Origin of the sequence: Nonomuraea sp. NPDC050786, assembly GCF_040654115.1 — a bacterium.
In the GTDB taxonomy this organism is placed as follows: domain Bacteria; phylum Actinomycetota; class Actinomycetes; order Streptosporangiales; family Streptosporangiaceae; genus Nonomuraea.
The window spans coordinates 155,598-211,062 of the sequence record NZ_JBFAHJ010000018.1 but is presented as its reverse complement, the minus strand read 5'-3'; the positions used below and the strand labels follow the sequence as shown (position 1 = coordinate 211,062).

Below are 55,465 nucleotides of genomic sequence, written 5' to 3'. Positions count from 1 at the left end.
CGCGGTGGCCGTCCTGCGCCCGGCCGTGGCTCCGGTGCCGGTGCCGGAGAGCAGCGGGGTCTAGCGGACACGGGGTTCCCGCATGCTCTCGAGGCTGTCGAGCTTGTGGGTGCGCTCGTCGTGGCCGATCTGCCTGAGCAGGTCGGCCACCGAGTGGTAGCGGCCGTACTCGGCGGCGTACGTGCCGGGGTCGGGCACGAAGTCCAGCTCCGGGTTCTCGGCCACGAAGGTCATGTACTCGTGTTCGGCATGGTCCTCGAACTCCGCGTTGAGCCGGTAGCTCCACTCCGGCCTGACCAGGAAGAGCACCCAGGACACGTGGTAGTAGAAGAACGCGATCAGCCACGGGGCGGCCCGGTGCAGCAGCCAGCTCTGCCTCTGCCCGGTGCGCTGCACGAGGTCCTGCAGGATCAGCAGGTGCCACTGCTCGTTGTCCTGGTCGGCCCGGGCCTCCACGATCCGCTCGAAGATCCTCCTGACCAGCGCCGACCGTCCCCGGTAGCGGTGCACGGCCCAGTAGCCCATCCGCTCCCACGCCTGGTACGGCACGCGGGCGATGATCTCCAGCATGGCGAACTTCGTGTACGAGCCCTTCTCGCCGTACATGAGGTCCACCGGCCTGAACATCAGCTTGGCCAGCAGGCTGTACGCCATGCGCGGGGTGTCCAGCGTGTCCCGCTGGGCCTGGCGGAGCTGGTCGCGGTCGAGCTTGGGCGGGCCGGAGGGCGCCTCGGGGCGGCGGTCGAGGGTGATGGTCATCTCGGACTCTCCTTCGTGTTCCTGGATGATCCGATGGTGGCCGACCGGCCTGGCCCCGGTCGTCGGCCGCCAGTGGTCATTCGCGGTGCCTCCCGCGGCGTACGGGGCCGGCGCGACGTACACCTCCAGACGGACGGGAGATCCCCTAGGGGGCGGCTGGAAATTTGCAGGTTGTAAGGGTTTCTTGCGTCGGGCCGACAGGTTGCGGGTGGGAGCACCCGGAGGGAAAAGGGATACTCGGTAGCATGTCGGAGCTTCTCGCGCGCCATCGGGCAGTGATGCCCAACTGGTTGGCACTCAACTACAACGAGCCCATCGAGATCGTCAGCGGCAAGGGCAACCGCGTCATCGACGCGGACGGCAAGAGCTATCTGGACTTCTTCGCCGGCATCCTGACCAACATGATCGGGTACGACGTGCCCGAGGTGCGCGAGGCCGTCGAACGCCAGATCGCCACCGGCGTGGTGCACACCAGCACCGTCTACCTGCTGCGCGGCCAGATCGAGCTGGCCGAGAAGATCGCGCGGCTCTCCGGCATCCCTGACGCCAAGGTCTTCTTCACCAACTCCGGCACCGAGGCCAACGAGACCGCCCTGCTCCTGGCCACGTACGCGCGCAAGACCGACCAGGTGCTCGCCATGCGGCAGAGCTACCACGGGCGCAGCTTCGGCACGATCGGCGTCACCTCCAACCGTGCCTGGAAGAACAACTCGCTCTCCCCGCTCAACGTGCAGTTCCTGCACGGCGCCGACCGGCACCTCACCCAGTTCAAGGGCATGTCGGACGCCGAGTACATCCAGGCGTGCGTGGAGGACCTGCGCCACGTGCTGGCCACCGCGGTCTCCAACGACGTGGCGGCGCTGATCGCCGAGCCGATCCAGGGCGTGGGCGGGTTCACGATGGCCCCCGACGGGCTGTTCGCCGCGTACAAGGAGGTCCTGGACGAGCAGGGCATCCTGTTCATCTCCGACGAGGTGCAGACCGGCTGGGGCCGTACCGGCAGCGCGTTCTTCGGCATCCAGAACCACGGCGTGACCCCCGACATGATGACGTTCGCCAAGGGGCTGGGCAACGGCTTCGCCGTGGGCGGCGTCGTGGCGCGCGGCGACCTGATGGACGCTCCGCACGCCGTGGGCCTGGCCACGTTCGGCGGCAACCCCGTCTCGATGGCCGCCGCCAACGCCACTCTCGACTACGTGCTCGACCACGACCTGCAGGCCAACGCCGCGCGTACCGGCGAGATCATCATCAACGGCCTCAAAGAGGCCGCCAAGCGGCTGCCCGTGGTCAAGGACGTGCGCGGCAAGGGCCTGATGTTCGCCGTCGAGCTGGAGAGCCCCGCGCAGGCCGCCCGCTTCATGGAGGAGACCAAGAAGGCCGGGCTGCTGGCGGGCAAGGGCGGCCTGTACGGGACCGCCATCCGCATGGCCCCGCCCCTCACCCTTACGGCGGACGAGGCCGTCGAAGGGCTCGGCATCATCGTGACCGCCCTCGAAACGATCAACGCAGAGACCATCGACGCAGAGGCAGCAGCTCAGTGAAGTCCGTCAACCATTGGATCAACGGAGCCCTCGCGGACGGCGACGCCCGCACCGCGGAGCTCTACAACCCGGCGACGGGCGAGGTCAGCGGTCACGTGGCCCTCGCCTCGGCGGCCGACGTGGACGCAGCCGTGGCGGCGGCCGTCGCGGCCTTCCCCGCCTGGCGGGACGCGTCGCTGGTCAAGCGGTCACAGGTGCTGTTCCGCTTCCGCGAGCTCATGTACGCCCACCGCGACGAGCTGGCCGCGCTGATCTCCTCCGAGCACGGCAAGGTCCACTCCGACGCGCTCGGCGAGGTGGCCCGGGGCCTGGAGGTCGTGGAGTTCGCCTGCGGGATCCCCCATCTGCTCAAGGGCGGCTTCTCCGAGGGCGTCTCGACCCGGGTCGACTCCTACTCGATCCGCCAGCCGCTGGGCGTCGTGGCCGGGATCACGCCGTTCAACTTCCCGGCCATGGTGCCGATGTGGATGTTCCCGATCGCGATCGCGTGCGGGAACGCGTTCGTGCTCAAGCCGTCCGAGAAGGACCCGTCGGCGTCGCTGCTCATGGCCCGCCTGTGGAAGGAGGCCGGGCTGCCCGACGGCGTGTTCAGCGTCGTGCAGGGCGACAAGGTCGCCGTGGACCGGCTGCTCGAGCACCCCGACGTGCGGGCCGTGTCGTTCGTCGGCTCCACCCCGATCGCCAGGTACGTCTACGAGACCGGGACCTCGCACGGCAAGCGCGTGCAGGCACTCGGCGGCGCCAAGAACCACATGCTCGTCCTCCCCGACGCCGACCTCGACCTGGTGGCCGACTCCGCCGTGTCGGCGGGGTTCGGCTCGGCGGGCGAACGGTGCATGGCCATCTCCGTCGTGCTGGCCGTGGACCCGATCGGCGACGAGCTCGTACAGAAGATCGTCGAGCGGGTCGACCAGCTGGTGATCGGCCCGGGCGACGACCCGAAGTCCCAGATGGGGCCGCTCGTCACCGAGGCGCACCGCGACAAGGTCGCCTCCTACCTCGACCTCGGCGTCGAGGAGGGCGCCAAGCTGGTCGTGGACGGCCGCGAGACGGCCGTGCTCGGCGGCGGCAAGGCCGCGGAGACGCCCGGCTTCTGGCTCGGCCCGACCGTGCTCGACCACGTGCCGCCGGGCTCGCGCACGCACGAGGACGAGATCTTCGGGCCGGTCCTGTCGATCGTGCGGGTCTCCTCCTACGAGGAGGGGCTGGAGATCATCAACGGCGGCCTGTACGGCAACGGCACCGCGATCTTCACCAACGACGGCGGCGCCGCCAGGCGCTTCCAGAACGAGGTCGAGGTCGGCATGGTCGGCATCAACGTGCCCATCCCGGTGCCGATGGCCTTCTACAGCTTCGGCGGCTGGAAGTCCTCGCTCTTCGGCGACACGCACGTGCACGGCACCGAGGGCGTGCACTTCTACACCCGCGGCAAGGTCGTCACCTCCCGCTGGCTCGACCCCTCGCACGGCGGCGTGAACCTGGGCTTCCCCACCAACAAGTGACCGTCATCGACAAGTGACCGTCATCGACAAGTGACCGTCATCGACGGGTGACGGTCATCGACGGGTGACGGTCATCGACGGGTGGCCTCGAGTGCGAGCCAGAGCTCGGCTCGCACTCCCGGGTCGTCCAGGTCGCGGCCCAGCAGCTCGGTGACGCGTTTCATGCGGTAGCGCAGGGTGTGGCGGTGCACGCCGAGCCGCTGCGCCGCCGCGTCCCAGTGGCCGTTGCTGTCCAGGTACGCGCGTAGCGACCCGACCAGGTCGGGTTTGGAGCCGTACGCGGTGAGAGGGGACAGCAGCGCGGCCGCGAACGCCTGGACGGCGGTCCGGTCGAGCAGCCCGAGCAAGCCCTGCCCGGCCAGCTCCCCGAATCTCACCACCCGCCCCGCACCCGCTTGCCAGGCGGGGGCGCCGCCCCTGGCGGCCTCCAGCGCGCGCCGCGCCTGGTCCAGCGCGCCGTGCAGGGCCTCAGGGGCGTAACCGCACGGCAGGCTGACACCCACCGGCCCGTCCAGCTCCAGCGCCGCCCTGCCCGCTGCCCTGTCCGTCGCCCTGTCCGTCGCCCTGTCCGCCAGGGTGCTGTCCGCCATCGTGCTGTCCACCAGCGCCACGGCCAGGGAGTCCGCCGCGTCGTCATCGAGCAGCGCCGCGAACGCGTGCGACTCCAGGGCCTCCAGCGCGTCGGCGTCGGCCGCCAGCACCGCCAGCGGCTCCTCGGGCAGCCGCCCGCCGAGCGGCCTCAGCACCGCCTGCGCCCGCTCCTCCTCACCGGCCAGCAGCAGCCGCAGTACGGCGGAGCGCGCCCGCCGCACGGCGTCCAGCTGGCTCCTGCCCTGCTCCATGGCCAGGGTGAGCAGGGATCCCGCGGCGTTGATCACGGTGTGGGTGACCGGCGAGAAGGGCTCTCGGGCGCCGGCGGCGAAGAATCCGCGCGGACGCGCTCCTCCGCCCAGCGGCTGCACGACGATGTGCTCACCGGGACCCGACAACGCCAGGCTGGCAGGCAACGGCCCCGCCCGCCCGGCACCTCCACCCACGCGCTCAGCGCCTCCCCCCGCGCGCCCGGCACGCCCACCCGCGCGCTCAGCGCCTCCCCCCGCGCGCTCAGCGCCTCCCCCCGCGCGCTCAGCGCCTCCGGGCTCAGGTGCGGAGTGCCTGCCCGCACGCGTCCCGCCTCCGGTCGCGCCCGCGGCGCCCCGTCGTGCGTGCGTCGTGTCGCGGGTTGTGCGTGCGACGCCCACACCTTCGGGCGTCGCGTCTTGTGTCATGCTTCCGTCCTCATGTGCGGCACCATTGCGGACGTGCGCGGTGTCGCCGTGGTCCTCGTCTCCGACGTGTCCGGGGCCGCGGCGATCACCATGCCCGGCCGGGGGGCGGCCCGTGCGGAGGCGGGTGAGCTCGGCGGCGACGACATCCGCGTGGGCGCCGCGGGAGGCGTGGCGGACCTCGCCCGAGTCGTCGAAGAGCGCCGCCCAGCCGCCGACCTCCTTGGCGAGCCGGTCGATGACCGCGTGCATGCCTTCAGGCCGGAGCGCCGCCCGCGTCAGGCGGCCCTGGGCGGCGAAGGCACGGGCGATCTCCTCGTACTGCTCGGCCGCCAGCAGCTCGCTGACCGCCTTGCCGATCGCGATGAACGGGGTCTCGCGCGGCACCTCCAGCAGCGGCAGCCCGGCCTCGTCGGCGGCCGCGACCAGGGCGGGCGGCACCTCCCCGTGCGAGACGCCGACACCGAACCCGAGCCCCGCGACGCCGCGGGCGACCAGGCGGGCGACATACTGGGACTGGTCGCCTTCCATCCGCATGCCTGTGGTGAGAAGGAGCTCCCCGCCCTCCAGGTACGGCGTCGGGTCCGCCAGCTCGCTGACCGCGACCCACCGCACCACCGCGTCCAGCCGGCCCACACCGCCGGGGATGCCGGCCACCGGCCGGAGGCCCATGCGGCGTATGACGGTGTGGAGCGGAGGCGGCATGCGGATTTTTGTCCATTCTGGCGAAGACGACCAGTTCAATGTTACATATCGACGTATCGGCGCAGGTGAGAGCCCGCCGTAGCGTCGAGCCATGAGCATTCCCCAGGAGCGGCGCGTCGTGACCGCGATCCCAGGCCCCAAGTCGCAGGAGTTGCTGGCCCGCAAGCAGGCCGCCGTCCCGCCCGGCATCGGCACCACGCTGCCGGTCTTCGTCACCCGCGCCGGCGGGGGAGTCGTGCAGGACGCCGACGGGAACTCTCTGATCGACTTCGGCTCCGGCATCGCCGTGACGAACGTCGGCAACGCCGCCCCCAAGGTCGTGGAGCGCGTCCAGAAGCAGGTCGCCGACTTCACGCACACGTGTTTCATGGTCACCCCGTACGAGTCGTACGTCCGGGTGTGCGAGAAGCTGAACGAGCTGACCCCGGGTGACCACGAGAAGCGCACGTTCCTGGTGAACTCGGGCGCCGAGGCCGTCGAGAACGCCGTCAAGATCGCCAGGCATGCCACCGGCAGGCCGGCCGTCGTCGTGTTCGACCACGGCTACCACGGCCGCACGCTGCTCACCATGACCCTGACGGCCAAGAACATGCCGTACAAGCACCGCTTCGGCCCCTTCGCGCCCGAGGTGTACCGGGTGCCGCTGGCGTACCCGTACCGCTGGCCGACCGGCCCCGAGAACTGCGCCGAGGAGGCCGCCGCGCAGGCCGTCGACCTGATCACCAAGCAGATCGGGCCGGAGAACGTGGCCGCCGTGGTGATCGAGCCGATCGCGGGCGAGGGCGGCTTCATCGTGCCGGCCCGGGGCTTCCTGCCGGCGATCGCGGAGTTCTGCCGGGCCAACGGCATCGTGTTCGTGGCCGACGAGGTGCAGACCGGCTTCGCCAGGACGGGCGACCTGTTCGCCTGCGAGGACGAGGGCGTCGTACCCGACATCATCACCACCGCCAAGGGCATCGCGGGCGGCCTGCCGCTGGCCGCCGTGACCGGGCGCGCCGACCTCATGGACAGGGTGCACGTCGGCGGCCTGGGCGGCACGTACGGCGGCAACCCCCTGGCCTGCGAGGCCGCGCTCGGCGTCCTCGAGACCATCGAGGAGGAGGACCTGGTCGCGAAGGCCCGCCGCATCGGCGAGATCATGCTGCCCCGGCTCAAGGCACTCCAGGAGCGCTTCGGCGTGATCGGGGACGTTCGCGGGCGCGGCGCGATGATCGCGATCGAGCTGGTCGAGCCGGGCACCAAGGAGCCGAACCCCACCGCCGTACAGGAGGTCGTCAAGCGCTGCCACGCCGAGGGCCTGCTGGTGCTGACGGCGGGCACGTACGGCAACGTGCTGCGCTTCCTGCCCCCGCTCGTCATCCCCGAGCACCTGCTTGAGGAGGGCCTCGGCATCCTGGAGAAGGCGATCGCCGAACTCTAGTGGAAACCCCCACCAATCGGGCATCCGGCTTGCGGCTGGATGCCCGATTTTGTGGTGTAACTGGCGTCAGTCGGGTAGAGAATTCACCCTGACTTGACGCTCAGCATGACGCTCACGGCCTCGGTCAGGGTTATAACGGTTGCGACATACGGATGGGCGATGACTGCAGGGAGCGTGATGAACTGGAGTCCGACCAGATCGGCGCAGAGTATGTTGACGTTCGACCCTGAAGGCCTCACCTGGGCCCAGCGCGACGGCGACGCCTGCGTCGTCTGCCACAAGAGATGGCCGCGCCCGCGCGTGCGCGTGGGCGTGCTACCCGACAACTCGTCGGTCCTGGCCTGCGGCGACTGCGCCGAGGCACTCGTTCCCGCTCCGACGGCCACCGTCGTGGCGTTCCCGGCCCGCTGACCACGGCGAAGCGAGACGCCCCGGGACGAGGGGGAAGGCCCGGGGCGTCCCTACGGGTCGCACCCAGCGGGGGGAAGCGGGCGCGCCCGCGCCACCGTCATTTGGCGAGCTTCTGCCACCTGTCGATCCAAGCCTTGTACTCAGTGCATTCCCCGTCATCCGCCCGGCAACCCCCGGGTGGCCGAACGGCGAAGTCCACGCGGTCGAGTTGCTTGCCCCGCCCGTAGGTCTCGCACATCAGCTTGGCCCGCCCCTTGCACGCCTTGACGTTGGCCGGAGCCAGGCCCACCCAGGCGGCGGCGTCACGCTGCGCGTCCGGGTCGGTCACCCAGTTGAGCCACCGATAGGCGCACGTGGTGTCGGAGACGCTCGCGCCGAGCATCCAGGAATCCACCCATCCGGTGGTCTTGCCCGTCTGGAGCGTCTTGACCGGCAGCCCGGCCTGCTGCAGGAGCAGGCGGTAGTACGGGGTGGCCTGGGCGTAGTCGAGCGCCCCGGTGGCGAACCCCTGGACCAGGTCGAGCGGGTTCGTCCAGTAGGTGCGGCCCTTGGTCTGCTCGAGCCGGGCCATCGCCGCGTCGAGCTGATCCTTGGTCAGCTCGAACGGCTCCTTCACCGACCCGTCGGCCAGGGCGGCGTCGGCGATCGTGAGCGGGGTGTCCCTGAGCGCCGCGCGGTCGGAGGCGAACGCCTGCTTGATGTCGCCCTTGACCTTGGCCGAGTCGTAGACGAACTCGTGATAGCCCCACAGGTACGGCACTCCGTACACCTTGCCCGACACGGTGGACATGTCGCGGAAGCGCTCGTCGATGTCGTCGTACCCGGTCACCTTGGCCGGGTCGATGGGCTGCACCTGCTTGCGCTCGATCAGGTCGGCGGCGAGCACGGGGCCGGCGGAGATCACGTCGTAGGGGCGCGTGGCGGCCCCTTCCATCTCCTGCGCGGTCTGCACGGTGTCGAGCTTGGCGATCCGGCAGCCGGTCTCCTTCTCGAACGTGCCCACCCAGTTGGCCTTGGGGCTGATGCCGCCGTACTCGGCGTAACCGCGGTAGGTGAGGATCTGCAGCGTGCCGTCGAGCTGCGTGGCGCTCGGGCTGGGCGAGGGCGAGGGAGTGGGGGTGAGCGTGGGAGCCGAGGTGGAGCTCGCGGACGGCGTCGGGGTCGGGGTCGGCCGTGTCGCGCCCATGCCGACGGCCAGCGCCGATGCGGCGAGTGCCAGGGCGTAAGCACGACGACGATTCACGATGTCCCCCCCTTGTCCGTGTGCTGGAGCTTACAGGGGGCGGGCAGTGTTACTCCTGCTTCTCCACCAGGTAGCCGCAGATGATCGCCGTCGTGACCGCCTCGAACGTGCGCCCGTCACGCAGGTGACCGGCACGTTCCAGACTGATCGCCCCTTGGGCCGCCGCCCACAGCGCGTCCGCGATCTTGCGGGGCTGGGTCGGGGTCAGGTAGCCGGCCGAGATGCAGTCGGCGATCACGCGGTCGAGTATGTTCAGGGCGGCGCGGGCCAGGGTCCTGGCGCGTTCGCTGGGCTCGAAGCCGGGGATCGCCCGCTCGAACATCAGGCTGTAGTAGCCGGGCTCGGCCAGGCACACCTCCCGGTACGCGGGCCCAAGCGCGGCCAGGTGCTCCAACGGGCTGCGCCGCGCCGGCACCGCCTCCAGGAAACGGCGGAACCGCTCGAACCCCTCCAGATAGAGCGCCTCCGCCAGCCCTTCCCGGTTGCCGAACATCGTGTAGATGACGGTCGTCGTGCAGCCCGCCTCCGCGGCGATCCTGCGCATGGTCAGGCTTTCGGCCCCGTCCGACTCGAGGAGGTTCACCGCCACGTCGAGGAGCCGGGAGCGCAGCTCGTCGTGGCTGGCGCGCTCACCCAGGAGGTAGGCGCCCTGCAGGCCCAGTGGCGCCGAGGTCATGAGACCTCCCTCGTGGCCAAGGAGCTCAGCGTCCTTGTGACCTCACGTTGTTCGGTCACGGGGCCCACGCCTTTCTGAAGTCGGGGGCCCGCCGCGCTGGAGACCCGCACACGATGACTTAGCCATGGCGGAGATCGCTCAAACCACTCCGCATGGTAAACATCCCGAATTGGGTCTACTTCTGTTACATCATGGGTATACCAGGGAGCTTGTACTTAACGGTGAGCCCTCATGGGAGTCTTGTGCACCGTGGTGTAAATCCCCCATGGCAGGCTTGGCATAACGTCATGTGTATGGACGTGCGTACCTTCTGGCTGGCCGGCCGCGCCGCGACCGGGGACTCCGAGCTCACTGTGACCAACCCCCACGACGGCCGCGTGGTCGGCCGGCACTCCGTGCCGACCGATGCCCAGGTGGAGGAGGCCGTCGCGGCCGCCCACGCGGTGGCCCGCGAGGCCGCCGCGCTGCCCGTGCACGTGCGCGCCGAGGCGCTGGCCCACGTGTCGCGCCGCATCGCGGAGCGGGCCGAGGAGATCGCCCAGCTGATCATGGCCGAGAACGGCAAGCCGATCCTCTGGGCGCGCGGGGAGGTCGGGCGCGCCGTCGCCACGTTCCGCTTCGCCGCCGAGGAGACGCGGCGCTGGTCGGGCGGGGTGCAGCGGCTCGACACCGAGCCCGCGGCGGCCGGGCGGCTGGCGTACGTCTCCCGCGTCCCCCACGGACCCGTGCTGGCGATCACCCCGTTCAACTTCCCCCTGAACCTGGTCGCCCACAAGGTCGCCCCCGCCATCGCCGTCGGCGCCCCCGTCATCGTCAAGCCGGCCCCCGCCACGCCGCTCTCCTCGCTGCTGCTCGGCGAGATCCTGGCGGAGACGGATCTGCCCGAGGGGATGTTCTCGGTCCTGCCGATCGAGAACGAGCGCGCCTCGGCGCTCGTCCAGGACCCCCGTCTCCCCGTGGTGTCGTTCACCGGCTCCGCGCCCGTCGGCTACGCCATCGCCGACCAGGTGCCGCGCAAGCACGTGACGCTGGAGCTGGGCGGCAACGCGGCCGCCGTCGTGCTGGCCGACGCCGACCTCGACTGGGCGGCCCAGCGCATCGCCCTCTACTCCAACTACCAGGCCGGCCAGAGCTGCATCGCCGTGCAGCGGGTGATCGTCGAGCAGCCCGTCTACGACGCCTTCGTCGAACGCCTCCTCCCGGCCGTCTCCGACCTCGTCACCGGCGACCCGGCGGACGAGAAGACCCAGGTGGGCCCGCTGGTCTCGGAGGCCGCGGCGGAGCGGGTCGAGCAGTGGGTCAAGGAGGCGGTCGCCGCCGGCGCCCGCGTGCTGGCCGGCGGCACCCGCGAGGGGGCGGCGATCGCCCCGACCGTGCTGGCCGACGTCCCGCACGACGCCAAGGTGGCCTGCGAGGAGGTCTTCGGCCCCGTCATGATCCTCCAGCCCGTCGCCTCGATCGACGAGGCGTACGCGCTGGTCAACGAGTCGAAGTACGGCCTCCAGGCCGGGGTGTTCACCCGCTCGCTGGACGCCGCCTTCCGCGCCAACCGGGAGCTGGAGGTGGGGGGTGTCATCATCGGCGACGTGCCTTCGTACCGGGCGGACCAGATGCCGTACGGCGGGGTCAAGGACTCGGGGATCGGCCGCGAAGGGCTGCACTCGGCGATGGAGGACTTCACGTACGAGAAGGTCATGGTTCTGACCGGCCTGACGCTCTAGGGTCGTGGCGGCCGCTCGCGCCTCACATGCGCGAGTGGTTGCTGCGCGTCGCCCAGGCTATGCGTGCTCCGTAGTGTTGAAGAGCGCCTTGACGGTGTCGCCGAAGTACGGGCCGTACATGGTGCGGTGGTCGTCGCTGTACTTGAAGCTGCTCAGCGACGTGATCGTGCCCTTGCCCGAGCCCGGGTCGAACGCCGTCAGCCACGGCCCGCCGCTCGAGCCCGCCGTCATGTCGCAGGCCAGGCCCTGGTCTCGGCTCTGCCCGTACGGGTCGTCCTTGAGCCGCCCCGCGCAGTAGACCAGGTGGTCACCGTCGTACGGCGGATCGGCGGGGTAGCCGAAGCCGAACGCCTGGCCCCCGCGCGCGGTGTTGAAGGCGATCTCCTGCGCGCCCACCACGTCGGCCACGTGCCTGCCGCCCGACGTGGCCAGCGCGACCATGCCCACGTCGTAGTTGTCGTCGCCGCTGCGCGACCACGGCCCGGCGACGAACATGCGGCGTGCCGCGTACTGCCCGTACGGCTGCAGGCCGGCCGTTTCGTACCCGGGGACGAACGTCCAGTTCGCCGCCCACTCGCCGGTGCCGTCCTTGACGCAGTGGCCGGCGGTGACCACGACGTCCCTGTTGGCGCTCTTGACCGTGCTGGCCGAGCAGACGAAGTCGGTGCCGGCCACCGTCATGAAGACGCGGCCCGTGGTCCTGGCCACGGCGCCGCCCGTGATCCAGCGCGAGCCGACCGTGTTGGTCTGCGGCCGGCCGGCCGCCTGGTGGCGTCGCGACGGGGTCAGGTTCAAAGGATCGGGAGCCACGCGGCCGCCCGACACGTCCGGGGCGGCGCGGAGGCCCGTGCGGCCGGTCACGCCGCTGAGCAGGCCGGCGCCGTCCGTGACGAGGTCCAGCAGGTGGATCGGCAGTGCCTTGGCCATGCGCTCCGGCGTCCAGTAGTCGAGCACGCGCCGCTGATCCGCGGCCGTGCGGGCGGCCACGTGCTCGACTATCTCGGTACGCACTGCCCTGTGGGCGGGTTGGTCGGCCTGCTGCCGGCCGGGGGCCCCGCCGAGGAGGGCGGGGCCGATCAGTCCCGCCAGGAGCGGGGCGGCCGCAAGCAGGGGGGTGCTCAAGGTCATGCCCCCGGAGTCTGCACCACGAGATGTGTTCTTGTGACTACTTTCGGTAAATCGCTCAGAGTGCGTTGGTGCTTTGCGCGGATTGGTAGACGGCTTGGGCCTCATTTCCGAAATATGGGCCGAACATCCAGTTGGGGGCGAAGTTGTATTTGAAGCTGTTGACCGAATTCTGGGTGCCGAGCCCGGTGGACTCGTTGAAATTCAACATCCAGGGGCCGCCGCTCGCACCGCCGGTCATGTTGCAGGTCAGGCCCTGGTCCTCGCTCATGAGGAAGTCGTCGAAGGTCCGGCCGCTGCAGTAGATCAGCTTCGAGCCGTCGTACGGCGCCGCCGCCGGATAGCCGAACCCGTACATCTGCTGCCTTCTCTGCTGGTTGAACGCGACGCCCTGGCCGCCCACGACGTCCACCAGCGTCTTGCCCTCCAGCGGCGCGACCACCGCGGCGGCGACGTCGAAGTTGATGTCCTCGCTCGCGTTCCACTGCGGCGTGGTCAGGAGCTTCGTGGCCGCCCAGGTGCCGAACGGCCGCTGGCCGTTGGTGTAGCCGGGCACGAAGACCCAGTTCGTGTGGAACGTGCCATTCAGTTTCACGCAGTGGCCTGCGGTCAGCACGACGCTCTTGTTGGCGCTGGTCACCGCCGAGCCCGAGCAGGACGCGTTCCGCCCCTGCGTGGTGAAGAAGATCCGGCCGGTGGTCTTCACGACCGCGCCCCCGCCGGTCCACGCCTCGCCGGACGATCTGGCCGCCTGCAGCTCCGTGCCGGCGCGGGCCGCGCCGGTGGGCGGTGCCGTCCACGGGGTGCCCTCTGACGGCTCGTCCATCGCCGGCTTCGTCCCCTTGTTGGGGCCTGGCGCGTCCAGCGGCTGGGCCGCCTCCATCCGCCGCTCGGTCCAGTACGTCAGGACCTGCCGCTGCTCGGAGGCCGAGTCCGCCGCCGCGTGCTGGGCCGGTTTCGGCCGCAGCTGGACGCCGGCCTGTGCCGCGCCCGCCGGGAGCAGGGCGGCGCTTCCCGCGGCGAGGGTGAGGATGGAAAGCAGAACGACTCTGCGGTGCATTACGTACCTCCCGAAACCGTATCTGGGGTACGGAAGGTAGTCGTAGCAATATCCAGATTTCTCAAGATTCGCGCATACCGATATAGCGATATTCCGGCATGAATTAACTGCGTTATCTCCGGTCACATAAGTGACGGAATTTTGGCATGGTCGGTGCCGCGTGCCTGAGTACGTCCGGCAGCGGGGACAATGGACAGGTGCATGAAGAGACCCTCCGCACCGTCGTCGTCCTCGGCTCCACCGGCTCCATAGGCACTCAGGCCCTCGATGTCGTGGCCGCCAACCCGGGCGGTTTCCGGGTCGCCGGGCTGGCGGCGGGGGGCGGCAAGGTCGAGTTGCTGGCCAGGCAGGCGGCCGCGTTCGGCGTCGAGGTGGTGGCGGTGGCCGACGCGGCGGCCGTGCCCGCGCTGAAGGACGCGCTGGCCGCGCACGGCGCCCGGCCCACCGTGCTCGCCGGGCCCGAAGGGGTCGCGGAGGTGGCGGCGTGGCCGTGCGACACGGTGCTCAACGGCATCACCGGCGCGCTCGGGCTGACCTCCACGCTGGTCGCGCTCGAGGCGGGCAGGACCCTCGCGCTGGCCAACAAGGAGTCCCTGATCATCGGCGGGCCGCTGGTCAAGCGGCTGGCCAAGCCCGGCCAGCTCCTGCCGGTCGACTCCGAGCACTCCGCGCTGCAGCAGTGCCTGTGGGCCTCGGGGCCCGGCGGCTACGACCCCGACAGCGTCAAGCGGCTCGTGGTCACCGCCAGCGGCGGGCCGTTCAGGGGGATGAAGCGCACGGAGATGGCGGACGTCACCCCCGAGATGGCGCTGGCCCACCCCACCTGGTCGATGGGCCCGGTGATCACGATCAACTCCGCCACGCTGGTCAACAAGGGGCTCGAGGTGATCGAGGCGCACCTGCTGTTCGACCTCGGTTTCGACCGCATCGAGGTCGTGGTCCACCCGCAGTCGATCATCCACTCCATGGTCGAGTACGTGGACGGCTCGACCATCGCCCAGGCCAGCCCGCCCGACATGCGGCTGCCGATCGCTCTGGCGCTCGGCCACCCCCGCCGCATCCCCGGGGCGGCGCGGGCCATCGACTGGACCCAGGCGCACACGTGGACCTTCGAGCCGCTCGACGATGTCGCGTTCCCCTCCGTCGCGCTGGCCAGGCACGTCGGCGCCGAGGGCGGCACCGCGCCCGCCGTCTACAACGCGGCCAACGAGGCGTGCCTCGACGCGTTCATGCGTGGTGAGCTGCCGTTCCTGGCGATCGTCGACACCGTGGCCAAGGTCGTGGAGGAGCATCAGGTGACCCCGGCCGACTCCGTCGAAGAGGTGCTGGCCGCCGACGCCTGGGCCCGGGCCCGCGCGGTGGAGCTCACTACCTAAACTGGAAACCGTCGTCAAGTAAGGGTTGAAATGTCTTCTGTTGCTCTCGGCATCCCGACGGTCCGTCCCAAGCCGCTCGCCGAACGCCGACACTCTCGCCAGATCATGGTCGGCAGCGTGCCCGTGGGCGGTGACGCGCCCGTCTCGGTGCAGTCGATGACGACCACCGTGACCGCCGACGTCAATGCCACGCTGCAGCAGATCGCGGAGCTCACGGCGTCGGGCTGCCAGATCGTCCGCGTGGCCGTGCCGTCCCAGGACGACGCCGACGCGCTGCCGATCATCGCGAAGAAGTCGCAGATCCCGGTCATCGCCGACATCCACTTCCAGCCCAAGTACGTGTTCGCCGCCATCGAGGCGGGGTGCGCGGCGGTCCGGGTCAACCCCGGAAACATCAAGAAATTTGACGACAAGGTGGGCGAGATCGCTCGGGCCGCCTCCGACCACGGGGTGCCGATCCGGATCGGCGTCAACGCCGGCTCCCTCGACCCGCGCCTGCTGCAGAAGTACGGCAAGGCCACGCCCGAGGCGCTCGTCGAGTCGGCGCTGTGGGAGTGCTCGCTCTTCGAGGAGCACGGGTTCCGCGACATCAAGATCTCGGTCAAGCACAACGACCCGGTCGTGATGATCAACGCGTACCGGCTGCTCGCCCAGAAGTGCGACTACCCGCTGCACCTGGGCGTCACCGAGGCCGGCCCGGCCTTCCAGGGCACCATCAAGTCCGCGGTCGCCTTCGGCGCCCTGCTGGCGGAGGGCATCGGCGACACCATCCGGGTCTCGCTCTCCGCGCCTCCGGTGGAGGAGGTCAAGGTCGGCGCCCAGATCCTGGAGTCCCTTGGGCTGCGCGAGCGGGGGCTGGAGATCGTCTCCTGCCCGTCGTGCGGGCGGGCCCAGGTCGACGTGTACACGCTCGCGGAGCAGGTGCAGGCGGGGCTCGAAGGGCTCAAGGTGCCGCTGCGGGTGGCCGTGATGGGATGCGTGGTGAACGGGCCGGGGGAGGCCCGGGAGGCCGACCTGGGAGTGGCCTCCGGCAACGGCAAGGGGCAGATCTTCGTCAAGGGCGAGGTCATCAAGACGGTGCCGGAGTCGCAGATCGTGGAGACGCTGATCGAGGAGGCGCTCCGGCTGGCCGAGGAGATGGGCGTCGAGGTCGACCTCGACGACGACTCCGGCCCCCAGGTCGTCGTCGGCTGACGGCCCCTTCACGATCCACCGGCTTACGGCGCACCGATGTGTGCGCCGCCGGCTGGTCGGCGCGGATCGGGGCGTTCAGCTGAGGACGGGGAAGTTGCTGCGGAAGGCGTTGTGCGGGTCCCGGCGGCGTTTGATCTCGCGCAGGCGGTTCAGCGCGGCGGGGGTGAAGGCGTCGGCAGCGCTCTCTCCGGGGCTGAGGAAGGTGAAGGGTTTGCGGCCGCTCACCGGGAGCGCGCCGCTGAGCGCGCGCTGCTTGGCGGTGATGGCCCCGGCCGTTGCCGGGTCGGTCGGCAGGCCGAACAGGTAGAGGGCGTACGGTTCGGCCAGCGGGCCGTGCGGGCTGTCGGACGGGCGTGCGAACGCGCCGCCCAGCCGGCGTATCTGTACGCTCAGCAGCGGGGCGATGGGATCCGCCAGCAGCGTCTTGGCCGTGCTGTCGTCCAGGTCGGCGAGCAGCTCGCCGCGTGAGGAGCCCACGCCGGGGTCAGTGGGTTCGGCGGTGATGGTGCCGAGTTCGGAGACGGTCATGGTCCGTCTGCTGTCGGCGAAGGGGCGGGGGAGCCGGTCCAGGGGGTTCAGCAGGTCGCGGGCCTGCGCGGTGTCGCCGAGGTAGGTCGCGTCCACCGCCACCATGGGGTCGGCCCCCGGGAAGTGCAGCAGGTCGAGCCAGACAGTCAGCTCGTCGGGGGCGGTCAGGGTGATCTGCCGATAGGCGTCCATCACGGCAGGGGCGTGTTCGGCGGGCCACAGCATCCGGCCGCCGTACAGGTGCGGCGCCCGGTGGAGGGCGAGTTCCAGGGCGGTGACGATCGCGAAGTCGCCGCCTCCGCCGCGCAGGGCCCAGAACAGGTCGGGGTCGGTGCCGGCGGTGATGTGCCGCGGCCGCCCCTCGGCGTCCACGATGTCGAACGCGGTCACGCTGTCGGCGACCCAGCCGTACGTGCGGCCGAACCAGCTCAGCCCGCCACCGAGGGCGACGCCGGTGACGCTGACGACAGGGGAGCTGCCGGGCAGGCCGGTCAGACCGTGCGGTGCGGCGGCGGCCTGCACGCGGCCCGAGGACACGCCCGCGCCGACGCGGGCACGGCGGGCGGCCGGATCGATCTCCAGAGCGTCCAGCCGCCGGGTGCGCAGCAGGATCACGCCGTCCAGGTCTCCGGTGGCGCCATGGCCGTTGGGCTGGGCTGAGACCGTCAGGCCGCGGGTACGGGCGAAGCGCACCACAGCCGCGACGTCGGCGGTGTCGGCCGCCTCGACCACGGCGGCGACGGGTTGTTCGACGGCCAGATTCCAGGGACGCCGGGCCTGGTCGAAGCCGTCATCTCGGGGCAGCAGGACCCGTCCGCGGACGAGGTTGCGCAGGTCGTTCAGCTTGTTGGTCATCTTTCTTCCCGTCCAGGCGTTGATGGTCAGGCCCCGAAGATCGCGGTGGGGTCGCCGGTGTACCAGGCGTTGTCGATGCGCAGCCGGCGGATGACCCAGCGCTCCCCGTCGCGGATCAGGTCGACGTCGTAGGGGTTCTTCAGCAGGGCGAAGGTGGCGGGGTCGGCGGTGAGCAGATGCTGGGCCTCCACCAGGGCCGTCAGCCGCGCGGTGTCGCCGTCCACGACGATCCGGGGGTTGGTGACCTGGTGGGTGGTGTCCACCCGGCCGGTGAACATGGTCAGGATGGTGACGACGATCGTCTCCCGCCCGTACATCACCGGTGGCCCGCCGCCCCACTTGGCGGCGGCCGGGCGGAAGTCCAGCTCGGCCTCGGCGGCGAAGGCGGAGGCGAACAGCGCCTTGTCCTTCAGGTCCTGGCCCAGGCCGAACCGGTACAGCGCGTCCAGGATCTCGGCACGGTCCCGCAGTTCCCGGACGACCGCGTTCACGTCGGCGGCCGGAGCGGACAGGGCGTGTTCGGCGGTGACGTACATCGCTTGCTCCTGTGCAGGTCAGAGGGGTGTTTGAGCGGTTACTACTCTCGGCCTGGGCAAGGGCGCGATCAATGCGCGGCTGTGCAAGGATCGTGAAGCTGGGATTAACGATTCGGAGGAGTGCCATGCTGGAACGGCACGAGCTGGAGGCGTTCCTCACCTTGGCGGAGGAGCTGCACTTCGGCCGCACCGCCGACCGGTTGCACGTGTCCACGGCCCGGATCAGCCAGACCATCGCCAAACTGGAACGCAGGATCGGAATCCCGCTGTTCAACCGCACCAGCCGCCGGGTGGAGCTGACCGAGGTGGGGCGGCGGCTCTACGAGGAGGTCCGCCCCGCCTGGGGCCAGATCACGACCGCGTTCGAGCGGGCGATCGACACCGGCCGCGGCCTGACCGGCTCACTGCGGGTCTCCTTCGTCGGCGCCGCGGGCGGGCAACTGCTCGCCGGGGCCGCCGAGCTGTTCCGCAGGCGCCAGCCGGACTGCGACGTTCACCTCCGCGAAGCGCAGATGGTCGACCTCATGCCCTGGCTGCGGAGCGGAGAAGTCGATCTCGCCCTCGGCACCCTTCCCATTGACGAACCCGACATCGTCACCGGGCCGGTCCTGGTGTCCGAGGCACGTATGCTCGCGGTGCCTTCGCAGCACCCCTTCGCCCGCCGCCGGAGAATCTGCCTGGAAGACCTGGCCAGGGTGAAGCTCCTGCAGCTGCCCGATTCGCTGCCGGAGTCCCTGCGAGCGGACCGTACCCCGCCTACCACGCCCTCGGGGAGGCCGATCGAGCCCGGTCCTTCGGCCTCGACGTTCAACGAGATGCTCACCCTCATCGGCGCCGGCCACGGCGTCTTCCCTGTCGGCGCCCAGGCCAGGCGCTACTACGCGCGCCCCGACGTCGCCTACATCCCCATCAGCGACGCCCCGCCACTACGCTGGGGGCTGATCTGGCGAGCCGACGGCGCCACCGCCCGTGTCCGCGCCTTCGCCCAGGCCACCTATGACCTGCTCACCCTTTCGGAGACGACGGCTTTGTAAAGACCGGAAAGAGCCGTTACTGGATGCAATCAGGCCATGACAACTTGGCAAGCATTTCCCCATACCCAGCGTCATGACCCGGTCGCTCACGGGAGCATCGCAGGCCTATGGACACGGGGAAGGGGGCCCGGTGAAGCGGGTCATGGGGGTTGTCGCAGGTGTCGCGCTGCTCGTCGGCGGGATCGTGAGCGCGGACGGGACGGCGCTGGCCACTGGTGCGAGGGGGATGCCGGGCGACGTGGCGTGGGCGCCGTGTCCGAGCGAACCGGAGAGGGCCACGTCAGCCGATCTCGAGTGCGCCACCGTACGCGTACCGCTCGACTACCGCGAGCCCATGGGGCAGGCGATCACGCTGGCCATCAACCGGATCAAGGCCAAGGTGTCCAGGGACGCCAACCATCTCGGCACGCTCCTGGTGAACCCCGGCGGGCCGGGGGCATCCGGGCGGGAGCTGACCGAGTTCGTGGCCGCGGCGCTGCCGCAGGACGTGAGCGAGCGGTACGACATCGTCGGGTTCGACCCGCGCGGCGTCGGCGGGAGCGAGCCGGCCGTGCACTGCGTGGACCCGGAGACGTACTTCAAGGCTCCCCGGCCGGACGCGGTGCCGCACGGGGAGGCGGAGGAGCGGGTGCTGCTCTCGAGGGCGGCCGACTACGCGAACCGGTGCGGCGACCACTGGGCCTGGCTGCTGCCGTACCTCACCACCGAGAACTCCGCCAGGGACATGGACTCCATCCGCGCCGCGCTCGGCGAGGAGAAGATCAGCTACCTCGGCTACTCGTACGGCACCTACCTGGGCGCCGTCTACGCCACGCTCTTCCCGTCCAGGGTCAAGCGGCTCGTCATGGACAGCACGATCGACCCCACGCTGGTCTGGTACGAGTCGAACCTCAGGCAGGACAGCGCCTTCGAGCACCGCCACCGCCAGTTCCTCGCCTGGACCGCCAGGCACAACTCCGCCTACAAGCTGGGCGCCACCGCCAAGCAGACGTCGTTCGCCTACTACGCGATGCGCGACCGGCTGCACGCCCGTCCGGCGGGCGGCATCGTGGGGCCGAGCGAGCTCGACGACATCTACACGACCGCCGGGTACAGCGACCGGGTGTGGCCCCAGTTCGCGCAGGCCTGGTCCTCGTACGTACGGCAGGGCGACGTCGGCGGGCTGCTCGGCCTCTACGAGAAGTACGGCAAGGACGACGCGAAGGCCGAGAACGGCTACGCCATCTACCTGGGCGTCCAGTGCACCGACGCCAAGTGGCCGCGCGAGTGGGGCAAGTGGAAGGCCGACATGACGCGGATGCATCGCCAGGCGCCGTTCATGACCTGGCCGAACGCCTGGTTCAACGCCCCCTGCCTCTACTGGTCGGCCCCGGGCGGCACGCCGGTCGACGTGAAGGGGTCGCGGAAGCTGCCGCCGATACTCATGATCCAGTCCCGGGACGACGCCGCGACGCCGTACAAGGGGGCGCTGGAGATGCGCAGGCACTTCGACCGCGCGACCATGGTGGTCGAAGGCGGCGGCAACCACGGGGTCTCGCTGGCCGGCAACACGTGCGTGGACGCCCGCCTCGCGGCGTACCTGAGGGACGGCACGCTGCCGCGGCGGGACGTGGAGTGCCCCGCGCTGCCCGAGCCTAAGGCGTCCCAGCGCATGGCGGCCGAGACCTCCGCGGAGGGCCTGCTCGGGCTCCTCGGGCTGCTTCAGCCACATATAGCGAGGAACCTCGGGCCTTCACGCCCGGGAGGAATCGCCTACGGCGCCGCGTGAAATTCGTTGTGCAGGTGCGACTGTTCCCCACGCCTGCCCAGGAGGCGGCGCTGGCGGACACCCTGCGCCTGTGCAACGAAGCCGCCAACCTCGTCTCCCGCATCGCGTGGGAGACGAAGACGTTCCGGAACTGCTGCTCCGACGAGCAGGCCGCCGCGCTGGCCGCCTACCGCAAGAGCGAATCAGACCTCGTTCGCCGCGACGGCATGTGGCTGCTGATCGCCACCTGCGACATCCCCGACACCGACGTCACCGAACCCGACGGCTTCCTCGGCGTGGACCTCGGCATCGCCAACATCGCCACCACCGACGACGGCAAGCGTCACTCGGGCAAGCACCTGAACGCGGTCCGGCACCGCAACCGGGAGCTCCGCCGCCGCCTCCAGGCCAAGCAGACCAAGTCCGCCAAACGCCTGCTCAAGGCCCGCAGGCGCAAGGAGGCTCGGTTCGCCCGGGACGTCAATCACGTCATCTCAAAAGACATCGTGACCGAGGCTGCACGCACCGGACGCGGGATCGCCCTGGAAGACCTTCAGGGCATCCGCGACCGGGTACGGCTCCGCAAGCCCCAGCGGGTCACGCTGCACTCGTGGGCGTTCCACGAGCTCGGCCAGTTCGTCGCCTACAAGGCCCGCCGTGCCGGTGTCGCCGTGGTGTACGTCGATCCGGCTTACACATCGCAGGGGTGTTCGGCGTGCGGGCACGTGGACAAACGCAACCGGCCGAACCAGGAAACCTGCGCCTGCACGTCGTGCGGCTTCGCTGAGCACGCCGACGTCAACGCAGCCCGCAACATCGCCTCACGCGGCGTCGCGGGCTGGGCTGCTGTCAACCAGCCGAACGCGGCCTGACGCCTGACCTCCAGTCATGACGATGAGCTGCAAGCTCAGCCCTTTAGGGCTGAGTCGTTGACGCGATATGACGTCAAGAATGGATTACCGTCGGCATCGCCCTATGAGCTAATCGGTAACCCTTCGCGTAGTCTGACCATGTGATGCTGCGTACATCGGCGTCGCGCGTGCTCGACGACAGCGATCGGGACGAGGTTCTCGCCCTGCTGGACACCGACCCGGTCGCGAACGTCTTCGTCTCCTCCCGGGTGCGGGCCGTCGGACTCAATCCGGCGAGGCTGGGCGGGCAGATGTGGGGTTTCGGGCCGCGCGGTGGACTTGTGTCACTCTGTTACGCCGGTGCCAACATGGTGCCGGTCAACGCCGGTCCCGAGGCCGTGCACGCGTTCGCCGACCGCGCCCGCAAGCAGGGGCGTCGCTGCTCCTCCATCGTGGGCCCGGTCGACGCCGTCTCCCTGCTGTGGGAGCGCCTCGAGCCGCACTGGGGCCGGGCCCGGGCGATCCGGTGGGCGCAGCCGGTCATGGCCACCTCGCGCAAGCCGCCGGTGCCCCCCGATCCCCTGGTACGCCGGGTGCGGCCGGACGAGTTCGACATCGTGCTGCCTGCCTGCGTGGCCATGTTCACCGAGGAAGTCGGCGTCTCGCCCAACCTCGGCGACGGCGGCGCCCTCTACCGCACCCGCGTGGCCGAGCTGATCAGGATCGGCCGGTCCTACGCCCGCATCGACGAGGGGCGGGTGGTCTTCAAGGCGGAGATCGGGGCCGTCACGCCGCAGGCCTGCCAGATCCAGGGCGTCTGGGTCGCGCCGGAGCTGCGGGGGAGGGGCCACGCCGTGGCGGGCATGGCGGCCGTCGTCGAGGCCGCGCTGAGCCTCTTCGCCCCTGTGGTCACGCTGTACGTCAACGACTTCAACCATTCGGCCAGGGCCGTCTACCGCAAGGTGGGCTTCCAGGAGGTCGACACGTTCATGTCGGTGCTCTTCTGAGAGCCTTCTAGACCCGTACGAGCTTGTCGAAGAGCCTGTTCAGCTCGGTGTCCGGGTCGGCGGTGAGGCCCGCGTGCACCGGCCCGGCCTGGACGATCGTGCTGCGGGGAGCCGTCAGCCAGCGGAACCTGCCGCCGAGCGGCTCCTCGGCCAGCGGCCCCGGCTTGTCGCCGCAGGCCAGCTCGTACGCGCTGAGCGCCCGGCGTACCCCGTCGAGGTCGACGCCCGGGTCGAGTGCGCGCAGGCGGTCCGGGTCGAGCTGGACCCGAGCGCACAGGTAGCCGCGCGGCTGGCAGTAGAGCAGCACGCCGGCGTTGATCAGCTCGCCGCGCTCCACCTTGGGCACCACGCGGATCACCGCGTACTCGTAGACGTCCCTGGTCACCGGCCGCCTCCCCGCCAGAACTCGCCCACGGATCCCGGCCCGGTCTGCTGAGCCTTCGCCTCGGACCGCACGAGCCACTCGTGCGGGCCGTGCGCCCGCCGCAGCAGATGGTCGACGTAGGCCTCGCGCACGGCATCCGGGCCGTCGAAGCCCGGCTCGCCGTCCAGCCACTCGTCGGGCACCAGCGCCGTCACGGTCTCCAGCAGCTCCCGGTCGATCTTACCGGCCAGCTCGGCACCCGCCGCCCGCACGTCACCGGCATACGGCGCGAGCACGTGGTCACCCGCGTCGAACACCCGCTCGGGATTGGCCGTCTTCCAGTTGTGGTGGAACCAGAGCGCCGCCCCGTGGTCGATCAGCCAGGTGTCGCGGTGCCAGACCAGCAGGTTGGGGTTGCGCCAGCTCCGGTCGATGTTGTGGATGAGGCCGTCGAACCACACCACCCTCGCCGCGAACACCGGATCCGCCACCCAGGCCAGCGGCTCGAACCCGAGCGCGCCGGGCAGGAAGTCGACCGCCAGGTTGAGCCCGGTGCTGGCCTTGAGCAGGTCCTGCACCTCCTCGTCCGGCTCCCTGATGCCCAGCTGCGGGTCCAGGTCGATGAGCTTGAGGTCGGGGATCCTGAGCCCCAGGCGGCGGCCCAGCTCGGCGGCGATGATCTCGGCGACCAGCACCCGCCGGCCCTGACCCGCCTCACGGAACTTCACCACGTAAGTGCCCAGGTCGTCGGCCTCGACGACGCCCGGCAGCGACCCGCCCTCCCGCAACGGGGTCACATAACGGGTGGCTGCGATCTTTTCCAGCACAGGATGAGGCTATCGCCCACGCCCACCCCTTCTCGCCTCCCCCCACCACGCCCCCTCCGCTCCCCGCCCCCAGCGCCGCCCTTGCCGAGGCCGCGCGTCGCCGGTTCGGAGGTTGCGCCGCCGTGCCATGCCACCCCTGACCGGCGCCGGGTCGGCGGGATGGTGTGCGGTGGCGCTCGGCGCAATGGGGGATGGCGGGACGCCGGGACGTGTCCTCGACGGGCGCCGCGGTGGGGGTCGGTGCGTCGCGTGCGGGAAGAGCGGTGCGACAGCAAAGGTGCGGGGGTGGAGTCGGGTCAGCCGGCAGGGGTGCGGGGCTGGAAAGGGGCGAAGGGGTGGTGGCGGGAGGCGTCGACGGCGGTGAAGGCGTAGTCGAGCATGCGGCGTTCGTACGCGGCCTTGGCGGTCGCGAGCGGTTGACCCTTGGCGGCGGCGGTCCCGAGCAGGTCGCTCAGCACCTGGGCGTCCCGGAGCCCCACGTTGGCGCCCTCGCCCCGCCCCGGGCTCATGCTGTGCACGGCGTCCCCCACCAGCGTGACCGCGGGGTCGTGCCATGGTTCCACGCGCCGCGCCGAATGGGTCCGCACGACGAACGTCTCCTCCGGCGCCGCCTCGTGCACGATGCGGCGCACGCCCTCGTGCCAGCCGCGCACCGTGTCCATGGCCAGCCGGTGCAGGGCGGCCGGGGACGCGCCGTCGGGGCGGGGGCCGGGTGTGCTCAGGGTCCACGAGAAGTAGCCGGGGACGTCCGTCAGCCGTGTGCCGGGGGCGTGGCGGGCCACCGCCTCGGGCGCGGGGGTGAACGGACGGCAGGTGGCGACGGCGATCGCGCTCCCGTCAGGGGCGATGACCCGGTTGAACGAGTCGACCAGCTCCGGCGGCGTGGCGGACAGCAGCTCGGGGGTGATCCACGTCCTGCCGTACAGGGCCCAGTCGAGCTCGTCCACCACGGCATCGGGCAGGAGCTGCGCCCGGACCCGCGAGCCGACGCCCTCCGCCCCCACGAGCAGATCGCCGTCCATGCTCCGGCCGTCCGCGAAGTGGGCGCGCACGCGGCCGTCGCCCAGCCGTTCGTACCGCTGGAAGTCCATGCCGAACCGGACGGAGTCCGGCAACCCGGAGACGAGGATCTCGCGGAGCGTGAGCCGGTTGACGCCGAAGCCGTCCACGCCGGGCTGTTGCTCCGGGATGTCCTTGGCGAACTTCGGCCGCAGATCGGGCTCCATGAAGATCATGCGGGTGGCCGGGCGGATGGACGTCGCCACGGCCAGGTCGAACAGGTCGTCCGGCAGGCAGGCCCGCAGGGCCCGTGCGCCGGTCTCCTTGAGGCTGATGCGGTAGCCCTGGGGGCGGTGGGCGGCCGAGGGGTCGCGTTCGAAGAGGGTGACGCCGAGGCCGGCCCGCCGCAGGCCCTGGGCAAGGCACAATCCGGCGATCCCGCCTCCCACGATCAAGAGCTGAATATCAGGCATGTCGCGACTGTAGCTGTCACGACAGCAAATGTCTACGCAGGATATTCTGCCGGGATGAACGAGAACCGTGCGCCGCAGTCGACGTTCGAGCTGGTCCTGGGGGGAGGGTCGCTGCTCGTGCAGGTGGGCAGGGAGCTGAACACCGAGACCGAGCGGCGCCTCGCCCCCCTCGGTCTCACGGCGCAGCAGGCCGCGCTGCTGCTGCACGCCTCGCGCGGTGACAGCACGCCCAGCCTGCTGAAGAGCCGGCTCGGCACGGACACGGCCGGGATGACCAGGCTGCTCGACCGGCTGGAGGCCAAGGGGCTGCTGCGGCGGGTCCGGCATCCCGAGGACCGGCGCTCGATCGTCATCGAGCTGACGGACGAGGGCCGGGCGTTGGTGCCAGGGTTGCCGCCGATCTTCGGAAGGATCAGCCACCAGGTCTTCGCGGGGTTCTCGCCGGAGGAGGTCGCTCAGGTCACGGACATGCTCCGGCGGATCCTGGGGAACCTCGCCGAAGGCGCCTAAGGGGTTCGGGTGGCGCGGGCGCGGATGGCGGCGAGCATGATGTGCCGGATCAGGCCGCTGCCGAGCCGGATCACCATCCAGTACCGCAGGAACGCGCGGCGCGCGTCCTCGCTGGTGGCCACCACGCGGGTCTCCGTGACCAGCCTGACGCGCCCCTCGCCCGCCTCCTCCAGCAGGAAGCTGAGCGTGCCCTTCGCGTAGCCGGGGCGGTCGAACGCGTCGAAGTCGCCGGCGCCGGTGATCGGGCCCGCGCTATCGGCGCGGCCGATGCGCCACCACTGGCCGATGATGCCCAGGACCACCTCGCGCCCCGGGTCCTCGGCGAGCGGCGTGAAGCGGGGTGCCTCGCGCTCCGGCCGCCCGCCGCTCAACCGCGCGGCCACGTTCCGGATGGCGACGATCGCCCGGAGGTTGACCGAGGTCGGGCGGGTGACGGCAGCCCAGACGCGGTCGCGTGACGCGGGGATCACGATGGAGTGGCGCTCCGCGGCGTCGGGTCGAGGGATGAACCGGTCGGTGAGCGTCGGCATGGCTGCCCCTTCCGTACGGCTGCGTATGGAAGGGACTATACGGCGGCGTATGGAAGGATGGGCGGGTGGGTCGGTTGAACGCGGACGACTGGGCGAAGGCCGCGCTGGACGCGCTGGCGGAGGGCGGCACGGCCGCCGTGGCCGTGGAGCCGGTGGCGGTACGGCTCGGCGTGTCGAAGGGCAGCTTCTACTGGCACTTTCCCCACCGCCAGGCGCTGGTCGAGGCGGCGCTGGAGCGGTGGGAGGCCGAGACCGAGGCGATCATCGCCGGGCTGGTGCTGGTGCGCGATCCGGTGGAGCGCATGCGGGTGCTGCTCGAGCGGGCCTTCGGCGACGGGCGTGACGCGGCCATCTCGTTCCGGCTGATCAGCGAGGCCGACGACCCGGTGGTGGGCCCGGTGGTGCGGCGGGTGACCGAACGGCGGCTGGCCTTCATGCGGGCCGCCCTGGAGGAGGCCGGCCAGCCGCCGGAGGAGGCGTCCAGGCGGGCGCTGGCCGCGTACGGCGGCTATCTCGGCAAGGCGGCCCTGGCCCGCATCGGTGCGGCGGCCAAGGCCCCGGAGGGCGCGGCGGCGGAAGGCCGGGAGGGCGCGGTGACGGAGGCCCCGGGGGGCGCGGCGGCGGAGGCCCCGGAGGGCGCGGTGGTGGAGGGCCGGGAGGGCGCGGTGGCGGAAGGCCCGATGGAGCCGGCCGAGCTGGCCATGGTGGAGCTGGGCCTGCCGCCCCGCTGACGTCGCCGGTCATGGTGGAGCCGGCCCTCCCGCCCCGCCGGCGTCAGAGCTTGGCGATGACCTCCTCGGCGAAGCGTTCCATGGTGGCGATCTTGAGCTCCAGCGTCCCTTCCCCGTACCGGGCCTTCTCCTCGGGGGTGGCCAGCCACCACGGCGCGGCCATGGTCGCGGTCACGCCCTTGGCGGCGAAGTGGCGGTACGTGTCGGCGTCCGGCAGCACCGCGAGCGGCGCGACGATGTCGAAGGGCCCGGTCCTGCCGTTCTCGGAAAGGTGCCGCCGCAGCGTGTCCAGCACGGTGTCGAGCTGCTCCTCCGTGTAGATCCGGTTCCCGATCCACCCGTCACCCAGCCGGGCCGCCCGCCGCAGCGCTGCGTCGCTGTCGCCGCCCACGTAGACGGGGATCGGCCGGGACGGGGTGGGGGAGATCGACAGCTCGGGGAGGCCGTCCAGCGTGACCGTCTCGCCGGCCCAGAGGGAGCGGAGGACGGGGAGCATGGCGTCCAGGCGCCGTCCACGCGTGTGGAAGTCCTGCCCCGTGCCGACGAACTCCTCCTTGCACCACCCCACCCCCACCCCGAACGTCACCCGGTCCCGCGACAGGACCGCCGCCGTGGACACCTGCTTGGCCACGGTGAACAGGTCGCGGGCGGGCGCGATGTAGACGTTCGGGGAGAAGCGGAGCGAGGTGGTGACCGCGGCCATGGCGCCGATCGTGACCCACGCGTCCGGCCAGTGCGTACGCGCGTCCCAGCGCGGCCGCCCCGACCGCGAGTACGGGTAAGGAGTGGCGAAGTCGGCGTAGAACAGGTGGTCCGACAGCGTCAGCGTGTCGAACCCGCACCGCTCGGCCGCCCGCGCCAGCTCCAGGAACTGGTCGGTGTCGACGAACGAGGCCCCCAGCCAGAACCTCATTGGAACTCCGGGATGACCTTGGTGGCGAACAGCTCCAGGTTCCGCTTGACCGTGTCCAGCGGCAGCACGCCCTGCTGGCCCTGCATGTAGAGGCCGAACCACTCCAGGTCGGGCATCCGGTCGAGCATCCGCTGGATGCCGCGCTTGACGTCGTCCGGGGTGCCGAAGAGCGCCATCTCCACGTCGTTCATCCGCTTGGCGTCGCCCTTCTCCGGGGAGATGGGCTTGTGCTTCTCGTCCTCCTTCTTCCGCAGCACCTCCAGGTAGCCGAACGGGCCGAAGAAGGCGGCGAAGTCCTTGGGGATGCTGCGGCCGAAGGTGTTGATGGCCTCCTCGGTGGTGTCCGCGATGCCGACGATCTTGAGGATGCCGGTGTGCTCGCCCAGCTTGTAGTGGCGGCCCTGCTTGGCGGACTCCTCCTGGTACAGCTTGGCCTTGGCCGCGTGGTCGTCCGGGTTGGGGGTGAACATCCACGGCAGGATGTCCTCCTGGGCGGCCCTGATCACCGACCGGTCCGAGATCGTGAACGGCTGCCACAGCTCCGGATGGGGGTTCTGGTACGGCCGGGGGCAGACGGAGACGGCCTGCACCTTCCCGTCCTCGGAGAGCTCGCCCGGCGCGCCGAACGTCCGGGTCCACTCCAGCGCCGGCCACCCCTCGATGCCCTCATACGGATAAGGCACCTGATAGTCCAGCACATCCGACTTGTAGCGCAGCGTCTCCTGCGTCCACGCCATCTTCATGATCTTCAGCACCTCGCCGAAGACGTCGAAGTTCCGCGTGTCGGAGGCCGAGCCGTCCGAACGCGCGGCGGCCGCGTGCCAGCGCTGGCCCAGCACGTTCATCCACCGGTTCTGGTAGCCGCGCGCCACCCCCAGCCGCAGCCGTCCCTTGCTGAACTGGTCGAGCAGCGCCACGTCCTCCGCGGCCCTGATCGGGTCCCAGGCGGGCAGCACCAGGCCGAGCGGCGCGAGCAGGATCCGCTCGGTCCTGGCGGCGAGGTCGGTGAGGAACATCAGCGGGTTGACCGAGAACTCCATGCCCTCCGAATGGAAGTGGTGCTCGGTCATCATCAGCGCGTCGAAGCCGAGCTGGTCGGCGTGCACGGCTATCTCCCGCACCTCGTGCAGCAGCTTCTGGTACGACTCGGTGTCGCGCCCGATGGGCCGTCTGGCCTTGGCGTTCTCCTCGGCCGCGTACCCGGAGCCGGGAATCTGCGGATTCAGGAAGATAGAAAACTTCACCGGGAACCTCTTTCCGCGGAACGGTCTTCTGCAAGGTACTCTGGAAATCTTAACCGAGCAATCGCTTGGTTAACGAGGAGGAGATCGCATGAGGCTCGGGGTCACGATGTTCGTCACGGATCTGGCCATGCCGGTCCAGGACCTCGCCAGGGCGGCGGAGGAGCGGGGCTTCGACTCGCTCTACGTGCCTGAGCACACCCACATCCCGGTCTCGCGCCGTACGCCTCCCGCGACGGGCCAGGACGAGCTCCCCGAGGAGTACAAGCACACGCTCGACCCGCTCGTGGCCCTCTCCTTCGCCGCCGCCGCGACGCGGCGGCTGCGCGTCGGGACCGGCGTCCTGCTCGCCGCCCAGCGCGACCCCATCGTGACCGCCAAGGCCGTCGCCACGCTCGACCACCTGTCGGGCGGCCGGGTCGTGGTCGGGGTCGGCTTCGGCTGGAACGTCGAGGAGATCGAGAACCACGGCGTCCCGTACGGCCGCCGCCGCGAGGTGGCCAGGCGGAACGTGCTCGCCATGCAGGCGCTGTGGCGGGACGAGGTGGCCTCGTTCGACGGGTTCGAGCCGTCCTGGTCCTGGCCCAAGCCGCGCAACGGGCCACCGGTGTACGTGGGCGGCGCGGCGGGGCCGAAGCTGTTCGCCCAGGTCGCCGAGTACGCCGAGGGCTGGATGCCGATCGGCGGCAAGGGCGTCAAGGCGGCGCTGCCGATGCTGCGCGAGGCGTGCGAGAAGGCGGGCCGGCCGATGGCCAAGGTGATCCCGTTCGGGACGATGCCGACCAGGGAGAAGCTCGACTACTTCGCCGAGCTCGGCATCGAGGAGGCGGTGGCCACGCTCCCCAGCGGCCCCGCGGACACGGTGCTGCCGATCCTCGATGATTATGCGAGGCTGATCGAAACCCCGGCATAATCGCAAGATATGTCCGAACTCCGAGCCGATGACCCGCGCCAGCTGGGGTCGTACCGGTTGTCGCGCAGGCTCGGCCAGGGCGGTCAGGGCGTCGTCTACCTCGGCCACTCGGCGCAGGGCGCCCAGGTCGCGGTCAAGCTGCTGCACGCGAGCCTGTCCGGCGATTCGGACGTGCGGCGCAGGTTCCTGGGGGAGGTCGAGGCGGTCCGCCGGGTGGCGGCGTTCTGCACGGCCCAGCTGCTCGACGCCGACCTCGAAGGCGACCGCCCCTACCTGGTCAGCGAGTACGTCGAGGGCCCCTCGCTCCTGGAGCACGTCGTCGCCAGGGGGCCGCGCCTCGGCGGCTCGCTCGAGCGGCTGGCCATCGGCACCGCCACCGCCCTCGGGGCCATCCACCGGGCCGGCGTCGTGCACCGCGACTTCAAGCCGCACAACGTGCTGCTCGGGATCGACGGGCCACGAGTGATCGACTTCGGCGTGGCCCGGCTCATGGACACCGCGGCCACGACCACCGCGGTGCCCGTCGGCACCCCGGCGTACCTCGCGCCCGAGCGCATCAAGGGCGAGCCGGCCGGGCCGCCCGCCGACCTGTGGGCCTGGGGGCTGACCGTCGTGTACACCGCCACGGGGCGGCACGCGTACAAGGCGGACACCTACCAGGAGGTCCTGGCGAGGATCCTGTACGGCAAGCCGGACCTCGGGACGCTGACCGGGCGGCTGCGGGAGATCGTGGAGTCCTGCCTGGCGCCGGAGCCGGGGGACCGGCCCGACGCGGAGGAGGTGCTGCGGCGGCTGCTGGGGCAGGCGGCGGGCGGCGACGTCCTGTCGTCGGGCGCGCAGGCCGCCACCCGCTCCGCGCCCGCCTCCACCGTGCCCGCCTCCACCGTGCCCGCCTCCACCGTGCCCGCCTCCACCGCGCCCGCCTCCACCGCGGGCGACCCCGCCACGGCCGGGCTGCGGCTGGTCATGGAGGGCGCGCCGCCCGGCGACTCCGGGCGGATCATGGACCCCGACCCCACCACGAGCTTTCCCGCCGTCGCCCGCGACACCCTCACGAAGGCGCCGGCGCGCAGGCGGGTGCGGCCCTGGCAGGTGGGCGTGGCGGCGATCGGGGTGGCCATGGCGGTGGCCGGGTTCGTGTTCTGGCTGCGCGGAGCGGAGGCGCCGGGGCTGGAAGGCACGTGGACGGGCTCCGCCGAGCACTTCACCGCGCACCGGGTCTTCCCCGTGGAGCTGCGCATGGGCTCCGACGGCGGGGCGATGCGGTGGGGAGCGGACCTGCACTGCTCCGGGCGGCTCGCGCGCAGCGGGCGCGGCGCGGTCTTCACCCTCGATCAGGTCACGGGGAACGAGTGCTATCCGGGAACGCTGCGGATGTTCCCGATGTCCGACTCGAACCGGATGGCCATCAAGGTGACGCGCCAGGGTAAGGACGAAGTGACGTATTCGGGCACGGTCGCACGGGCTTCCTGACCAGCTGTGTCACGGTCAGGCGGCGATTGCCCTGCGCACCGTTGACTGAACGCGGCCCGTTGCTTTCAGTAGAGAGCAGGAAGGGTGGCGGCGAGGGGAGGCGCCCGTGCCAACGGCGCAGCCGCTCAGAACGGGGGACCCCCAGCGACTCGGTGAGTACCACCTCTCCGGACGGCTGGGTGAGGGCGGACAGGGCACGGTGTTCCTCGGTTCGCGGGGCGGGGAGACGTACGCGGTCAAGCTGCTGCACGGACCCGTCGGCGACGAGCGGGCGGCGTTCCTGCGGGAAGTCGAGCTGGCCAAGCACGTGGCGAGGTTCTGCACGGCCCAGGTGATCGACGCCGGCTTCGACGAGGGCCGGGCGTACATCGTGAGCGAGTACGTCGACGGGCCCTCGCTGCACCGGGAGGTCGCGCTGACCGGGCCGCGCAGAGGCGGCGCGCTGGAGCGGCTCGCGGTCAGCACGGCCACCGCGCTGGCGGCCATCCACCGGGCGGGGATCGTCCACCGGGACTTCAAGCCGCAGAACGTGCTGCTCGGCTCCGACGGGCCGCGCGTGATCGACTTCGGCCTGGCCAGGGCGCTGGACGCGGCGGCCACGGTGAGCGGGCGGGGGGTGGGCACGCCTGCGTACATGGCGCCCGAGCAGATCACCGCGTCGGCCGTCACGGGGGCGGCGGACGTGTTCTCGTGGGGCGCCACCATGTGCTTCGCGGCCAACGCCACGGCGCCGTTCGGGCAGGACTCGGTGGCGCCGGTGCTGCACCGCATCCTGACCGCGCCGCCCGAGCTGGGACGCCTGGACGGGCGGCTGCGCACGCTGGTCGAGGCGTGCCTGGACAAGGACGCGCGCAACCGGCCGACCAGCAGGGACCTGCTCTTCGAGCTCCTGGGCCAGGGGAACGAGGTGCCGGCCGAGGTGCTGAGCTCGCCCCCGCCGCACATCCTGCGGGCCACTCCGCCGCTGGTGCCCGAGCAGCGCTCGGCGCCCTCCGAGCCGCGCACGCCCGTCGCCCAGCCCGAGGCCACGGGGACGCCCGGCGGCTACCGGTTACCGGACACCCGGGAGGGCAGCGGCCCGCCGTTCACCCCCCGGGACGCTCCATCGACGCCGGGGCGCGGCTGGCCGAGGGCGGTCATCGCGGTCTGCGCGGCCCTGTGCGTCACGGCCGCCGTCCTGCTCACCACTCTCGTCCCCGCGATGAACAAGGACCCCGAGGTCCGGCCGTCCCAGGCGGCCGGTCCGTCGGTCCCCCCGCACTCGGAGCCCGTGAAAACCCGTTCCCCGGCGGGCCGGTCCTCCCCGCCCGCGCCGGAGAAGACGCAGGAGCGAAAGCCCACCGCCGACCCGCCGGTGGCGCAATCGGTCCCGGTCCCGCCCTTGACGGGAATGGACAGGAGCGCGGCGGCAAAGGCGCTGAAACGGGCGGGGCTCGTCCTGGGCACTGTCACCCAGCTCGACTCGCCCCAGAAGATCGGCCAGGTCCTGGGCGCCGAGCCCGCCCCTGGCACGGCGGTGGCCAAGGGCAGCACGGTCTCACTGCAGGTGTCGGCGGGGCTGCCCGTGCCCGCGGTCACGGGGCTGCAGCTCAAGGCCGCCGAGGCCCGCCTGACCGGCGCCGGCCTGGCGGTCGGCGCCGTCACCCGCTCCTGCACCGACCAGCCGGACGGCCAGGTGCTCTCCACGCAGCCCAAGGCGGGCAGCCGCGTCACGGGCGGCACCCCGGTGGCGCTCACGGTGGCCCGCAACGGCGTCTCGGTGCCCTCGGTCGTCGGCCGGTCCCTGGAGGACGCGCGGGCGGCGCTGACCGCGGCCGGCTTCACGGCACGGTCGAAGGGGCAGGTGGTGGACGACGAGTCCCGGGTGGGCACGGTCCTCAGCCAGACCGTCCAGCCGGGCACGTGCGCCGAGCCGGGCAGCGCCGTCGTGATCGTGGTCGGCCTGGCCGCCCAGTCGGGCCCCGACCCCAACGAGCCCCCGGAGACCCCGACGGGCACGATCGCCGGCGAGTGACGTCATCGCGTTTCGAGGGTGACGGTCTCGCCGTTCAGCCGGGACCTCTCGGCGGCCCAGGCGATGAGGTGGCTGTGCAGGCTCGCCCTCGGCGAGGAGAGGATCGAGGAGCGGTCCCTGGTGGCGACCGCGGCCAGGAACGCGTCCACCAGCCCTTCGTCACCGCCCCCGTGGCCGCCACCCGCCGTCGAGTCACCCGTGGGCCGGGTTTCGACGGTCTCCGCGCGGCCGGTGACGAAGTCGTGGACGGTCAGCCGCTCGCCGTCCCCGTCGATCGAGCCTCGGGTGCCGAAGACGCGGGTCTGCCGGTGGAGTGACGGGGTGAAGGCGGTCATGGTGAACGACGCCGTCGTGCCCCCCTCGAACTCCATGTTCACGACCTGGTGGTCGACCACGTCGTTGTCGCAGGCGTACACGCATCTGCCGTACGGGCCCGTCCTGAGTGCCTCCAGCACGCCCGCCTCGGAGACGTCCTCTGTGAGCACCGACAGCGGCCACACCTCGCGCCCGGCCAGCGGGAGGTAGATGCGCCGGGCAGAGTACGGGCACGCCGCCTCGACCGGGCAGTCCAGGCAGCGGTCGGCCGCGCCCTCCGGGCGGTTCTCCGGGCGGAAGTGCTTGAGCCCGCCGAACGACGACACGCGCGTGACCTGCCTGCCCGTGAGGTACACCAGCCAGTCGAGGTCATGGCACGACTTGGCGAGCAGCATGAACGTGGACTCGTCGGCCCGCCGCCAGTTGCCCCGCACGTACGAGTGCGCCTGGTGCCACCACCCGACCGGCTCCAGGTGCTGGATGCTGACGATCTCCCCGATCCTGCCCTCGTCCAGCAGCCTCTTCAGCGCCCGCGTGTACGGCGTGTACCGCAGCACGTGGCAGACGGCGAAGACGGCGTCGGAGCGTTCGGCCGCCGCCACGATGCTCCGGCAGTCCTCCTCGGAGACCGCCATCGGCTTCTCCAGCAGGATGTCGTAGCCCAGCTCGGCGAGGCGCACCGCGGGCTCGACGTGCTCCCTGTCCTGGGTCGCGATGATCACCGCGTCCGCCAGCCGGGGCCGCGCGGCCAGCTCGCGCCAGTCCGCGAACTGCGCCGCGCCGGGGAACCTGGCGCGGCGGGCGGCCAGCGGATCGGCCACCGCGACCACCCGCGCCTGGCCGGTCTCGACGGCGTGGCGGGCGTACGAGGCCCCCCGCGAACCCGCGCCCACGACGGCGAGCGTGACCATTGCGCCTCCACATATGTAACCAGCTACCGTATGTCCGGCCGATGCTAGGATCCTGCCTGTTCTGCGTCAATATGGAGTTATGGAGAAGGGTCTCATAAGGTGACCGAGCTCCGCCCGGGTGACGCCTCGCTGCTGCGCAAGGTGAACACCCGGCTCACGCTGAGCGCCCTGCGCCGCGAGGGCGTGGCCACGCTGACCCGGCTCGGCCGCGTCACCGGGCTGTCCAGGCAGACGGTGGAGACGGTCCTCGACGAGCTGGGGGAGCGCGGCTACGTCCGGGAGGTGCCGCCGGACGAGGGCGTGATGGGCCGGCCCGCGCGGCGGTTCGGGTTCCGCGCGGACGCCGGCTACGTGCTGGGCGTGGAGGTCGGCGGCGACGCGATCGTGGCCGCGCTGGCCGACCTCAACGGCGAGGTGATCGCCTGGGAGCGGACCGGCGTCCCTGGCGGCGCCGCGCCTCACGAGCGGCTGGAGGCGGCCCGGCGTACGTCGCTGGCCTGCGCGGACGGAGCGGGGGTCGCGCGCAGGCGGGTGTGGGCCGTGGCCGCGGGCACCCCGGGCATCGTGGACCGCACCGGGCGCGTGTCGCTGTCGATCACGTTGCCCGGCTGGACGGGCGTGGATCTGGCGGGGCCGGCCGGGCGCTGGTTCGGCTGCACCGGGCTGGCCGCCAACGACGCCAACCTCGCCGTGCTCGCCGAGCACTGGCGCGGCGGCGCGCAGCACGCCTCCGACGTCGTGTACGTGCTCGCCGGTCACCGGGCGGGCGCGGGCATCCTGATCGGCGGCCGGCTGCATCAGGGGCGCAACGGGGCCGCGGGCGAGATCGGCACGCTGCGCCAGGTCGGCTGGGAGGACGCCACCCGCGAGCTGGTCAAGGAGAGCTCGGCGGCGGAGGTGTTCGAGGCGGCGCTGACGGGCGACCGCGACGCCGTGCGGCGGGTCGACCGCTACGCCGAGCGCCTGGCGATCGGCGCCTCCGCGCTCGCTCTGGCCGTCGACCCCGATCTGCTGGTGCTCGGCGGCGGCCACGCGCGGGCCGGCGACGTGCTGCTCGAGCCGCTCCGCCGCCACCTCGCCGAGCTCTGCGTGAGCGTGCCGGAGGTGGTGGCCTCCACGTTCGGGGACGAGGCCGTGGCGCTGGGCGCGGTACGCCTCGCGCTCGACCACGTGGAGCGCGAGGTTCTCGGGCTCTAGAGGGCTCTAGAGGGATCTGGACGGCTCTAGAAGCCGCGACAGGCTTCCAGCAGCACCTCGCGGACCTCGTCCTCGGGCAGGTCCATCGTCCTGACCGCGCCCCACTGCAGTGCGCCCAGCAGGGCCCAGCTCTTGAGCCGGGTCCTCGGATCGGGGTCGGCGCCGGCGAGCCTGGCGAAGATCTCGTCCCTGAAGGACCTGACCGTCGCGCGCTCCGAGTCCGGCGAGACGGGGTCCTCGGCGGCCAGATCCTCCATGAAGAGGCGGATCACCGAGCGGTAGCGCACCGCGAACGTCACCAGCGCCCCGACGAACCCCTCCCTGTCGGGAAAGTCGGTCCCGAGGAGTGCCACCATGTCATCGGCCGCCGGGGCGAGCAGCTCGTAGGCCAGGCGGTCCTTGGGGTGGAAGTGGTAGGCGACGGCGGTCTTGGTCAGCCCCACTGCCGCGGCGATGTCGGCCAGGGACGTGCCCGCGTAACCGCGCTCCGCGAACAGCTGCCTGGCCGCGGCCAGGATCCGGCTCCGGGTGTCGTCGGGTGTGGTCATCGTCTCATTTCCGGTGCGATCCATCCCATCCGGATATTTCCTGCTTTATCGTAATCCTGTACGACCGTACAGGACGGCCGTCGAAAGGGACTTCAGGCGATGACGCGGTTTCTTGGGCGGCTGGGCGGCTGGTGCGCGCGGCACGGCCGGTTGGTGCTGGCGACATGGGTGGTCGTGGCGGCGGCGCTGATGGGCGGGAGCCTCGTGCTCGGCAGCCCGGTCAGCAACGACGTGTCGATCCCCGGCACGGACACGCAGCGGGCGCACGATCTCATGAAGAGCGGCTTCGGGCCGGGCTACGATCCCGGCGGCACGGTGCAGCTCGTCCTGTACTCCGCCGACGGGCCGCTCATCGACAAGCGGCGCAAGCAGGCCGTGGAGGACGCCCTGGCGCGGCTGCGGGCCGTGCCGCACGTCGTGCAGGTGGACACGCCGTTCCGGCGCGGCGGCATCGCCTCCAACCTGCAGATCGGGCTCATCACCATCCGCATGCAGGGCCACGACAGCACCAAGCCCGCCGAGAACACCCGCGCCCTGTCGAAGGCGGCGGATCCGGCGCGGGCCGCCGGGATCGAGGTGGTGGCGGCCGACAGCTCCTCCCCCGCCGACAAGGAGATCAAGACCGGGCCCAGCGAGATCATCGGCGTGGTGTGCGCGCTGCTGGTGCTGGTGTTCGCGTTCGGGACGCTGGTGGCGGCGCTGGTGCCGATCTTCGCGGCCCTGGTCAGCGTCGCCACCGGGCTCGGCGTGATCGGGCTGCTCGGGCACGTGCTGGACGTGCCCAAGCAGGCGGGCATCATGGCCACGATGATCGGCCTCGGCGTGGGCATCGACTACGCGCTGTTCCTGCTGTCCAGGCACCGGCGGCTGCTCGCGGACGGGGTGCCGGTCGTGGAGTCCGTACGGCGTACCGTGGCGAGCTCCGGCGGGGCCGTGGTGTTCGCGGGCGGCACGGTGATGATCGCGCTGAGCGCGCTCATGCTGGGCGGGTTCCCGCTGCTGGCGACGCTGGGCTGGATCACCGGCATCTCCGTCATCGCCGCCGTGCTGACCTCGGTCACGCTCGTCCCCGCCCTGCTCGGCCTGCTCGGCCACCGGATCAACGCGCTCAAGGTGCCTTTCCTGCGCGGCGGCGGCTCCTCGGGCTCCGGATGGGCTGGCCTGGGGTCGTGGGTGGCGCGCCGGCCGTGGCGGGTGCTGCTCGGCAGCGTGGTGGTGCTGGGCCTGCTCGCGGCCCCGGCGCTGGCGCTGAAGCTCGGGCCGCTCGACGACGGGTACGGCACCCAGGGCTCGGAGCCCAGGCGCGCCTACGAGCTGATAGCCACCGGCTTCGGCCCCGGCGCCAACGGCGCCCTGATCGTCGTCGCCGAGCTGCCCTCCCAGGTGGCCGACCCGAAGGATCCCGTCGTGGACCAGGTCGCCCGCGAGGTGCAGGACGTCGACGGCGTCGCGCACGTGGCCACTCCCAAAGTCAGCACCTCGGGCCGCTCGATCCTGCTGCAGGTCGTCACCGACTACGCCCCCAGCGACACGCGGGCGGCCGACGTGGTCAAGGACATCAGGGCCATCTCGCTGCCGGGCGTGAGCGTGCACGTGGGGGGCAAGGTGGCGGCCATGGCTGACTCGGGCACCCGGATGTCGGAGCGCACCCCGCTGGTCATCGGCGTGGTGGTGCTGCTGAGCGCCCTGCTCCTGCTGCTCGCCTTCCGCGCTCCCGTCGTCGCGGTGAAGGCCGCGGTGATGAACCTGATCTCGCTCGGCGCCGCCTTCGGCGCGCTGGCCCTGGTGTTCTCGATCGGCCTGGGCAGCGCGCTGGTGGGCATGGACGCTCCCGCAGGCTCCCACGCCGTGCAGACGCTCTTCTTCTCGGTGCCGATCGAGAGCTATGTGCCGCTGATGCTGTTCGCGGTGCTGTTCGGGCTGTCGATGGACTATGAGGTGTTCCTGCTGACGGCGGTGCGGCAGGCGTACCAGCGGCACGGGGACAACGCGCGGGCGGTGGCGGAGGGGCTCGGCTCGACGGGGCGGGTCATCACGTCGGCCGCGCTGATCATGGTGGCCGTGTTCGTGGCCTTCATCGCGTACCCGGACCCGATGGTGAAGACGTTCGGGGTCGGGCTCGCGGCGGCCATCGCGGTGGACGCCACGCTCATCAGGGGGTTCCTGGTGCCGGCGACGATGGTGCTGCTGGGACGGCTCAACTGGTGGTGCCCGCGCTGGCTGGACCGCCTGCTGCCGAACCTCTCGGTGGAGGGCCACGAGGAGGACAGCCCGGAGCCTCAGCGCCCGGAGCCGGTCAAGCTGGGGGTCTAGTCGGCGTCGACGAGGTCGCAGGCGGCCACCCAGCCGGCCGCGCCGGTGGTCGCGTTGCGGCCGTGGTGCCACAGGAGGCTGTCGAACCACTCGCAGCGGTACGGCTCGCGCTCCTGCGACCGGTCCGACACGAAGCCCTCGCCCGGATTGCCGAGGCCGACGCGGGCGGAGCCGGCCCGGGGCTCGCTCCAGATGATCACGCCCTGGCCGGCGAAGTCGTAGATGCTCGCGGCCCGCGCGGCCTGGGCGGGCGCCAGGCCGGTCAGGGCCGCGAGCAGGGTGGCCGTGGCGGCCCGCCGGATCCGCACCGCGCGTCTCCTCTCCGAGATCGTTCGCTACTCAGAGTAGCGGAGGCGGGTCAGTTCTCGACCGGTAGGAGGCCGCGTTCGGCGAAGACCTTCTTGGCCACGAAGGTCGCGTTCAGCGCGCGCGGCATGCCGCAGTAGCCCGCGGCGTGCAGGAACGCCTCGACGATCTGGGCCGGGGTGATCCCGACGTTCAGTGCGGCGTTGATGTGCACCTCGAGTTGGGGTTCGCAGCCGCCCAGAGCGGTCAGGATGCCCAGGGTGACCAGCTGCCGGTCACGGGGCGGCAGCGTGGGGCGGGAGTAGATCTCGCCGAAGCCCCAGGCGACGATCTGGTGGGCGAGCTCGGGTGAGATGTCCGCGAGCGAGTCGATCACCCGCTGCCCCGCCTCGCCGTCGATCTGCCTGAGGACCTCCAGGCCCTGCTCGTACTTCTCTTGTCGTGCGTCCATGTGATCCACGCTAGGGGTTGGAGCGTGCTCTGACGCAAGTCCGGTCAGAACGTGATGACGGTACGGGCGACCGAGCCCTCCCGCACGTGGGCCACCGCCTCGTTGATCTGGTCGAGCGGCAGGCGTTCCGAGATGAGGCCGTCGAGGTCGAGGCGGCCCCGCAGGTACTGGTCGGCCAGCATGGGCAGGTCGCGATGGGGTGCGGCGTCGCCGCCCTGGGTGCCCATGAGGCGGCGCGAGGCGAACAGCAGGCCGGGATCCAGCTCCACCGGCCGGCCCTGGGGCGGGCTGCCCACCATGACCGTGGTGCCGCCGGAGCGGGTCGCGGCGAAGGCGCTCGACAGGACGCCGGGGGCGCCCGTCGCGTCGAAGGCGTAGTCGACGCCGCCCTTTACCACCTCGTCCACCTGGCGGGGCAGATCGTCCGCGAGGATCGTGTGGGTGGCGCCGAAGCGTTCGGCCAGCTTGAGCTTCTGCTCCGCCACGTCCGCGGCCACGATCGTGGTGGCGCCCGCGAGCAGCGCGCCCTGGATGACGTTGAGCCCCACTCCGCCGCAGCCCACGACGAGGACGGCGGCGCCGGGCGGGACCCTGGCGACGTTCAGCACCGCGCCGACGCCGGTGACGACGCCGCAGGCCAGCAGGCACAGGGCGTCCAGCGCCGCGTCGGCCGTGACCTTCACGCACATGGTCTCGGCGACGACGGCGTACTCGGCGAACGACCCGATGCCGATGAACCGGCGCGTCTCCTCGCCGTCCAGCGTGATCCTGGGGGCGCCGCCCATGATCGCCTGAAGCCTGGCGGGGCCCGAGCACAGGTGGAACCGGCCGGCCCCGCAGTGGCGGCAGCGCCCGCAGGGGCCGTTCATCGAGATGATGACGTGGTCGCCGGGCCGGACGCCGGTGACGCCCGCGCCGACGCTCTCCACCACGCCCGCGCTCTCGTGCCCGAGGATGAACGGCAGCCTCTTCACCACCGGGCTCTTGCCGTCGATGGCCTTGAGGTCGGAGCCGCACACGCCGGAGGCCTTGATCCGCACGCGGACCTCCCCGGGGCCGGGGTCGGCGATCTCGACCTCGCGGATCTCCATGGGGGCGTGGAACCCGGTCAGCACGGCCGCGCGCATCAGCATGCGCCACACGGTAACCCGGCCATGTTGTCGCGAGCAAGCGGTTGCTCGGGCAGGCCGTTGACACCCCCGCGGCCCGAATTTACGCTCGGCGCAAACCCAAGCGAGCGCTAGGCCAAATAGTGGGAGGCCAGGATGGTACGGCGGGTCGCGGTGGCACTCACAGTAACGTTGCTCGTCTCCGGGTGCGCGGCCCAGCAGAAGAGCGCGGTCGGCCCGGCGAAGGACGGCGCGGCGCCCGGCGTGACCGACACGACGGTCAAGGTCGGCGGCGTGCTGACCAAGACCAGCGCCAGCGGCTACTCCACCAAGGACGCCGAGATCGGGGCGAAGGCCAGGTTCGAGCGGGCCAACGCCGAGGGCGGCGTGCACGGGCGCAAGATCGAGTTCGTGGGGGCCGAGGACGACGGCCAGGACGCGGCCAAGGGCGACACGGCGGCCAAGAAGCTCGTGCAGAAGGACCAGGTGTTCGCCCTCGTTCCCGTGCACGCCCCGAACTTCGGCGGCGCCGCCTTCCTCGAGCAGCAGGGCGTGCCGTGGTTCGGCTGGGCGACGGGCCCGCAGTGGTGCGGCACGAGGACCGGCTTCGGCTACAACGGCTGCCTCGCGCCCAAGCAGGGGGCGGGCTCGCAGACGTGGTGGGGCCGGCAGCTGGCCGACCTGCTCGGCGGCGCCGAGGGCAAGAGCGTCTACGTGCAGACCTCCGACTCCAGCGGCAGCAAGTACGGCGGCACCACGATCTCCCAGTCGTTCGCCGCCGCCGGTTTCCAGCTGGTCGGCGTGAACTCCGGCCTCCCGGCCGCCGCACCGCCCCCTGACTGGCTCCCGTACGTCAACAAGATCATGACCTCGGACGCCGGCCAGGCCCCCGACGTCGTGGTCTCCGTGATCGCCGGCACCAAGTTCAACGTCGGCCTGTACTCGGCGCTCAAGCGGGCCGGCTACAAGGGCGTGCTGACCGACGCCACCAGCTACGACGCCGCCATACTCAAGGACCCGGCCAGCGCGCAGGCCCTGGAGGGCGTGATCGCGGCGCCCATGTTCGAGCCGTTCGAGTCCACCGCGCCCGAGATCGCCCGCCTCAAGCAGGACGTCGAGAAGGTCGCGCCGGGCGCCGTGCTCACCCAGCACATGGCGATCGGTTACTGGTCGGCCGACATCTTCCTCGACATGCTGAACAAGACCGGCAAGGACCTCACCCGCGAGAAGTTCCTGGCCACCGGCAACGGCGACTACCTCTACGAGAACGCCGGGTTCGGCAGGATCCAGTACCCCAAGGACCACAGCGAGCCGAACGGCTGCGGCGCCCTGGTCAAGCTGGTGCACGGCGCCTTCCAGGTGGCCAAGAGCATGAAGTGCTTCGACAACGTGCCGCTGAAATGATCGTCGGCTACGTGCTCAGCGGCCTGGTCACCGGGGCGGTCTTCGCCGTCATGGGATCGGGCCTGACGCTCTCGTACGCGGCGACCGGGGTGTTCAACTTCGCCCACGGCGCCATCGGCTTCCTGGCCGCCCTGCTCTTCTACGAGCTGAACGCGGCGGCCGGGCTGCCCGCGTGGCTGTCCGCCCTGGTATCGGTGGCGCTGTTCGCGCCCGCGCTCGGGTACGCGCTGCACAGGACGATGTTCGGCGGGCTCGCGCAGGCGGGGGGGACCGCGCAGATCGTCGCCACGATCGGCCTGACGATCGCGCTGCCCGCGCTGGGCCTGCTGGTCGTGGACCTGGCCGGGCTGCCGAGCGCGGACGCGACCTCGCTGCCGCGCGGCATCGGCCCGCACCCGGCGCTCTCCTTCGACGTGCTGGGCGCCCGGCTGGACACCGATCAGCTCATCACGTTCGGCTTCTCGGCGGTGGCGGCGGCCGGGCTCTGGCTGTTCATGCGGCATTCGCCGTACGGGCTGCGCATGCGGGCGACCGTGGACCGGCGCCGCCTGGCCACGCTCCGGGGCATCGACGCGGACGCCACCTCGGCGCTGGCCTGGATGCTCGGCTCGGGACTGGCCGGGCTCGCCGGCGTGCTGGCCGTGTCCGTGCTGGGGCTGGACGCGACGGCGTACACGGTGCTGCTGTTCGCCTCGGCCACGGCGGCGGTGTTCGGGCGGCTGCGCTCGATCCCGTGGACGTTCGCCGCCGGGCTCGCGCTCGGCGTGATCCAGAACCTCGTCGCCGGGTACACCGACTTCCTCGAAGAGGTCACCGGGCTGCGCACGGCCGTGCCGGTCATCCTGCTCTTCGCCGGGCTGGTCCTGCTGAACCGGTCGCGCGAGCGGGTCGCGGGCAGCGCGGCCGAGGACGCGCCGCCGCCCGACCACCTGGCGGGGCTGCCGCCCTGGCGACGGCGGCTGCCCTGGGCGGTGGGCCTGGTCGCGCTGTTGGCGTTCACCTTCCTTGCGTCCGAGTACTACGTGGGCGTGGCCGCGCAGGGGCTGGTGCTGGCGCTGATCTTCTGCTCGTTCGTGGTGGTGACCGGGATCGGCGGCATGGTGAATCTGGCCCAGGCCGCCTTCGCCTCGATGGCGGCGCTGACCTGCGGGTGGGCGTTCTCCTCCGGCCTGCCGTTCATCGTGGCGATCCTGCTGGGCGTGGCGGCGGCGGCCGCCGCGGGGATGCTGGTGGCGCTGCCCGCGCTGCGGCTGGGCGGCCGGGTGCTGACGCTCGCCACGCTGGCCATGGCGCTGCTGGCCGACCAGGTGCTCTTCCAGGTGGACGCGTTCAGCAACGGGACCATCGGCTGGCCGGTGCCCGCGCTCGGGCTCGGCTTCGCGGACACCTCGGACGCCCGGGTGCGGGTGGTGGTGCTGCTCGTGCTGATCGCGGGGGTCGCCCTGCTCGTACGGAACCTCGAAAGGTCCGTCTCCGGGCGGGCGATCCTCGCGGTCCGGTCGGCGCCCGCCGCGGCCACGACGTCGGGGCTGTCGGCGCCCCGTACCAAGATCATGCTGTTCGCGCTGGCGTCGGCGATCGCCGGGCTGGGCGGGGTGCTGTTCGCGGTCTCCAAAGGGTCGATCACCGCGACCGACCTGCCGGCGTTCTCCGGGTTCGTGTGGCTGGCCGTGGTCGTGCTCCAGGGCGTGCGGCGCATCGGCGGCGCGGTGCTCGGCGGCCTGATCGCGGTGGCGGTGCCCGAGCTGCTCGCCGCCTGGGGCGTGTCCGCGCACGTCGGGGCCATCCTGTTCGGGGCCGGCGGGATGATCCTGGCCAGGCATCCCGACGGGGTGCTCACCCAGCTCGCCGGGGTGCGCCACCGCCGCACTGCCCCGTCGGAGCCCCGGCCGTCGCTCTCTCCCGCGCGGGCCGAGGGGCCGCTGTTCAGGCTGGAGGGCGTCGTCGCCGGTTACGCGGACTGCACCGTGCTGCGCGGCGTGGACCTGGCAGTCAACCCCGGCGAGGTGGTCGCGCTGCTCGGCGCGAACGGCGCGGGCAAGTCCACGACCTGCGCGGCGGCCGCCGGAGACCTCCCCGTCACCAGCGGCAGGATCCTGCTGGGCGGCGAGGACGTCACGGCCTGGCCCGCCCACCGCAGGGCACGGGCCGGGATCCTGCTCGCTCCCGAGGGCAGGGGCGTCTTCCCCGGCCTCACGGTGGAGGAGAACCTGCGGACCTGGCTGGCCGACCCCGCTCCCGTCTACGAGCGCCTGCCCCAGCTCGCCGCGCGCCGCGACGTGCCCGCCGGCGCCCTGTCCGGCGGCGAGCAGCAGCTGCTCACGCTGGCCCCGGCGCTGGTGCGGCCGCCACGGGTGCTGATCGCGGACGAGCCGTCGCTGGGGCTGGCGCCGATGGTGGTGCGGCAGGTGTTCGACGTCTTCGCCGAGCTGCGCTCGCGCGGGGTGGCGCTGCTGATCGTCGAGGAGAAGGCCACCGAGGCGCTGGCCGTCGCCGACCGGGTGGCGTTCATGCGGCTGGGCCGCGTCACCTGGGCGGGGCCGCGCGCGGACGTGGACAGCGAGCGGCTGACCGCCGCCTACCTGGGAGTGCGGTGACATGCTGGCCGTGGAGGGCGTGTCGGTGGCGTTCGGCGGAGTCAGGGCGCTGGACCAGGCGTCGTTCGAGGTCGCCGGAGGCCAGGTCTGCGGCGTGATCGGGCCGAACGGCGCCGGGAAGACGACGCTGTTCGACGTGGTGTCCGGGCTGCGCAGGCCGAGCGAGGGGCGGGTCAGCGTGGCGGGCCGGGACCTGACCGGCGTCTCCCCGCTCAGGCGGGCCAGGGCCGGGGTGCGGCGCACGTTCCAGCGGACCCAGGTGTTCGGGCGGCTCACCGTCGCGGAGAACGTGCTGGCCGCGCTCGACTGGCACGGCGGCGGTGGCGGGCTCGCCGCCGACCTGGTCGCCTGGCCCGCCCGCCGGCGGCTCGAGCGGGAGCGCGGCGAGCGCGTGGCCGAGGTGCTGGAGCTGTGCGGGCTCACCCCGCTGCGCGACGCGTACGCCGCCGCCCTCCCCGTCGGGCAGCGCCGGCTCGTCGAGCTGGCCAGGGCCCTCGCCGACCGGCCCCGCCTGCTGCTGCTGGACGAGCCCACCTCGGGCCTGGACGCCTCGCAGACGGCCCGCCTGGGAGCGGTCGTCAAGGCCCTGGACACGACCGTGCTGCTGGTCGAGCACGACATGGGTTTCGTGATGGACACGTGCGACCGGATCGTCGTGCTCGACCTCGGAAAGGTGATCGCCACCGGCACGCCGGGCGAGATCAGGCAGGACCCGGTCGTCCGGTCCGCCTACCTAGGCTGAGCGGCGCTCGGTGAACGACAGGATGCGGCGCCAGGCGTCCTGGCAGGCGTCCGCCCACTCGGCGTACGAGCGATCGAAGAACGAGTGGGGAGCGCCGTCGTAGACGACCTTCTCGTGCTCCGTGCCGGCCCGGTCCAGCGCGGCCTCGAACGCCGCGAACTGCTCGGGCGTGGTCGCCGTGTCCGCGCCGGCCAGCAGCATCAGCAGGGGCGCTCCCGGCCCGGTCTTCGGCTCCTCGATGGCGCGCAGCGCGCCGTAGAACCCGATGCCGCCCGCCAGGCCGTTCCCCTCGTACGCCTGCCGCCACGAGTGCGCGCCGCCCATGCAGAAGCCGACCGTGAACACCGGGCCGTCCAGGGCCTCGGTGGCCGCCCTCGCGTCGGCCCGCACGTGGTCGCTGTGGAGCTGCTTGACGTGCGTCATGTAGTCGAACTCGTCGCCCCGGTCGCCGAGGCCCGCCGTGCGGCCGAAGTAGTCGATCGCGATCGCACGGAAGCCCGCCTCGGCGAAGCGCACGGCGAGGTCGCGGTAGTACGGGTGCAGCCCGCGCACGTCGGGCAGGATCACCACGCTGCGCCCGTTCGGCTCGGCGGGCTCGGCCCGGTAGGCGAGGAACCGGTTGCCGTCGGCGGCGGTCAGCTCTGTCTGCCCATGAGAGGCCACTTCGCCCTGGATCGGCGGAGCGGGCGGCCGGCTGTCGGTGGAATGGCACATGAGGGCAGCATGCCCGCCCCGACCCAGGGGTATCCAGGTACGCGCAGTGGCAGGCTGTACGTGTCCCGGCCAGGCAGACTTGTCCCTATGAACCGGGAACTCGGGGCATTTCTCCAGGCCCGCAGGAACGAGGTCACGCCCGAGGACGTGGGGCTCGAGAGCGGGCCGCGCAGGCGGGTGCGCGGGCTGCGCCGCGAGGAGCTGGCCGAGCTGGCGGGCATCAGCGTCGAATACCTCGTACGCCTCGAGCAGGGGCGGACCTCCCAGCCGTCCGCGTCCGTGATCGAGTCGCTGGCCACGGCGCTGGCCCTGAGCGAGGCCGAGCGGGCGCACCTGTTCGACCTGGCCACGCCGCGGCCCCGCAGGTCGCGGCCGTCCGGCGGGGCGCGGCCGGAGCTGGCGCAGCTCATGGAGCGGATGACGGACATCCCGGCCCTCCACACCGACCACCGGCTCGACCTGCTCGGCTGGAACCGGCTGGCCGCCGCCCTCTTCCCGGGCCTCTGCCACCCCGGCGCCAACCTGGCCCGATACAACTTCCTCTCCGAGCCCGGCGTCTACGCGGACCGCGATGAGGTGCTCAGGGCCACGGTCGGGCAGCTCCGGTTCGCCACCGGCCGCCACCCCGACGACCCGGCGCTGACCGCCCTGATCGGCGAGCTGTCGGTACGCAGCCGGCGCTTCCGCACCCTGTGGGCCGGTCGCGTCGTCAAGGAGCGCGCCGACGGCGTCAAGCGGTTCACGCATCCGGTGGTGGGCGAGCTGGTGCTGCGTTACGAGACGTTCGAGCTGCCGGGCGGATCGGGGCAGCGGCTCATGCTGCTCCATCCCGAGCCGGGTGGCGCCGACGAGGAGTCGCTGCGGCTGCTCGCCTCGTGGTCGGCCTAGTGGCTAGTAGGTGGGAGCGGTCCTGAACGCCTCGATGAGGTGTGCCCGTACCCGCGCCACCGCGGGCCGCGCCAGCGCGCCCGAGCGGACGGCCAGGTAGCCGGTGTTGATGGGCGCCTCGTCGGGCTCGGCCAGCGTGACCAGCGTGCCCGCCGCCAGGTCGCGGCGGCACAGGTAGGCGGGCAGGACGGAGACGCCCATCCCGGCCCTGACGGCGCTGAGCACGCCGCGGAGGTCGGGGATGACGACCTGGGCCGCCATCGAGGGCCGCCGGCCGAACACGGTCCGCCAGTAGCGGCGCACGATGGGCAGGTCCTCGGCATAGGCCACCAGCGGCACGCCCGCCAGCTCCCTCGGCCCGGCGCCGGCAAGCGCCAGGGAGGGGGCGGCGACCAGCAGGAACTCCTCGTCGTAGACGGGCTCGGCCTGCACGCCGCGCACCCGGGGCCGGATCGTGGAGAGCACCAGGTCCAGGCGTCCGGCCGCGAGGTCCGCGAGGAGGTCGTCCGACAGCCCGAGCGTGGTCCGTAGCCGGAGCCTCGAGCGCACCAGCGGGGCGAGCATCGGCATCACCTCCTCGCACAGGAACTCGGCGGGCCCGCCCAGGTGCACGGCCGCGTCCGAGGGCAGCTCCGACTCCACCACCTCGTCCAGCGAGTCGAGCGAGGGCGCCACCCGGCGGGCCAGCTCGTCGGCGGCGGGCGTGGGCGCCACCCCGCGCGCCAGCCGGTCGAACAGCGGCCGGTCCAGCACCGACTCCAGCGCCTTGACCTGCGCCGTCACGGCCGGCTGCGACAGGCCGAGGGTCTGCGCGGCGGCCGTGAGGGAGCCGGTCCTGTACACCGCGAGGAAGGTGCGCAGCAGGTCGAGCGAGAGAGGCGACATATCACTATTCTGATAGCTCAGGCGCTGCTTCGTTATTTGTGGCTGATGGCTCCGCGGAGCGATGCTGTGAGGCATGAGCAAGCGCATCCTGATAGCACTGACCAGCAATGACGACCTCGGCGGCGTCGAGCGGACCGGCTACTACGTGCCGGAGGCCGCCCACCCGTGGGAGCTCTTCCGCAAGGCCGGATACGAGGTGGACGTGGCCAGCGTGCGGGGCGGGCAGCCGCCCCAGGACGGGTTCGACCCGGACGACCGGGCCCAGGCGGAGTTCGTCGCCCTCGTCGAGCGGCAGGGCACCGGCCGCCTGGCCGACGCCGACCCCTCCCGCTACGACGCCGTGCTCTACGCCGGAGGCCACGGCACCATGTGGGACTTCCCCGACGATCCCGACGTCATCCGCGTCGGGCGCGAGGTGTACGAGAGGGGCGGCGTGGTGGCGGCGGTCTGCCACGGCCCGTCCGCGCTGGTCAACCTGACCCTGTCCGACGGCTCCTACCTGGTGGCGGGCAAGCGGGTGGCGGCGTTCACCAACGAGGAGGAGAAGCTGCGCGGCGTGGCCGACGTGGTGCCGTTCCTGCTGGCGGACAAACTGGTGGAGCGGGGCGCCCGGCACGAGCCGGGCGCGAACTGGCAGGCCCAGGTCGTGGTGGACGGCCGCCTCGCCACCGGCCAGAACCCGGCCAGCGCCGCGCCCCTCGCGGAGCGCGTGCTCGAGGTGCTCGCCGAACGGCGGGCCTGAGGAGCGCAATCGCCGCCGGATGGCGGCTTGTGTGTCGCTGCCTGGGCTCCGAGCATCGAGGGGTAGCCTCCGTAGATGGGAGATCTCATGGCTTTCCACCCCAACCTCGATCCGGAGATCCGCGCCGCGCTCGAACGGACCCCCCTCCCGACGTTCGACATGGCGAGCCTGACGCCCGAGGAGCTGCCCGGGCACCGGGCGCAGGTCAACGCCTTCCTCGCCGCCGCCCCGCCCACCGGGACTGACGTGGTGATCGAGGATCGTCACGTTCCGGGGCCTGAGGGCGCCCCCGACGTGCGCGTCAGGATCTACCGTCCGGCGCAGGACGGCGAGGGGCGGCCGGGGCTCTACTGGATCCACGGCGGTGGGATGATCATCGGCACGCCCGAGATCGACGACGCCATGATGATCGGCTACGTCGAGGAGCTCGGGTGCGTGGCGGTCTCGGTGGACTACCGGCTGGCGCCGGAGCACCCGCATCCCGCGCCGGTCGAGGACTGCTACGCGGGCCTGGTGTGGACCGCCAAGTCGGCGGCCGAGCTCGGCATGGATCCGGCGCGGATCGTGGTCGGCGGCGCCAGCGCGGGCGGCGGGCTGGCCGCGGCCACCGTGCTGCTGGCCCGCGACCGGGGCGGCCCCGACGTCGCGTTCCAGCTGCTCGTCTGCCCGATGCTGGACGACCGCAACATCACCCCGTCCAGCCACGAGTTCACCGAGGCCGTGGTGTGGGACAGGACCGCGAACCTCTTCGGCTGGACCGCCCTGCTCGGCGACCGCATCGGCACCGACGACGTGCCCCCGTACGCGGCGCCGGCGCGGGCCAAGGACCTGGCGGGGCTGCCTCCGGCGTTCATCGACGTCGGCGAGCTGGAGGTGTTCAGGGACGAGGACATCGACTACGCGCTGCGGCTGTCGCAGGCGGGGGTGTCCACCGAGTTCCACCTCTATCCGGGGGCCTTCCACGGGTTCGACGGGATGGTCCCGGACGCCGAGCTCAGCAAGCGGGCGCGGGCGGCCCGGCTGGCGGCGCTCAAGCGCGCGTACCGGCTCTGAGGTTGGCGCGCAGGCGTACCAGGGCGAGGGCGAGGTGGGCGCGCAGGCGTCCGGCCGGGTCGGCGAGCGAGAAGCCCAGCACGGACTCGGCGCGGGCGATGCGCGCGGCCATCGAGCTGTGGTGCAGGTGCATGGCGGTGGCCGCGCCGCGTAGCGAGCCCGCCAGGCAGAGCGCCCGCACCGCCGCGACGGCCTCGTCGCCGAGCCGCTCCATGGCCTGGACGTCGGCCAGCCCCGCCACCGCGGGCTCCGGCAGGTCGGCGAAGAGCGCCAGCGCGCCCAGGTCCGACCAGCGCATCACGCGGTCGTGCGGGCCGGTGAAGCGGAGCGCGGTCCGCGCGCCGGCCCACGACTCCGCCGCCCGCTCGCCGGGCAGCTCGGGGCCGATCCCCACCCGCGACCCGTCGGGAAGCTCGCTGGGCAGCGTCGTGGCCACCAGGACCGCCGCCGTGTCGCCGATCGTCGTGGCGCGTACCTGGTGGCCCATCGCGCGCAGGCCCGAGGCCAGGCCCCGGTCGGGCAGCGCGATGGCGAGGGCCTGGAGCGGGGTGGACGGGGCGAAGCCGAGCAGGCGCAGGGCGCGGGCGCGTTCGGCCTCGCCGGTCTCCGCCGACAGCACCAGCTCCACCAGGGCGGGGTCCCGTCCTGAACGCTCCAGCGCGGCCGCGCGTTCGAGGGTGACCTCCGCCGCCACCGCGTACCGCTCGAGGACGATCTCGTCGAGCCCGTGCGGCAGGCCCTCGCGCTCCATCCAGACGGCCCCGAGCCCGTCGCTCAACTGCCTGACCTGGGACGGGACGTCCGCCGGGGTCTCCACGGCGCCGCCGGGCGACGTGCGGAAGCGGCGGCCCGTGGCCCCGTCGAGCAGCCCGACCGGGCACTGCGCCAGCCGGGCCGTGGCCGCGAGCAGCACGGGCACGCTCACGTGGTCGCGAAGCAGCGAGTCGAAGTAGGCGATGACCCGCACCGCGCTCTCCGCGTCCGCGTCGAGCGTGGAGAGCCGCAGCAGCAGTCCCTGCATGGCCAACACACTATGCCGGAAAGCGACTGTTCGAGTGACCAAGCGTGCGCTAGGTTGGTGTTCGTGGATCTCGACTTCTCCCCGGCCGAGCAGGGCTTCCGTGCCGAGGTTCGCGACTGGCTGAGCGCGCACGTGCCGCGGTCGTTCCCGTCGATGGACACCGCCGAGGGCTTCGCGGCGCACCGCTCCTGGGAGGCGCTGCTGGCGGAGGCACGGCTGTCCGTCGTCTCCTGGCCCGAGGAGTACGGCGGACGCGGCGCCTCCCTGCTCGAGTGGCTGATCTTCGAGGAGGAGTACTGGGCCGCCGGGGCCCCCGCCCGGGTGACCCAGAACGGGATCTTCCTGCTGGGCCCGTCCCTGATGCGCTTCGGCACGCCCGAGCAGCGCGAACGGTGGCTGCCGAGGATGGCCAGGGGCGACGACGTGTGGGCGCAGGCCTGGTCGGAGCCGGAGGCGGGCAGCGACCTGGCCGCGCTGACCTCGCGCGCCGAGCCCGTGCCCGGCGGCTGGCGGCTGTACGGGCACAAGACGTGGAGCTCGCGGGCCGCGTACGCCACGCACGGGTTCGGCCTGTTCCGCACGTCCGGGACCCGGCACCGGGGGCTGACGTACTTCCTGTTCCCCCTCACGGACGTCGCCGTGCGGCCGATCGCGCAGCTCGACGGGCTGCCCGGCTTCGCGGAGCTGCACTTCGACGGGGTCTTCGCCGACGAGTCGATGGTGCTCGGCGACGTCGGCGAAGGGTGGCGGGTCGCGATGGCCACCACCTCCTCCGAACGCGGCCTCGCGCTCCGCAGCCCCGGCCGCTTCCTGGCCACCGCCGACCGGCTCGTCGCGCTGGCCCGCTCCTCGGGCGATCCGGCGCTCGCCGATCGGGCCGCCAGGTGCTGGGTGGAGGCGGAGGCGTACCGGCTGCACACGTTCGGGACGGCGCGGCGGCTCATGGCGGGGGAGGAGATCGGGTCGGCGGCCAGCATGGGGAAGGTGTTCTGGTCCGAGCTGGACCTGCGCATGCATGCCCTGGCCATGGAGCTGCTGGGGGAGCGGGCGGGGGAGACGCCTTGGCTGGACGGGTTCCTGTTCTCGCTGGCCGGGCCCATTTACGCGGGCACGAACGAGATCCAGCGCAACATCATCGCCGAACGGGTTCTGGGGCTGCCGCGATGAACTTCGGATTCACCGATGACCAGCTCGCGCTGGGCGCGACCGTGCGCGACGTGCTGCGCGCCCACTGCCCGCCGGCCGCGCTGCGCACGGAGCGACGGCCCGGCTGGGAGCAACTGGCCGCGCTCGGGTTCTTCGGGCTGCTCCTGCCGCCCGAGAGCGACGGGCTGGGGCTCGGGATCACCGATCTCCTGCCCGCGCTGGAGGAGGTCGGCCGGGCGTGCCTTCCCGGGCCGGTCGTGGAGACCGCCGTCGCGGCGCCGTACCTGGTCGGGGGCGCTCCCAAGCTGGCCTCGGGCGCCGTGTGCGTGAGCGTGCTGCCACCCGGGCAGGTGTACGCGCCGGACGCCGACCTCGCCGACCTGATCGTCGTGGCCGCCGCCGACGGCCTGCGGCTGGTCGCCAGGGAGTCCGCCCGCCTGACGCCTCGCGCCGGCGTGGACCCGTGCCGGCCGCTGTTCGAGGTGGCCTTCGACGAGTCCGAACGGCTGCCCGGATCGGCCGGGCCGGCGCTGCGGCGGGCCACGGTCGCCACCGCCGCCCAGCTCATCGGGATCGCCAGGGAACTGCTCGCGGTCTCGGTGGCCTACGCCAAGGTCCGGACGCAGTTCGGCGCCCCGATCGGCTCCTTCCAGGCGGTCAAGCACCAGCTCGCCGACGTGGCCGTCGCGGTCGACTTCGCCGCGCCGCTGGTGCATCGGGCGGCACTGTCGGTGGACCGGGCCGTCCCCGGCGTCGAACGTGACGTGAGCGCGGCCAAGGCCGCCGCCGGGGAGGCCGCCGTCCTGGCGGCCCGGGTGGCGTTGCAGGTGCACGGGGCGATCGGGTACACGGAGGAGCTGGATCTGCGGTTCTGGCTCGCGCGGGCCTGGTCGCTGTCGGCCGCGTACGGCACCACGGCCGTCCACCGCGAGCGCGTGCGCGCCGCCGTGATGGACGGTGACCTGGGGAGGTACCCGTGAAGTTCGGCGTGCCGCTCGGGCTGCTGCACCCGGCCGCCTGGAAGGACGTGGCGGTGGCGGCGGACGAGCTGGGGTTCGAGTCGGTGTGGCTGCCGGAGCACCTCGTCTTCGCCACCGACCTGTCCTCGGCCGCCTATCCGGGCACGTCGGAGCCGGGGATCAAGCCCACGACGCCGCTGTTCGACGCGCCCGCGTACCTCTGCTGGCTCGCCGCCCTCACCTCCCGCGTCAAGCTCGGCACGGCGGTCCAGCTGCTCGCTTTGCGCCACCCCTTCGTGTCGGCCCGCGCGTTCGCCACCCTCGACGTGGTCTCGTCGGGACGGGCCATCTGCGGGGTCGGCGCGGGCTGGTACCGGGGTGAGTGGGAGGCGGCCGGGGTCGAGTTCCGCACGCGGGGAGCGCGGCTGGACGAGGCGATCGAGGTGGTCAGGCGGCTCTGGAGCGAGCCCGTGGTCGCCCATTCCGGGAGGTTCTACTCCTTTCCCGAGGTCGCCTTCGAGCCCAAGCCGGTGCAGCGTCGGTTGCCGGTGCTGGCGGGCGGGGAGTCGGCCGCCGCGCTGCGCAGGGCGGCCCGGCTGTGTGACGGGTGGATCAGCATGCCGCACACCCTCGAGTCGATCAAGCCGCAGCTCGACCGGCTGGGGGCGGGGGTGCCGGTGACCGCGCACGCGTATGCGCTGTCCTCGCCCGACGAGGTGCCTGCTTGGGCGGCGGTGGGGGTGGAACGGTTGATCGTGCGTCCCTGGACGCGCAGCCGGGACGCGGTGTCCCGGCTGGCCGCCTTCGCCGCCGACTATGGAGTATGAGGGCCGGTCAGGCGCGGTGCCGGCCCCGCCTTCTGGGCTGGCTCGGGGTGCTCCTGGCCGCGTGGCCTGGCGCGCTCCTGGCCGGCTGGGCCGCGGCGCTCGTGGCCGCCTGGGAGTCGGCGCCCGTGCCGGCACTTGTGCCGATGCTCGTGCGGGTGCTCGTGCCGGCGCCGACCAGCTCGCGGTCGTCGTCGCGGCGAGGCGGCAGCGGGGTGGTGGCGTGGCGGCGGCCGCTCAGCGGGTGCTCCTGAGCGCCGCCGACGTGGACGCCCTGCGGAGCGGGCGACGGCCTGCGGTGGCGCCGGCCGCGCAGGGGCTGGTCGGTCGCGAACGCCGCGCCGTCTTCGACGGGGTGCTCGCGGCGGCGGCGACGTCCCCGGTAGGTGGCGCCGATGTCGGGAGCGTCGAAGGCGTTGCCGCCTGTGCCTCCGGCGGGGGTGAAGGCGTTGCCGCCCGTGCCTCCGGCAGTGGCGAAGGTGTCGCCGCCCATGGCTCCGGTCGGGGCGAAGGCGTCGAACGCGCTGGTCGCGCCCGGGATGACGATGCGCTCGAAGGGCCCGGTGTCGACGAAGCGCTCCAGCGGTCCCGTGTCCAGCACGATCTCGATCGGTCCCGTCGCGGTGATGTCACGCGGTGCGGCGTCCGTGGCGAGGTCGAAGGGGCGGGTGTCGAGCGGGCGCCGCCGGTGCCTGGCACCGCGGGTGGCGGCGGTGCGGCCGAAGGCCTCCGAGCCGTCGGAGCCCCGCGTTCCGGAGACGGTGAGGCGCCGGAAAGCGTCCGAGTCCGCGCCGTGCCGGACGTCCTGGCCGGCGGCGTCGAGGCCCGTGCTGTGTCGGGCGGCGTGGGCGGCGGCGTCGAGGCCCGCGCCGTGTCGGGCGGCCTGGGCGGCGGCATCGATGTCCGTGCTGCGCCGGAGGGCGGACGAGGCGATGGCCGTGAAGGCGGACGACGTGGCGGCCGACTCGACAGCGGCTGCGGCCGCGGCGGTGGTGAGCTGGGCGGTGTCCAGCGTGATGGCGTCCAGAGCCGCGGTGGGCTGGGGCGTGTCCTGGGTGCTGTCCAGGGCCAGGCTCGCCCGTACCGGTGTGGTCGTCGTCGTGGAGGTGCGGCGGCGACGGCGGCGGTTGGTGTTGGAGCGGGGGGCCGTGCTTCCTGCGGCGACCGGGGCCGTACGGAGGCGGCGGGTCTTGGCCACGGCGAGCAGCGCCAGCGCGGCCACCAGGGTCGTGCCGACGAGCGTCGGAGAGGAGATGCTCGGCAGCGGGCCCGTGACCGAGGCGTCGGCGTGCGTGGGGAGGGGCTCGGCGGTCGCCGCCGTGGTGTCGGCCGTGGTCGGTTTGGCGTGCTTGGCCTTCTTGGGCTGCTGCTGCGGGGCCTCGGCGGCCGTGCTGTCGGTGACGGTGCCGGTGGTGACCTTGGGGGCGGGGGCGGCGGTGGGAGCGGTCTGGGGGGACTTCTTCGCCGGTGCGCTTCCGGTGACAGGGGCCTTGCCGGGCTCCTCCATCGGGTCCTGCATGATGATCTGGTTCTGGGGGATCAAAGAGGTGAGCGCCTCGTTCCCGGGCAACTGGAGCGCGCCGACGTCGGTGCCCGGCCCCTGCTTCAGCGCGGCCTGCTCCTCGGCCTTCTTCTGGGCCTCGCGCGCCTGCCGGGCCGCCTCCTCGTCCAGGCGGGCCTTGACGCGCTCGGGGTAGCCGTACCCGACGACCTTGCTCGTGTCGCGTTCCTTGCGCTTGGCGACGCCTCCGTCGATGTTCCCCTCGATGGTGAAGATCGTGTTGCCCTCGACCCTG

51 protein-coding genes (2 of these 51 only partly in view) are annotated in these 55,465 nt (G+C 72.1%); 28 read left to right on the top strand and 23 right to left on the bottom strand.

Annotation, left to right across the window (positions count from 1 at the left end; genetic code table 11):
• Positions 1-64, top strand: the final stretch of a protein-coding gene (locus AB0H84_RS29840) for an MFS transporter (protein ID WP_357611229.1). It extends 1,388 nt beyond the left edge of the window; the window shows 64 of its 1,452 coding nt (coding positions 1,389-1,452); its start codon lies beyond the left edge, outside the window; its stop codon occupies positions 62-64.
• Here AB0H84_RS29840 and AB0H84_RS29835 read toward each other — a convergent pair.
• Positions 61-759 carry an alternative oxidase gene (locus tag AB0H84_RS29835; RefSeq protein ID WP_357611227.1) on the bottom strand — a complete coding sequence of 233 codons (699 nt, stop codon included), beginning with the start codon at positions 757-759 and terminating at the stop codon, positions 61-63. The two genes, AB0H84_RS29840 and AB0H84_RS29835, sit on opposite strands and share 4 nt — an antisense overlap.
• 245 nt (positions 760-1,004) lie before the next feature.
• On the opposite strand from AB0H84_RS29835, the gene AB0H84_RS29830 reads away from it, so the two are divergent.
• Together AB0H84_RS29830 and AB0H84_RS29825 are read left to right on the top strand one after the other, a co-directional pair.
• Positions 1,005-2,300, top strand: a complete 1,296-nt coding sequence (locus AB0H84_RS29830) for an aspartate aminotransferase family protein (protein WP_357611224.1) — start codon at positions 1,005-1,007, stop codon at positions 2,298-2,300.
• On the top strand, positions 2,297-3,802 hold the full coding sequence (locus tag AB0H84_RS29825; RefSeq protein WP_357611221.1) for a CoA-acylating methylmalonate-semialdehyde dehydrogenase: 1,506 nt from the start codon (positions 2,297-2,299) through the stop codon (positions 3,800-3,802). The genes AB0H84_RS29830 and AB0H84_RS29825 overlap by 4 nt, the downstream gene beginning before the upstream one ends.
• Before the next feature lie 71 nt (positions 3,803-3,873).
• On the opposite strand, the gene AB0H84_RS29820 is transcribed toward AB0H84_RS29825, so the two are convergent.
• Positions 3,874-5,772 (bottom strand): PucR family transcriptional regulator, encoded by a 1,899-nt coding sequence (locus AB0H84_RS29820; RefSeq protein WP_357611218.1) that lies wholly within the window; start codon positions 5,770-5,772, stop codon positions 3,874-3,876.
• Positions 5,773-5,863: 91 nt separating this feature from the next.
• On the opposite strand from AB0H84_RS29820, the gene gabT reads away from it, so the two are divergent.
• Entirely contained in the window at positions 5,864-7,192 is a 1,329-nt protein-coding gene (gabT, locus tag AB0H84_RS29815) for a 4-aminobutyrate--2-oxoglutarate transaminase (protein ID WP_357611215.1), read from the top strand.
• Between the two features lie 177 nt (positions 7,193-7,369).
• The gene (locus tag AB0H84_RS29810) at positions 7,370-7,603 is read left to right on the top strand and encodes a hypothetical protein (protein ID WP_357611212.1); all 234 of its coding nucleotides are present in this window, start codon (positions 7,370-7,372) and stop codon (positions 7,601-7,603) included.
• A gap of 97 nt (positions 7,604-7,700) precedes the next feature.
• Here the strand turns inward: AB0H84_RS29810 and AB0H84_RS29805 are convergent, their stop codons facing one another.
• On the bottom strand, positions 7,701-8,846 hold the full coding sequence (locus tag AB0H84_RS29805) for an extracellular solute-binding protein (protein WP_357611209.1): 1,146 nt from the start codon (positions 8,844-8,846) through the stop codon (positions 7,701-7,703).
• 49 nt (positions 8,847-8,895) lie between these two features.
• Positions 8,896-9,522: a TetR/AcrR family transcriptional regulator gene (locus AB0H84_RS29800; RefSeq protein ID WP_357611206.1), complete on the bottom strand. Its 627-nt coding sequence runs from the start codon at positions 9,520-9,522 to the stop codon at positions 8,896-8,898.
• Positions 9,523-9,815: 293 nt separating this feature from the next.
• Here AB0H84_RS29800 and AB0H84_RS29795 point away from each other — a divergent pair, with 293 nt between their 5' ends.
• On the top strand, positions 9,816-11,243 hold the full coding sequence (locus tag AB0H84_RS29795) for an aldehyde dehydrogenase family protein (RefSeq protein WP_357611204.1): 1,428 nt from the start codon (positions 9,816-9,818) through the stop codon (positions 11,241-11,243).
• Between the two features lie 57 nt (positions 11,244-11,300).
• Here AB0H84_RS29795 and AB0H84_RS29790 read toward each other — a convergent pair whose 3' ends face one another.
• Both AB0H84_RS29790 and AB0H84_RS29785 read right to left on the bottom strand, forming a co-directional pair.
• Entirely contained in the window at positions 11,301-12,371 is a 1,071-nt protein-coding gene (locus tag AB0H84_RS29790) for a trypsin-like serine protease (protein ID WP_357611201.1), read from the bottom strand.
• 55 nt (positions 12,372-12,426) lie between these two features.
• Positions 12,427-13,428, bottom strand: coding sequence for a peptidase (locus AB0H84_RS29785; protein ID WP_357611198.1), 1,002 nt, complete (start codon positions 13,426-13,428; stop codon positions 12,427-12,429).
• 197 nt (positions 13,429-13,625) lie between these two features.
• Here AB0H84_RS29785 and dxr point away from each other — a divergent pair, with 197 nt between their 5' ends.
• Positions 13,626-14,804 (top strand): 1-deoxy-D-xylulose-5-phosphate reductoisomerase, encoded by a 1,179-nt coding sequence (gene dxr / locus AB0H84_RS29780; protein ID WP_357611195.1) that lies wholly within the window; start codon positions 13,626-13,628, stop codon positions 14,802-14,804.
• A gap of 30 nt (positions 14,805-14,834) precedes the next feature.
• Positions 14,835-15,998: a flavodoxin-dependent (E)-4-hydroxy-3-methylbut-2-enyl-diphosphate synthase gene (gene ispG / locus AB0H84_RS29775; RefSeq protein WP_357611192.1), complete on the top strand. Its 1,164-nt coding sequence runs from the start codon at positions 14,835-14,837 to the stop codon at positions 15,996-15,998.
• 75 nt (positions 15,999-16,073) lie between these two features.
• Here the strand turns inward: ispG and AB0H84_RS29770 are convergent, their stop codons facing one another.
• A complete protein-coding gene (locus AB0H84_RS29770) occupies positions 16,074-17,381 on the bottom strand; it encodes an FAD-binding oxidoreductase (RefSeq protein ID WP_357611189.1) in 1,308 nt (435 codons plus the stop codon).
• 26 nt (positions 17,382-17,407) lie between these two features.
• Complete coding sequence (locus tag AB0H84_RS29765) at positions 17,408-17,917, bottom strand: nuclear transport factor 2 family protein (RefSeq protein WP_357611186.1); 510 nt, start codon at positions 17,915-17,917, stop codon at positions 17,408-17,410.
• A 125-nt stretch (positions 17,918-18,042) separates the two neighbouring features.
• Here AB0H84_RS29765 and AB0H84_RS29760 point away from each other — a divergent pair, with 125 nt between their 5' ends.
• The 4 genes from AB0H84_RS29760 (at position 18,043) to AB0H84_RS29745 (ending at position 22,556) form a co-directional block, all read left to right on the top strand.
• Positions 18,043-18,951 (top strand): LysR family transcriptional regulator, encoded by a 909-nt coding sequence (locus AB0H84_RS29760; protein ID WP_357611183.1) that lies wholly within the window; start codon positions 18,043-18,045, stop codon positions 18,949-18,951.
• Between the two features lie 130 nt (positions 18,952-19,081).
• Positions 19,082-20,719, top strand: a complete 1,638-nt coding sequence (locus AB0H84_RS29755) for an alpha/beta hydrolase (RefSeq protein ID WP_357611180.1) — start codon at positions 19,082-19,084, stop codon at positions 20,717-20,719.
• Positions 20,716-21,570: a transposase gene (locus AB0H84_RS29750; protein WP_357611177.1), complete on the top strand. Its 855-nt coding sequence runs from the start codon at positions 20,716-20,718 to the stop codon at positions 21,568-21,570. Before AB0H84_RS29755 ends, AB0H84_RS29750 begins: the two co-directional genes overlap by 4 nt.
• Positions 21,571-21,713: 143 nt before the next feature.
• Positions 21,714-22,556, top strand: a complete 843-nt coding sequence (locus AB0H84_RS29745; RefSeq protein WP_357611267.1) for a GNAT family N-acetyltransferase — start codon at positions 21,714-21,716, stop codon at positions 22,554-22,556.
• A 7-nt stretch (positions 22,557-22,563) separates the two neighbouring features.
• On the opposite strand, the gene AB0H84_RS29740 is transcribed toward AB0H84_RS29745, so the two are convergent.
• From AB0H84_RS29740 to AB0H84_RS29730, 3 genes are all read right to left on the bottom strand, one after another.
• The gene (locus tag AB0H84_RS29740) at positions 22,564-22,941 is read right to left on the bottom strand and encodes a DUF3037 domain-containing protein (protein WP_357611176.1); all 378 of its coding nucleotides are present in this window, start codon (positions 22,939-22,941) and stop codon (positions 22,564-22,566) included.
• Positions 22,938-23,747, bottom strand: coding sequence for a HipA family kinase (locus AB0H84_RS29735; protein WP_357611173.1), 810 nt, complete (start codon positions 23,745-23,747; stop codon positions 22,938-22,940). The genes AB0H84_RS29740 and AB0H84_RS29735 overlap by 4 nt, the downstream gene beginning before the upstream one ends.
• A gap of 296 nt (positions 23,748-24,043) precedes the next feature.
• On the bottom strand, positions 24,044-25,219 hold the full coding sequence (locus tag AB0H84_RS29730; protein ID WP_357611170.1) for an NAD(P)/FAD-dependent oxidoreductase: 1,176 nt from the start codon (positions 25,217-25,219) through the stop codon (positions 24,044-24,046).
• A gap of 54 nt (positions 25,220-25,273) precedes the next feature.
• Here AB0H84_RS29730 and AB0H84_RS29725 point away from each other — a divergent pair, with 54 nt between their 5' ends.
• Positions 25,274-25,729 carry a MarR family transcriptional regulator gene (locus AB0H84_RS29725; protein ID WP_357611167.1) on the top strand — a complete coding sequence of 152 codons (456 nt, stop codon included), beginning with the start codon at positions 25,274-25,276 and terminating at the stop codon, positions 25,727-25,729.
• Here the strand turns inward: AB0H84_RS29725 and AB0H84_RS29720 are convergent.
• Positions 25,726-26,259: a hypothetical protein gene (locus AB0H84_RS29720; RefSeq protein ID WP_357611164.1), complete on the bottom strand. Its 534-nt coding sequence runs from the start codon at positions 26,257-26,259 to the stop codon at positions 25,726-25,728. The genes AB0H84_RS29725 and AB0H84_RS29720 overlap by 4 nt on opposite strands.
• A gap of 65 nt (positions 26,260-26,324) precedes the next feature.
• Here AB0H84_RS29720 and AB0H84_RS29715 point away from each other — a divergent pair, with 65 nt between their 5' ends.
• Positions 26,325-26,990, top strand: a complete 666-nt coding sequence (locus AB0H84_RS29715; RefSeq protein WP_357611161.1) for a TetR/AcrR family transcriptional regulator — start codon at positions 26,325-26,327, stop codon at positions 26,988-26,990.
• Positions 26,991-27,033: 43 nt separating this feature from the next.
• On the opposite strand, the gene AB0H84_RS29710 is transcribed toward AB0H84_RS29715, so the two are convergent.
• Positions 27,034-27,903, bottom strand: coding sequence for a TIGR03619 family F420-dependent LLM class oxidoreductase (locus tag AB0H84_RS29710; protein ID WP_357611158.1), 870 nt, complete (start codon positions 27,901-27,903; stop codon positions 27,034-27,036).
• Positions 27,900-29,147: an LLM class flavin-dependent oxidoreductase gene (locus AB0H84_RS29705; RefSeq protein WP_357611155.1), complete on the bottom strand. Its 1,248-nt coding sequence runs from the start codon at positions 29,145-29,147 to the stop codon at positions 27,900-27,902. The genes AB0H84_RS29710 and AB0H84_RS29705 overlap by 4 nt, the downstream gene beginning before the upstream one ends.
• A gap of 88 nt (positions 29,148-29,235) precedes the next feature.
• On the opposite strand from AB0H84_RS29705, the gene AB0H84_RS29700 reads away from it, so the two are divergent.
• The 3 genes from AB0H84_RS29700 to AB0H84_RS29690 all read left to right on the top strand — a co-directional run bounded on the left by AB0H84_RS29700 (position 29,236) and on the right by AB0H84_RS29690 (position 33,544).
• Positions 29,236-30,057: a TIGR03619 family F420-dependent LLM class oxidoreductase gene (locus AB0H84_RS29700; RefSeq protein WP_357611152.1), complete on the top strand. Its 822-nt coding sequence runs from the start codon at positions 29,236-29,238 to the stop codon at positions 30,055-30,057.
• A gap of 9 nt (positions 30,058-30,066) precedes the next feature.
• Complete coding sequence (locus AB0H84_RS29695) at positions 30,067-31,530, top strand: protein kinase (protein WP_357611150.1); 1,464 nt, start codon at positions 30,067-30,069, stop codon at positions 31,528-31,530.
• A 106-nt stretch (positions 31,531-31,636) separates the two neighbouring features.
• Positions 31,637-33,544, top strand: coding sequence for a PASTA domain-containing protein (locus AB0H84_RS29690; protein ID WP_357611147.1), 1,908 nt, complete (start codon positions 31,637-31,639; stop codon positions 33,542-33,544).
• A 2-nt stretch (positions 33,545-33,546) separates the two neighbouring features.
• Here AB0H84_RS29690 and AB0H84_RS29685 read toward each other — a convergent pair whose 3' ends face one another.
• Positions 33,547-34,770, bottom strand: a complete 1,224-nt coding sequence (locus AB0H84_RS29685) for a Gfo/Idh/MocA family oxidoreductase (protein ID WP_357611145.1) — start codon at positions 34,768-34,770, stop codon at positions 33,547-33,549.
• Positions 34,771-34,869: 99 nt separating this feature from the next.
• On the opposite strand from AB0H84_RS29685, the gene AB0H84_RS29680 reads away from it, so the two are divergent.
• Positions 34,870-35,967, top strand: a complete 1,098-nt coding sequence (locus AB0H84_RS29680; RefSeq protein ID WP_357611142.1) for an ROK family transcriptional regulator — start codon at positions 34,870-34,872, stop codon at positions 35,965-35,967.
• A 26-nt stretch (positions 35,968-35,993) separates the two neighbouring features.
• Here the strand turns inward: AB0H84_RS29680 and AB0H84_RS29675 are convergent, their stop codons facing one another.
• Entirely contained in the window at positions 35,994-36,515 is a 522-nt protein-coding gene (locus tag AB0H84_RS29675) for a TetR family transcriptional regulator (protein ID WP_357611139.1), read from the bottom strand.
• A gap of 99 nt (positions 36,516-36,614) precedes the next feature.
• Here AB0H84_RS29675 and AB0H84_RS29670 point away from each other — a divergent pair, with 99 nt between their 5' ends.
• Positions 36,615-38,828: an MMPL family transporter gene (locus tag AB0H84_RS29670; protein WP_357611136.1), complete on the top strand. Its 2,214-nt coding sequence runs from the start codon at positions 36,615-36,617 to the stop codon at positions 38,826-38,828.
• Here the strand turns inward: AB0H84_RS29670 and AB0H84_RS29665 are convergent.
• From AB0H84_RS29665 to AB0H84_RS29655, 3 genes are read right to left on the bottom strand one after another with little or no spacing between them, the layout of a single operon-like run.
• Positions 38,825-39,136, bottom strand: a complete 312-nt coding sequence (locus tag AB0H84_RS29665; protein ID WP_357611134.1) for a hypothetical protein — start codon at positions 39,134-39,136, stop codon at positions 38,825-38,827. The genes AB0H84_RS29670 and AB0H84_RS29665 overlap by 4 nt on opposite strands.
• 50 nt (positions 39,137-39,186) lie before the next feature.
• A complete protein-coding gene (locus AB0H84_RS29660) occupies positions 39,187-39,585 on the bottom strand; it encodes a carboxymuconolactone decarboxylase family protein (protein ID WP_357611131.1) in 399 nt (132 codons plus the stop codon).
• 44 nt (positions 39,586-39,629) lie between these two features.
• The gene (locus tag AB0H84_RS29655; RefSeq protein ID WP_357611128.1) at positions 39,630-40,718 is read right to left on the bottom strand and encodes an alcohol dehydrogenase catalytic domain-containing protein; all 1,089 of its coding nucleotides are present in this window, start codon (positions 40,716-40,718) and stop codon (positions 39,630-39,632) included.
• Between the two features lie 150 nt (positions 40,719-40,868).
• Here AB0H84_RS29655 and AB0H84_RS29650 point away from each other — a divergent pair, with 150 nt between their 5' ends.
• The 3 genes from AB0H84_RS29650 to AB0H84_RS29640 are packed head-to-tail and all read left to right on the top strand — an operon-like array spanning position 40,869 to position 45,437.
• On the top strand, positions 40,869-42,098 hold the full coding sequence (locus AB0H84_RS29650; RefSeq protein WP_357611126.1) for an ABC transporter substrate-binding protein: 1,230 nt from the start codon (positions 40,869-40,871) through the stop codon (positions 42,096-42,098).
• Positions 42,095-44,695: an ATP-binding cassette domain-containing protein gene (locus AB0H84_RS29645; protein WP_357611123.1), complete on the top strand. Its 2,601-nt coding sequence runs from the start codon at positions 42,095-42,097 to the stop codon at positions 44,693-44,695. Before AB0H84_RS29650 ends, AB0H84_RS29645 begins: the two co-directional genes overlap by 4 nt.
• Before the next feature lies 1 nt (position 44,696).
• On the top strand, positions 44,697-45,437 hold the full coding sequence (locus AB0H84_RS29640; protein WP_357611121.1) for an ABC transporter ATP-binding protein: 741 nt from the start codon (positions 44,697-44,699) through the stop codon (positions 45,435-45,437).
• Here the strand turns inward: AB0H84_RS29640 and AB0H84_RS29635 are convergent.
• On the bottom strand, positions 45,429-46,151 hold the full coding sequence (locus AB0H84_RS29635) for a dienelactone hydrolase family protein (RefSeq protein WP_357611118.1): 723 nt from the start codon (positions 46,149-46,151) through the stop codon (positions 45,429-45,431). The genes AB0H84_RS29640 and AB0H84_RS29635 overlap by 9 nt on opposite strands.
• An 87-nt stretch (positions 46,152-46,238) precedes the next feature.
• On the opposite strand from AB0H84_RS29635, the gene AB0H84_RS29630 reads away from it, so the two are divergent.
• Entirely contained in the window at positions 46,239-47,039 is an 801-nt protein-coding gene (locus AB0H84_RS29630) for a helix-turn-helix transcriptional regulator (RefSeq protein ID WP_357611115.1), read from the top strand.
• A gap of 3 nt (positions 47,040-47,042) precedes the next feature.
• On the opposite strand, the gene AB0H84_RS29625 is transcribed toward AB0H84_RS29630, so the two are convergent.
• Entirely contained in the window at positions 47,043-47,924 is an 882-nt protein-coding gene (locus AB0H84_RS29625) for a LysR family transcriptional regulator (RefSeq protein ID WP_357611113.1), read from the bottom strand.
• Positions 47,925-47,997: 73 nt separating this feature from the next.
• On the opposite strand from AB0H84_RS29625, the gene AB0H84_RS29620 reads away from it, so the two are divergent.
• Both AB0H84_RS29620 and AB0H84_RS29615 read left to right on the top strand, forming a co-directional pair.
• On the top strand, positions 47,998-48,666 hold the full coding sequence (locus tag AB0H84_RS29620; protein ID WP_357611111.1) for a type 1 glutamine amidotransferase domain-containing protein: 669 nt from the start codon (positions 47,998-48,000) through the stop codon (positions 48,664-48,666).
• Positions 48,667-48,741: 75 nt separating this feature from the next.
• A complete protein-coding gene (locus AB0H84_RS29615; protein ID WP_357611108.1) occupies positions 48,742-49,719 on the top strand; it encodes an alpha/beta hydrolase in 978 nt (325 codons plus the stop codon).
• Here AB0H84_RS29615 and AB0H84_RS29610 read toward each other — a convergent pair.
• Entirely contained in the window at positions 49,697-50,740 is a 1,044-nt protein-coding gene (locus tag AB0H84_RS29610) for a helix-turn-helix domain-containing protein (protein ID WP_357611105.1), read from the bottom strand. The two genes, AB0H84_RS29615 and AB0H84_RS29610, sit on opposite strands and share 23 nt — an antisense overlap.
• A 63-nt stretch (positions 50,741-50,803) precedes the next feature.
• On the opposite strand from AB0H84_RS29610, the gene AB0H84_RS29605 reads away from it, so the two are divergent.
• From AB0H84_RS29605 to AB0H84_RS29595, 3 genes are read left to right on the top strand one after another with little or no spacing between them, the layout of a single operon-like run.
• Positions 50,804-51,907, top strand: a complete 1,104-nt coding sequence (locus tag AB0H84_RS29605; RefSeq protein WP_357611102.1) for an acyl-CoA dehydrogenase family protein — start codon at positions 50,804-50,806, stop codon at positions 51,905-51,907.
• Positions 51,904-52,866, top strand: coding sequence for an acyl-CoA dehydrogenase family protein (locus AB0H84_RS29600; RefSeq protein ID WP_357611100.1), 963 nt, complete (start codon positions 51,904-51,906; stop codon positions 52,864-52,866). Before AB0H84_RS29605 ends, AB0H84_RS29600 begins: the two co-directional genes overlap by 4 nt.
• Positions 52,863-53,672, top strand: coding sequence for a TIGR03619 family F420-dependent LLM class oxidoreductase (locus AB0H84_RS29595; protein ID WP_357611097.1), 810 nt, complete (start codon positions 52,863-52,865; stop codon positions 53,670-53,672). Before AB0H84_RS29600 ends, AB0H84_RS29595 begins: the two co-directional genes overlap by 4 nt.
• 7 nt (positions 53,673-53,679) lie before the next feature.
• Here AB0H84_RS29595 and AB0H84_RS29590 read toward each other — a convergent pair whose 3' ends face one another.
• On the bottom strand, positions 53,680-55,465 hold the 3' portion of the coding sequence (locus AB0H84_RS29590) for a CHAP domain-containing protein (RefSeq protein ID WP_357611094.1). The gene runs 341 nt beyond the window's last position; only the last 1,786 of its 2,127 coding nucleotides appear in the window; its start codon lies beyond the right edge, outside the window; it ends in the stop codon at positions 53,680-53,682.

Coding starts and splice junctions, on each gene's coding strand:
- AB0H84_RS29790 (WP_357611201.1), bottom strand. CDS start 12,371: ATGACCTTGAGCACCCCCCTGCTTGCGGCCGCCCCGCTCCTGGCGGGA.
- AB0H84_RS29675 (WP_357611139.1), bottom strand. CDS start 36,515: ATGACCACACCCGACGACACCCGGAGCCGGATCCTGGCCGCGGCCAGG.
- AB0H84_RS29730 (WP_357611170.1), bottom strand. CDS start 25,219: ATGCCTGATATTCAGCTCTTGATCGTGGGAGGCGGGATCGCCGGATTG.
- AB0H84_RS29765 (WP_357611186.1), bottom strand. CDS start 17,917: ATGTACGTCACCGCCGAACACGCCCTGTCCGCTCCGGCCGCCGACGTG.
- AB0H84_RS29770 (WP_357611189.1), bottom strand. CDS start 17,381: ATGACCAACAAGCTGAACGACCTGCGCAACCTCGTCCGCGGACGGGTC.
- AB0H84_RS29725 (WP_357611167.1), top strand. CDS start 25,274: ATGAACGAGAACCGTGCGCCGCAGTCGACGTTCGAGCTGGTCCTGGGG.
- AB0H84_RS29620 (WP_357611111.1), top strand. CDS start 47,998: ATGAGCAAGCGCATCCTGATAGCACTGACCAGCAATGACGACCTCGGC.
- AB0H84_RS29610 (WP_357611105.1), bottom strand. CDS start 50,740: ATGCAGGGACTGCTGCTGCGGCTCTCCACGCTCGACGCGGACGCGGAG.
- AB0H84_RS29830 (WP_357611224.1), top strand. CDS start 1,005: ATGTCGGAGCTTCTCGCGCGCCATCGGGCAGTGATGCCCAACTGGTTG.
- AB0H84_RS29655 (WP_357611128.1), bottom strand. CDS start 40,718: ATGCTGATGCGCGCGGCCGTGCTGACCGGGTTCCACGCCCCCATGGAG.
- gabT (WP_357611215.1), top strand. CDS start 5,864: ATGAGCATTCCCCAGGAGCGGCGCGTCGTGACCGCGATCCCAGGCCCC.
- AB0H84_RS29810 (WP_357611212.1), top strand. CDS start 7,370: ATGAACTGGAGTCCGACCAGATCGGCGCAGAGTATGTTGACGTTCGAC.
- AB0H84_RS29685 (WP_357611145.1), bottom strand. CDS start 34,770: ATGGTCACGCTCGCCGTCGTGGGCGCGGGTTCGCGGGGGGCCTCGTAC.
- AB0H84_RS29625 (WP_357611113.1), bottom strand. CDS start 47,924: ATGTCGCCTCTCTCGCTCGACCTGCTGCGCACCTTCCTCGCGGTGTAC.
- AB0H84_RS29640 (WP_357611121.1), top strand. CDS start 44,697: ATGCTGGCCGTGGAGGGCGTGTCGGTGGCGTTCGGCGGAGTCAGGGCG.
- AB0H84_RS29630 (WP_357611115.1), top strand. CDS start 46,239: ATGAACCGGGAACTCGGGGCATTTCTCCAGGCCCGCAGGAACGAGGTC.
- AB0H84_RS29635 (WP_357611118.1), bottom strand. CDS start 46,151: ATGTGCCATTCCACCGACAGCCGGCCGCCCGCTCCGCCGATCCAGGGC.
- AB0H84_RS29710 (WP_357611158.1), bottom strand. CDS start 27,903: ATGAGGTTCTGGCTGGGGGCCTCGTTCGTCGACACCGACCAGTTCCTG.
- AB0H84_RS29645 (WP_357611123.1), top strand. CDS start 42,095: ATGATCGTCGGCTACGTGCTCAGCGGCCTGGTCACCGGGGCGGTCTTC.
- AB0H84_RS29820 (WP_357611218.1), bottom strand. CDS start 5,772: ATGCCGCCTCCGCTCCACACCGTCATACGCCGCATGGGCCTCCGGCCG.
- AB0H84_RS29670 (WP_357611136.1), top strand. CDS start 36,615: ATGACGCGGTTTCTTGGGCGGCTGGGCGGCTGGTGCGCGCGGCACGGC.
- AB0H84_RS29800 (WP_357611206.1), bottom strand. CDS start 9,522: ATGACCTCGGCGCCACTGGGCCTGCAGGGCGCCTACCTCCTGGGTGAG.
- AB0H84_RS29600 (WP_357611100.1), top strand. CDS start 51,904: ATGAACTTCGGATTCACCGATGACCAGCTCGCGCTGGGCGCGACCGTG.
- AB0H84_RS29760 (WP_357611183.1), top strand. CDS start 18,043: ATGCTGGAACGGCACGAGCTGGAGGCGTTCCTCACCTTGGCGGAGGAG.
- AB0H84_RS29660 (WP_357611131.1), bottom strand. CDS start 39,585: ATGGACGCACGACAAGAGAAGTACGAGCAGGGCCTGGAGGTCCTCAGG.
- AB0H84_RS29700 (WP_357611152.1), top strand. CDS start 29,236: ATGAGGCTCGGGGTCACGATGTTCGTCACGGATCTGGCCATGCCGGTC.
- AB0H84_RS29785 (WP_357611198.1), bottom strand. CDS start 13,428: ATGCACCGCAGAGTCGTTCTGCTTTCCATCCTCACCCTCGCCGCGGGA.
- AB0H84_RS29745 (WP_357611267.1), top strand. CDS start 21,714: ATGCTGCGTACATCGGCGTCGCGCGTGCTCGACGACAGCGATCGGGAC.
- AB0H84_RS29695 (WP_357611150.1), top strand. CDS start 30,067: ATGTCCGAACTCCGAGCCGATGACCCGCGCCAGCTGGGGTCGTACCGG.
- ispG (WP_357611192.1), top strand. CDS start 14,835: ATGTCTTCTGTTGCTCTCGGCATCCCGACGGTCCGTCCCAAGCCGCTC.
- AB0H84_RS29795 (WP_357611204.1), top strand. CDS start 9,816: ATGGACGTGCGTACCTTCTGGCTGGCCGGCCGCGCCGCGACCGGGGAC.
- AB0H84_RS29835 (WP_357611227.1), bottom strand. CDS start 759: ATGACCATCACCCTCGACCGCCGCCCCGAGGCGCCCTCCGGCCCGCCC.
- AB0H84_RS29720 (WP_357611164.1), bottom strand. CDS start 26,259: ATGCCGACGCTCACCGACCGGTTCATCCCTCGACCCGACGCCGCGGAG.
- AB0H84_RS29615 (WP_357611108.1), top strand. CDS start 48,742: ATGGGAGATCTCATGGCTTTCCACCCCAACCTCGATCCGGAGATCCGC.